At 63.9% G+C, this 55114-nt stretch carries 55 protein-coding genes, 1 other RNA gene and 1 pseudogene (2 of these 57 running past the window's edge); 22 read left to right on the top strand and 35 right to left on the bottom strand.

All coding sequences use genetic code 11. The features are described from left to right. The 4 genes and pseudogenes from BHD08_RS23375 to BHD08_RS01390 form a co-directional block, all read right to left on the bottom strand. Window positions 1-343 carry the 5' end (the start) of a methyl-accepting chemotaxis protein gene (locus BHD08_RS23375; protein ID WP_375708236.1) on the bottom strand. The gene continues 671 nt to the left of window position 1, outside the view, so only the first 343 of its 1014 coding nucleotides appear in the window; it begins with the start codon at window positions 341-343; its stop codon lies off the left edge, out of view. A 285-nt stretch (window positions 344-628) separates the two neighbouring features. Continuing rightward, window positions 629-910, bottom strand: a pseudogene (locus BHD08_RS23370) (PAS domain-containing protein); the annotation flags it as partial. Window positions 911-1030: 120 nt separating this feature from the next. Continuing rightward, entirely contained in the window at window positions 1031-1195 is a 165-nt protein-coding gene (locus BHD08_RS23030) for a hypothetical protein (protein WP_015275213.1), read from the bottom strand. Between the two features lie 283 nt (window positions 1196-1478). Next, complete coding sequence (locus tag BHD08_RS01390; protein ID WP_125020554.1) at window positions 1479-3065, bottom strand: PAS domain-containing methyl-accepting chemotaxis protein; 1587 nt, start codon at window positions 3063-3065, stop codon at window positions 1479-1481. Between the two features lie 598 nt (window positions 3066-3663). Here BHD08_RS01390 and BHD08_RS01385 point away from each other — a divergent pair. Next, window positions 3664-4629: a TAXI family TRAP transporter solute-binding subunit gene (locus BHD08_RS01385; protein ID WP_125020553.1), complete on the top strand. Its 966-nt coding sequence runs from the start codon at window positions 3664-3666 to the stop codon at window positions 4627-4629. A gap of 120 nt (window positions 4630-4749) precedes the next feature. After that, entirely contained in the window at window positions 4750-7302 is a 2553-nt protein-coding gene (locus tag BHD08_RS01380; protein ID WP_125020552.1) for a TRAP transporter permease, read from the top strand. Window positions 7303-7433: 131 nt separating this feature from the next. Here BHD08_RS01380 and BHD08_RS01375 read toward each other — a convergent pair whose 3' ends face one another. The 4 genes from BHD08_RS01375 to BHD08_RS01360 all read right to left on the bottom strand — a co-directional run bounded on the left by BHD08_RS01375 (window position 7434) and on the right by BHD08_RS01360 (window position 10181). Then, window positions 7434-8663, bottom strand: a complete 1230-nt coding sequence (locus BHD08_RS01375) for a nucleoside recognition domain-containing protein (protein WP_015275209.1) — start codon at window positions 8661-8663, stop codon at window positions 7434-7436. A 390-nt stretch (window positions 8664-9053) separates the two neighbouring features. After that, window positions 9054-9224, bottom strand: coding sequence for a DUF1328 domain-containing protein (locus tag BHD08_RS01370; RefSeq protein ID WP_003282841.1), 171 nt, complete (start codon window positions 9222-9224; stop codon window positions 9054-9056). A 110-nt stretch (window positions 9225-9334) separates the two neighbouring features. Continuing rightward, window positions 9335-9571 (bottom strand): hypothetical protein, encoded by a 237-nt coding sequence (locus BHD08_RS01365; protein ID WP_015275208.1) that lies wholly within the window; start codon window positions 9569-9571, stop codon window positions 9335-9337. A 178-nt stretch (window positions 9572-9749) separates the two neighbouring features. Then, window positions 9750-10181, bottom strand: a complete 432-nt coding sequence (locus BHD08_RS01360) for a PA2169 family four-helix-bundle protein (protein ID WP_015275207.1) — start codon at window positions 10179-10181, stop codon at window positions 9750-9752. A gap of 307 nt (window positions 10182-10488) precedes the next feature. On the opposite strand from BHD08_RS01360, the gene algB reads away from it, so the two are divergent. Genes algB through BHD08_RS01345 form a run of 3 tightly spaced genes read left to right on the top strand, consistent with a single transcriptional unit; the run spans window position 10489 to window position 14045 of the window. Then, entirely contained in the window at window positions 10489-11835 is a 1347-nt protein-coding gene (algB, locus tag BHD08_RS01355) for a sigma-54-dependent response regulator transcription factor AlgB (protein WP_125020551.1), read from the top strand. Continuing rightward, window positions 11832-13619: a KinB sensor domain-containing domain gene (locus BHD08_RS01350; RefSeq protein ID WP_015275205.1), complete on the top strand. Its 1788-nt coding sequence runs from the start codon at window positions 11832-11834 to the stop codon at window positions 13617-13619. The genes algB and BHD08_RS01350 overlap by 4 nt, the downstream gene beginning before the upstream one ends. Window positions 13620-13640: 21 nt before the next feature. Beyond that, window positions 13641-14045, top strand: coding sequence for a DUF1330 domain-containing protein (locus BHD08_RS01345; RefSeq protein WP_015275204.1), 405 nt, complete (start codon window positions 13641-13643; stop codon window positions 14043-14045). 2 nt (window positions 14046-14047) lie between these two features. Here the strand turns inward: BHD08_RS01345 and BHD08_RS01340 are convergent, their stop codons facing one another. The 5 genes from BHD08_RS01340 to BHD08_RS01320 all read right to left on the bottom strand — a co-directional run bounded on the left by BHD08_RS01340 (window position 14048) and on the right by BHD08_RS01320 (window position 19152). Then, window positions 14048-14836 (bottom strand): N-acetylmuramoyl-L-alanine amidase, encoded by a 789-nt coding sequence (locus tag BHD08_RS01340; RefSeq protein WP_125020550.1) that lies wholly within the window; start codon window positions 14834-14836, stop codon window positions 14048-14050. Between the two features lie 112 nt (window positions 14837-14948). Beyond that, a complete protein-coding gene (locus BHD08_RS01335) occupies window positions 14949-16835 on the bottom strand; it encodes a diguanylate cyclase (RefSeq protein WP_125020549.1) in 1887 nt (628 codons plus the stop codon). After that, a complete protein-coding gene (locus BHD08_RS01330) occupies window positions 16832-17701 on the bottom strand; it encodes an endonuclease/exonuclease/phosphatase family protein (protein WP_015275201.1) in 870 nt (289 codons plus the stop codon). Before BHD08_RS01330 ends, BHD08_RS01335 begins: the two co-directional genes overlap by 4 nt. Window positions 17702-17707: 6 nt before the next feature. Continuing rightward, entirely contained in the window at window positions 17708-18337 is a 630-nt protein-coding gene (locus BHD08_RS01325) for a thiol:disulfide interchange protein DsbA/DsbL (protein WP_015275200.1), read from the bottom strand. Window positions 18338-18519: 182 nt separating this feature from the next. Continuing rightward, on the bottom strand, window positions 18520-19152 hold the full coding sequence (locus BHD08_RS01320) for a cytochrome c (protein ID WP_038655996.1): 633 nt from the start codon (window positions 19150-19152) through the stop codon (window positions 18520-18522). Window positions 19153-19417: 265 nt separating this feature from the next. Here BHD08_RS01320 and yihA point away from each other — a divergent pair, with 265 nt between their 5' ends. Continuing rightward, on the top strand, window positions 19418-20071 hold the full coding sequence (gene yihA, locus BHD08_RS01315) for a ribosome biogenesis GTP-binding protein YihA/YsxC (protein WP_125020548.1): 654 nt from the start codon (window positions 19418-19420) through the stop codon (window positions 20069-20071). 197 nt (window positions 20072-20268) lie between these two features. On the opposite strand, the gene gcvP is transcribed toward yihA, so the two are convergent. The 10 genes from gcvP to BHD08_RS01265 form a co-directional block, all read right to left on the bottom strand. Next, a complete protein-coding gene (gcvP, locus tag BHD08_RS01310; RefSeq protein WP_125020547.1) occupies window positions 20269-23145 on the bottom strand; it encodes an aminomethyl-transferring glycine dehydrogenase in 2877 nt (958 codons plus the stop codon). A gap of 59 nt (window positions 23146-23204) precedes the next feature. Beyond that, window positions 23205-23594, bottom strand: a complete 390-nt coding sequence (gene gcvH / locus BHD08_RS01305; protein WP_125020546.1) for a glycine cleavage system protein GcvH — start codon at window positions 23592-23594, stop codon at window positions 23205-23207. 52 nt (window positions 23595-23646) lie between these two features. Continuing rightward, on the bottom strand, window positions 23647-24729 hold the full coding sequence (gene gcvT / locus BHD08_RS01300) for a glycine cleavage system aminomethyltransferase GcvT (RefSeq protein ID WP_125020545.1): 1083 nt from the start codon (window positions 24727-24729) through the stop codon (window positions 23647-23649). Window positions 24730-24941: 212 nt separating this feature from the next. After that, entirely contained in the window at window positions 24942-26558 is a 1617-nt protein-coding gene (locus tag BHD08_RS01295) for an iron ABC transporter permease (protein WP_125020544.1), read from the bottom strand. A 120-nt stretch (window positions 26559-26678) separates the two neighbouring features. Then, window positions 26679-27680 (bottom strand): extracellular solute-binding protein, encoded by a 1002-nt coding sequence (locus BHD08_RS01290; RefSeq protein WP_125020543.1) that lies wholly within the window; start codon window positions 27678-27680, stop codon window positions 26679-26681. 110 nt (window positions 27681-27790) lie between these two features. Next, window positions 27791-29011, bottom strand: coding sequence for a 2-octaprenyl-3-methyl-6-methoxy-1,4-benzoquinol hydroxylase (locus tag BHD08_RS01285; protein ID WP_125020542.1), 1221 nt, complete (start codon window positions 29009-29011; stop codon window positions 27791-27793). Then, complete coding sequence (locus tag BHD08_RS01280) at window positions 29011-29499, bottom strand: DUF4442 domain-containing protein (RefSeq protein WP_125020541.1); 489 nt, start codon at window positions 29497-29499, stop codon at window positions 29011-29013. The genes BHD08_RS01285 and BHD08_RS01280 overlap by 1 nt, the downstream gene beginning before the upstream one ends. A gap of 23 nt (window positions 29500-29522) precedes the next feature. After that, a complete protein-coding gene (gene ubiH, locus BHD08_RS01275) occupies window positions 29523-30701 on the bottom strand; it encodes a 2-octaprenyl-6-methoxyphenyl hydroxylase (RefSeq protein ID WP_125020540.1) in 1179 nt (392 codons plus the stop codon). A 1-nt stretch (window position 30702) separates the two neighbouring features. Further along, on the bottom strand, window positions 30703-32037 hold the full coding sequence (gene pepP / locus BHD08_RS01270; RefSeq protein ID WP_125020539.1) for a Xaa-Pro aminopeptidase: 1335 nt from the start codon (window positions 32035-32037) through the stop codon (window positions 30703-30705). A gap of 16 nt (window positions 32038-32053) precedes the next feature. Then, complete coding sequence (locus BHD08_RS01265) at window positions 32054-32608, bottom strand: YecA family protein (protein WP_125020538.1); 555 nt, start codon at window positions 32606-32608, stop codon at window positions 32054-32056. Between the two features lie 129 nt (window positions 32609-32737). Here BHD08_RS01265 and BHD08_RS01260 point away from each other — a divergent pair, with 129 nt between their 5' ends. The 4 genes from BHD08_RS01260 (at window position 32738) to BHD08_RS01245 (ending at window position 34079) form a co-directional block, all read left to right on the top strand. Continuing rightward, window positions 32738-32947, top strand: coding sequence for a TIGR02449 family protein (locus tag BHD08_RS01260; RefSeq protein WP_106157205.1), 210 nt, complete (start codon window positions 32738-32740; stop codon window positions 32945-32947). Next, window positions 32944-33258: a cell division protein ZapA gene (locus BHD08_RS01255; RefSeq protein ID WP_015275186.1), complete on the top strand. Its 315-nt coding sequence runs from the start codon at window positions 32944-32946 to the stop codon at window positions 33256-33258. The genes BHD08_RS01260 and BHD08_RS01255 overlap by 4 nt, the downstream gene beginning before the upstream one ends. Before the next feature lie 33 nt (window positions 33259-33291). Next, window positions 33292-33470: non-coding RNA, 6S RNA (ssrS, locus tag BHD08_RS01250), on the top strand. Window positions 33471-33476: 6 nt separating this feature from the next. Then, window positions 33477-34079, top strand: a complete 603-nt coding sequence (locus BHD08_RS01245; RefSeq protein ID WP_125020537.1) for a 5-formyltetrahydrofolate cyclo-ligase — start codon at window positions 33477-33479, stop codon at window positions 34077-34079. A 28-nt stretch (window positions 34080-34107) separates the two neighbouring features. Here BHD08_RS01245 and BHD08_RS23025 read toward each other — a convergent pair whose 3' ends face one another. Further along, window positions 34108-34260 carry a hypothetical protein gene (locus tag BHD08_RS23025; RefSeq protein ID WP_015275184.1) on the bottom strand — a complete coding sequence of 51 codons (153 nt, stop codon included), beginning with the start codon at window positions 34258-34260 and terminating at the stop codon, window positions 34108-34110. A gap of 197 nt (window positions 34261-34457) precedes the next feature. On the opposite strand from BHD08_RS23025, the gene BHD08_RS01240 reads away from it, so the two are divergent. Then, the gene (locus tag BHD08_RS01240; RefSeq protein WP_125020536.1) at window positions 34458-34907 is read left to right on the top strand and encodes an EVE domain-containing protein; all 450 of its coding nucleotides are present in this window, start codon (window positions 34458-34460) and stop codon (window positions 34905-34907) included. Window position 34908: 1 nt separating this feature from the next. Here the strand turns inward: BHD08_RS01240 and BHD08_RS01235 are convergent, their stop codons facing one another. Next, window positions 34909-35310: a flagellar basal body-associated protein FliL gene (locus BHD08_RS01235; protein WP_015275182.1), complete on the bottom strand. Its 402-nt coding sequence runs from the start codon at window positions 35308-35310 to the stop codon at window positions 34909-34911. A gap of 213 nt (window positions 35311-35523) precedes the next feature. On the opposite strand from BHD08_RS01235, the gene BHD08_RS01230 reads away from it, so the two are divergent. After that, window positions 35524-36504, top strand: coding sequence for an NADPH:quinone oxidoreductase family protein (locus BHD08_RS01230; protein ID WP_015275181.1), 981 nt, complete (start codon window positions 35524-35526; stop codon window positions 36502-36504). 51 nt (window positions 36505-36555) lie between these two features. Here the strand turns inward: BHD08_RS01230 and secB are convergent, their stop codons facing one another. The 3 genes from secB to BHD08_RS01215 form a co-directional block, all read right to left on the bottom strand. Continuing rightward, entirely contained in the window at window positions 36556-37050 is a 495-nt protein-coding gene (secB, locus tag BHD08_RS01225) for a protein-export chaperone SecB (RefSeq protein WP_003303313.1), read from the bottom strand. A 64-nt stretch (window positions 37051-37114) separates the two neighbouring features. Further along, complete coding sequence (gene grxC, locus BHD08_RS01220) at window positions 37115-37369, bottom strand: glutaredoxin 3 (protein WP_015275180.1); 255 nt, start codon at window positions 37367-37369, stop codon at window positions 37115-37117. A gap of 2 nt (window positions 37370-37371) precedes the next feature. Beyond that, window positions 37372-37785 carry a rhodanese-like domain-containing protein gene (locus tag BHD08_RS01215; RefSeq protein WP_014818641.1) on the bottom strand — a complete coding sequence of 138 codons (414 nt, stop codon included), beginning with the start codon at window positions 37783-37785 and terminating at the stop codon, window positions 37372-37374. 140 nt (window positions 37786-37925) lie between these two features. Here BHD08_RS01215 and gpmI point away from each other — a divergent pair, with 140 nt between their 5' ends. From gpmI to BHD08_RS01195, 4 genes are all read left to right on the top strand, one after another. Further along, window positions 37926-39473: a 2,3-bisphosphoglycerate-independent phosphoglycerate mutase gene (gene gpmI, locus BHD08_RS01210; protein ID WP_015275179.1), complete on the top strand. Its 1548-nt coding sequence runs from the start codon at window positions 37926-37928 to the stop codon at window positions 39471-39473. A gap of 114 nt (window positions 39474-39587) precedes the next feature. After that, complete coding sequence (locus BHD08_RS01205; protein WP_015275178.1) at window positions 39588-40850, top strand: murein hydrolase activator EnvC; 1263 nt, start codon at window positions 39588-39590, stop codon at window positions 40848-40850. A 71-nt stretch (window positions 40851-40921) separates the two neighbouring features. Beyond that, on the top strand, window positions 40922-42241 hold the full coding sequence (locus tag BHD08_RS01200) for a S41 family peptidase (RefSeq protein WP_015275177.1): 1320 nt from the start codon (window positions 40922-40924) through the stop codon (window positions 42239-42241). A 2-nt stretch (window positions 42242-42243) separates the two neighbouring features. Next, window positions 42244-43035, top strand: a complete 792-nt coding sequence (locus BHD08_RS01195) for a divergent polysaccharide deacetylase family protein (RefSeq protein WP_125020535.1) — start codon at window positions 42244-42246, stop codon at window positions 43033-43035. Between the two features lie 3 nt (window positions 43036-43038). Here BHD08_RS01195 and BHD08_RS01190 read toward each other — a convergent pair whose 3' ends face one another. The 7 genes from BHD08_RS01190 to hisB all read right to left on the bottom strand — a co-directional run bounded on the left by BHD08_RS01190 (window position 43039) and on the right by hisB (window position 47991). Beyond that, complete coding sequence (locus BHD08_RS01190) at window positions 43039-43785, bottom strand: ABC transporter substrate-binding protein (protein ID WP_125020534.1); 747 nt, start codon at window positions 43783-43785, stop codon at window positions 43039-43041. Between the two features lie 230 nt (window positions 43786-44015). Next, window positions 44016-44765 (bottom strand): ABC transporter substrate-binding protein, encoded by a 750-nt coding sequence (locus BHD08_RS01185; protein ID WP_125020533.1) that lies wholly within the window; start codon window positions 44763-44765, stop codon window positions 44016-44018. Between the two features lie 87 nt (window positions 44766-44852). Beyond that, a complete protein-coding gene (gene hisF / locus BHD08_RS01180) occupies window positions 44853-45623 on the bottom strand; it encodes an imidazole glycerol phosphate synthase subunit HisF (RefSeq protein ID WP_014818634.1) in 771 nt (256 codons plus the stop codon). A gap of 95 nt (window positions 45624-45718) precedes the next feature. Beyond that, window positions 45719-46462, bottom strand: a complete 744-nt coding sequence (gene hisA / locus BHD08_RS01175; RefSeq protein WP_125020532.1) for a 1-(5-phosphoribosyl)-5-[(5-phosphoribosylamino)methylideneamino]imidazole-4-carboxamide isomerase — start codon at window positions 46460-46462, stop codon at window positions 45719-45721. Between the two features lie 36 nt (window positions 46463-46498). Continuing rightward, entirely contained in the window at window positions 46499-46759 is a 261-nt protein-coding gene (locus BHD08_RS01170) for a DUF2164 domain-containing protein (protein WP_125020531.1), read from the bottom strand. After that, window positions 46760-47398, bottom strand: coding sequence for an imidazole glycerol phosphate synthase subunit HisH (hisH, locus tag BHD08_RS01165; RefSeq protein WP_125020530.1), 639 nt, complete (start codon window positions 47396-47398; stop codon window positions 46760-46762). Further along, on the bottom strand, window positions 47398-47991 hold the full coding sequence (gene hisB, locus BHD08_RS01160) for an imidazoleglycerol-phosphate dehydratase HisB (RefSeq protein WP_003282885.1): 594 nt from the start codon (window positions 47989-47991) through the stop codon (window positions 47398-47400). Before hisB ends, hisH begins: the two co-directional genes overlap by 1 nt. A 129-nt stretch (window positions 47992-48120) precedes the next feature. Here hisB and BHD08_RS01155 point away from each other — a divergent pair, with 129 nt between their 5' ends. The 6 genes from BHD08_RS01155 to BHD08_RS01130 all read left to right on the top strand — a co-directional run. Then, on the top strand, window positions 48121-49431 hold the full coding sequence (locus BHD08_RS01155; protein ID WP_125020529.1) for a nitrate regulatory protein: 1311 nt from the start codon (window positions 48121-48123) through the stop codon (window positions 49429-49431). Between the two features lie 357 nt (window positions 49432-49788). Next, complete coding sequence (locus BHD08_RS01150) at window positions 49789-51120, top strand: CmpA/NrtA family ABC transporter substrate-binding protein (RefSeq protein ID WP_125020528.1); 1332 nt, start codon at window positions 49789-49791, stop codon at window positions 51118-51120. 26 nt (window positions 51121-51146) lie between these two features. Then, window positions 51147-52016 carry a nitrate ABC transporter permease gene (gene ntrB / locus BHD08_RS01145; RefSeq protein ID WP_125020527.1) on the top strand — a complete coding sequence of 290 codons (870 nt, stop codon included), beginning with the start codon at window positions 51147-51149 and terminating at the stop codon, window positions 52014-52016. 11 nt (window positions 52017-52027) lie between these two features. After that, on the top strand, window positions 52028-52810 hold the full coding sequence (locus tag BHD08_RS01140; RefSeq protein ID WP_038655938.1) for an ABC transporter ATP-binding protein: 783 nt from the start codon (window positions 52028-52030) through the stop codon (window positions 52808-52810). A gap of 88 nt (window positions 52811-52898) precedes the next feature. Next, window positions 52899-53297, top strand: coding sequence for an aspartate 1-decarboxylase autocleavage activator PanM (gene panM / locus BHD08_RS01135; RefSeq protein ID WP_125020945.1), 399 nt, complete (start codon window positions 52899-52901; stop codon window positions 53295-53297). A 191-nt stretch (window positions 53298-53488) separates the two neighbouring features. Continuing rightward, window positions 53489-55114: the 5' portion of an AsmA family protein gene (locus BHD08_RS01130; protein WP_015275166.1), read on the top strand. It continues 600 nt past the right edge of the window; the window shows 1626 of its 2226 coding nt (coding positions 1-1626); its start codon is at window positions 53489-53491; its stop codon lies off the right edge, out of view.

Raw genomic sequence — 55114 nt, 5'->3', positions numbered from 1 at the left:
CGGTGCGCTGCGCATTCAGCGCAACCTCCTGCACGCTGGCGCTCATCTGCTGGATGGCAGTGGCGATCAAATCAGTCTCCTGCTGCTGGCGCGCGGCGCTCTGGGTGCTGCCATGCATGGCACCGAGCAGGTCGCGGGCGTGGTCGCTGAGCTGCCGGCTACTGTCGGCGATGCGACCGACCATGGCACCGGCCTCGGTTTCCAGCATTTTCATGGCAAGTTCGATCTGGCCGATTTCGTCCCTGCGTCCGGTATAGATCAGTTGGCTGACCGGGTTGTCGCCGACTTGCCGGGCCTGCCGTGCCAGGCGCGCCAAAGGTAGCAGCGCCGTAGCCGCCGCCATCGCGGCCGCACCGCCAAGCGCAAGACCTGCCAGCGTTGCAGCGATTGGCGACGCGGCCAGCACGGTGCCCACGACCACTCCACCGGCCGCGCTAGCGGCGGCGAGCAGCGCCAGCCGTTCGCGCAGACCAACGCTGCTGCGCAACGTCGGTGCGCCGCGGCCGTCACGCAGCTGCGCGTAAAGCGCCTCGGCCGCGCGAATCTGCTCGGGCTGCGGGCGGGTGCGTACCGACTGATATTCCTTCACCTTGCCGTTACGGCTGACCGGCGTGGCAAAGGCACTCACCCAATAGTGATCACCGTTCTTGCAGCGGTTCTTCACCATGCCCATCCACGAGCGGTTGGCCTGCAGCGTTTGCCAGAGATCGGCGAAGGCCGCTTCGGGCATGTCCGGATGACGCACGATGTTGTGCGGCTGGCCAAGCAGCTCATCTTCGCTGAATCCGGATATCGCGACGAAATCGGGGTTGGCGTAGGTGATCGTGCCCTTCAGGTCGGTGGTGGAGAGAATATTCGCGGTGTCACCAACGACGACTTCGCGGCCGCTGACGGGTAGGTTGAGACGCATAGACAGATCTTCCTTGGAAATGGGTCTGAATACGCAAGGCTGGGTTGGCGCCGCTTCTAGTGGCGGCGCTCTCGATGGATGCGGTCAGCATCCTGTAGCAGCGGTGTGACGAATCGGCGTTCAGTCCTCCTCCTTTTCCCCCGCATCGGTTTCCAGCTGTTCAAGGAGATCGATCAGGCGTCGGCGCAATTGCCCAAGCTCCCGCGACTTGAACGAACGGCGGGTACGCTCCAGTACCTGGATGGTTTCTTCCAGGGCATCGCGCAAGGTTTGTTCGCTCAGCATTGGTTCTTCTTCGTGCACTCATATGCAGGTTGGGTGCCGGTTCCGTCTGTGTGAACCGGCTGATTTCAAGCCAAAAAAAAAGACGCCCGCGTGGTACATCCCTTGCGGGTGTCACGGCGGGCGCCTTAGCTATCAGGTCCGGTTGTCCTGAGCGGTAAAGCAACTTTCGCAAAATGCGAAACTGATGGCATTTTGCCTACGCCTGATCGCCGTAACAAGCCTGTCGATTCAGGCGTACACGCTAGCTCCGCCGATGCACCGTTGCGGTGCATCGCGGCGTGCATCAGCTGCGTCGGCGCGTCCAGAACTGCTGCACCAGTACCTCCATACTGTTGGCCAGTTCGGCGACACCCGATGCGCTCTGCCGACTGCGCAGGCCGTTGGCGACGTGATGATCGGAGCCGCCACGGATGCTCACGATGTTCTGATTGATGTTCTCGCTGACCGCACTCTGCTGCTCGACCGCCGCGGCGATCTGCTGGCTCATTTCACTGATCTCAGTGACCCGGCTGTTGATGCCGTGCAAAGAGCGCGCCGCCTGAGCGGCGTGTTCGACGCTCTGCATAGCCTGCTCACGGCTGCGCTGCATCACTTCTACCGCCTGGCGCGCCCCGCCCTGCAGCGCGCCGATCATGCCGTTGATTTCCTGGGTCGACTGCTGGGTACGCGAGGCCAGATTGCGTACCTCATCGGCCACCACGGCGAACCCCCTGCCTTGCTCGCCGGCACGCGCCGCTTCGATCGCCGCGTTCAGCGCCAACAGGTTGGTCTGCTCGGCAATGCCACGGATCACGTCCAACACCTTGGTGATGTCGTTGCTGTGCGCTTCAAGCTCATGGATCACATCGCCGGCCTGCTGGATATCCTGGGCCAGCTGGCCGATGGCGGCCCCCGTACGATTAACCACCTCGGTGCCGGTTGCCGTTTCACTATCGGCACGGCTGGCAGCTTCGGCGGTGCGCTGGGCGTTGTTCGCCACTTCCTGCACGCTGGCGGCCATCTGGTTGATCGCCGTAGCCACCTGATCGGTTTCGCTCTGCTGACGGGACGCGCTTTGCGTGCTGCTGTCCATTGCGCCTAGCAGCTCATGGGCATGCTGGCTGAGCTGGCGCGAGGCGTCGCCGATCCGGCCGACCATGGCGCCGGCCTCGGTTTCCAGCATTTTCATTGCAAAGGCGATCTGCCCGTACTCGTCACGGCGACCGGCGTAGATCAGCTGACCCACCGGGTTGTCACCAACCTGGCGCGCCTGTTCGGCGAGCCGCTGCAAGGGCGCCAGCGCCAGATAGGCCAAGCCGCCGGCGCCCAAGGCGGCGACCGCTGCGGTAGCCAGGGCGATGGCGACGCCAGCGCCGCCCAGCAGGCCGCCCGCAACGACGCATGGCGCTGCGCCCAACGCGGCGAACATTGCGACCCGACTGCGGGCACTCAGCGGCTTGCGGCGCAATGCGACCGGTGTGCGCTTGTCGCGCAACTGCGCATACAACCGTTCGGCGGCGGCAATCTGGGCCGGCTGCGGCTTGGTGCGTACCGACTGGTATTCCATAACCCGGCCATTGCGGCTGATCGGCGTGACGAACGCGCTGACCCAGTAGTGATCACCGTTCTTGCAGCGGTTCTTCACCATGCCCATCCAGGACCTGCCACCACGGACGCTGCCCCACAGATCGGCGAAGGCTTCGGTGGGCATGTCCGGATGCCGGACGATGTTGTGGTGCTGACCGATCAGCTCGCTTTCTTCGAAGCCGCTGATCTTGATGAAATCCGGATTCACATAGGTGATGTCACCGTTGAGATCCGTGGTGGAGAGGATATTGGCGGTCTCGCTGAAGGAAACGTCGCGGCCGGTGACCGGAAGATTCATGCGCATGGCGGGTCTCGTGAGCAAGGCGAACGGTTGTTCTGTTCCGCCGAGGACGTCTCGATCGATGCACCACAGTGCTTCGTGCGTTCCTTGCCTTGCTCGCCTTGCGACGATGTCCCTGCTCTAGACGGCCAAGCGGGTCTCTGTATCGTTTTTGTTGTTATGCGACGGGGCACAAAAAAGCGCCAGCAACGACTCACCTCCTGCGGTGATCCCTGTTGGCGCTTCGTTCGTCAGGCCCCTGGCCCTGTCCGAGCAGCATGCCTTCATGCCTGAAGACTGGTGGCATCATGCTATCAGGCAGGACGACCCACAATGCGACTGAAGTCCTAGGCCTTTGGTCGGTTTTTCTGGCCATTGAGGTGCATAGATCCTGTACAACCGAATCATCATGCACAATTTATGAACAATAAAATCCGGGGCTGCTGCACGCAACCACTGTCAACCGAACCGGTCCTAGCAATGGGCGCGGAACTAACGGATCGGAGAGACGGGTCCGTAAGCTTCGGGCTGTTCCCGAGCCGGGCGCCTGCTAGACTCAAGTTCCGCGCAGACTCACAAGGGATGCCCGGGAATCCGAAAACAACCAAAAAGGAGTGCATCCATGAAAGGCAAATCCTTGGCATGGATCTTTACCGCTGCTCTGGCGGGAACCGGCCTGAGCGGAGTGGTACAGGCGCAAGAGAAGTTCGTCACCATCGGCACTGGCGGCCAGACCGGCGTTTATTACGTTGCCGGGCAATCGATCTGCCGCTTCGTCAACCGCAATGCGGAAAACATCAAGTGCAACGCCCCGGCCAGCGGCGGCGGCGTAGCCAACGTCAACGGCCTGCGCAGTGGCGAATTCAACTTCGGCATCATGCAGTCCGACCACCAGTACAAGGCAATGGAAGGCGTCGCCCCCTTCGAGAAAGAAGGGAAAATGGACGACCTCCGTGCAGTCTTCTCCCTGCAGAGCGAGGTTTTCACCGTACTCGCCCGCCGCAGCGCCAACATCAAGGGCCTCGACGACCTCAAGGGCAAGCGCGTCAACATCGGCAACCCCGGTTCCGGCCAGCGCGACACCCTCGAAGAGATCATGAAGGTTAAGGGCTGGGACCAGTCGGTGTTCTCCTTGGCCGCCGAGCTGAAGCCGGCCGAACAGGCCAGCGCGCTGGGCGACAACAACATCGATGCCATGACCTACTTCGTCGGCCACCCCAATGGCGCGATCCAGGAAGCGACCACTACCACCGATGCGGTGCTGGTGCCGATTACCGGTCCTGAGATCGACAAGCTGCTGGAAGAGAAGAGCTACTACACCAAGGCCGAGATCCCGGGCGGTCTGTACAAAGGCAACGACCAGGCGACCCAGTCCATCGGTGGCAAGGCCGTGCTGTCCACCACTTCCAAGGTCGATGCCGAAGTGGTCTACCAGCTGGTCAAGTCGGTGTTCGAGAACATCGAGCGCTTCCAGCGTCTGCATCCGGCATTCAAGGATCTGAAGCCGGAAGAGATGATCGAAGTCGGCCTGAGCGCGCCTCTGCATGAAGGCGCGGAGCGTTACTACAAGGAACGCGGCTGGTTGTAAGGCTCGCCAGGGCTGCCTCGCTGAGGCGGCCCTGATCGCTGCGATGCCTCGCTGAGAACCCGTGCGCCGGTTGGCCACGGGTTTTCGCGGTTCCGTTACCTGAAAAACAGGCCTCATTTCATGCAAGACAAACAACTGTCCACCGAGGAACTGATCGCCCAGGATGTCGGCGCGCGCTCACCTGCGGGGCCGATGGCCGCAGTCATCGCCGGGCTTGCGCTGCTCTGGTCGCTGTTCCAATTGTGGATCGCCTCGCCACTGCCGTTCGTCCTCGGCTTCGGCGTGCTCAACGACACCGAAACCCGCTCGATTCACCTGGCGTTCGCCCTGTTGCTGGCCTTTCTCGCCTACCCCGCATTCAAACGTTCGCCGCGTGATCGCGTACCGCTGGTCGACATCGCCCTTGGCCTGGTCGCCGCAGCCAGTGCGGCCTACCTGTTCATCGCCTATTCGCAGCTGGCGCAGCGCCCCGGCAACCTGACCACCATGGATCTGGTGACCGCCTGCATCGGTATTCCCCTGCTGCTGGAAGCCACGCGCCGTGCCCTCGGCCCACCCTTGGCGATCATCGCCCTAGTATTTCTCGTCTACAGCGTCGCCGGCCCGTGGATGCCTGGCCTGCTGGCCCATCGCGGCGTCAGCTTCACCGCCCTGGCCAACCACCAGTGGATCACCACCGAAGGCGTCTTCGGCATCGCGCTGGGCGTGTCCACCAGCTTCGTCTTTCTCTTCGTGCTGTTCGGCGCCCTGCTCGAACGCGCCGGAGCCGGGCATTACTTCATCCAGCTGGCTTTCAGCATGCTCGGACATTTCCGTGGCGGTCCGGCCAAGGCCGCTGTGGTGGCCTCCGGCATGACCGGCCTGATCTCCGGTTCGTCGATCGCCAACGTGGTAACCACCGGCACCTTCACCATCCCGATGATGAAGCGCACCGGCTTCTCGGCAGAAAAGGCCGGCGCAGTGGAAGTGGCCTCCTCGGTCAACGGCCAGATCATGCCGCCGGTGATGGGTGCCGCGGCGTTTCTGATGGTCGAGTATGTCGGCATTCCCTATGTGGAAGTGATCAAGCATGCCTTCCTGCCGGCACTGATCTCCTACATCGCGCTGATCTACATCGTCCATCTGGAGTCGATGAAACTCGGCTTGCAGGCTCTACCACGAGCCAACGTCGCCAAACCCTGGATGCAGCGTCTGATCGGCTTCGTCTTCGGCGCCGCGCTGATTTCCGGCTTGTCCCTGGGCGTCTATTACGGCCTCGGCTGGCTCAAACCGCTGCTCGGCGACTCGGCGCTGTGGGTAATCGGCGCGCTGCTGGCAGTGGTCTATCTCGGCCTGCTGAAGATCGCCGCGAGCAACCCGCCGCTGCCTCATGAAGACCCGAACATGCCGCTGGAAAAGCTGCCGGAAACCCGTCCGGTACTGCTCTCCGGCCTGCATTTTCTGCTGCCGGTGGTGGTGCTGGTCTGGTGCCTGATGATCGAGCGTCTGTCGCCCGGCCTCTCGGCCTTCTGGGGCTCGGTGATGCTGGTGATCATCCTGCTGACCCAGCGCCCGCTGCTGTCGTGGATGCGTCATGACCGCAGCCACCCGGACGGCACCTTCCTCGACGGCGTGATCGACCTGCGCGAGGGCCTGATCGCCGGTGCACGCAACATGATCGGCATCGGTATCGCCACCGCAGCGGCCGGCATCATCGTCGGTGCCGTGTCGCAGACCGGCGTCGGCCTGGTGCTGGCCGATCTGGTCGAACTGCTGTCGATGGGCAACCTGCTGCTGATGCTGCTGCTCACCGCGTTCCTCAGCCTGATCCTCGGCATGGGCCTGCCAACCACCGCCAACTACATCGTGGTGTCCAGCCTGCTGGCGCCGGTGATCGTGGCGCTGGGGCAGCAGAACGGCCTGATCGTGCCGCTGATCGCGGTGCATCTGTTCGTCTTCTACTTCGGCATCATGGCTGACGTGACACCACCAGTGGGCCTGGCCTCGTTCGCAGCGGCGGCGGTGTCCAAGGGCGATCCGATCCGAACCGGGGTGACGGCTTTCTACTACAGCCTGCGCACCGCGGCGCTGCCGTTCCTGTTCATCTTCAACACCGACCTGCTGCTGATCGGCGTGGACTTCTGGCACGGCGTGCTGATCTTCATCGTGGCGACCATCGCCATGCTGGTGTTCGCCGCTGGCACCCAAGGCTACTTCCTGGTGCGCAGCCGCTGGTACGAAAGCGTGCTGCTGTTGCTGGTCGCCTTCACGTTGTTCCGCCCGGGATTCTGGATGGACATGATCCACGACCCTTACCAGGAGATTCCGCCGGCGCAGCTGGTCGAGGCCCTGGGCAACGTCGACGAGGACAGTCAGCTGCGCCTGCGCGTGCTGGGCGAAGACGCCGTGGGTGACCCGCGCGAATTCGTCCTGTTGCTGGCGATCCCGGACGGCGCCTCGGGCGAGGAGAAGCTGGAGAAGATCGGCCTGCTGACTTACGAAGAGGACGGCAAACTGCTGGTCGACAGCGTCACCTTCGGCAGCCCGGCGGCCGACGCCGGTCTGGAGTTCGATCAGCAGATCCTCTCGGTGCGCGCACCGACCGATCGCTGGCCGAAGGAGCTCATGTGGGCACCGGGCTTCCTGCTGTTCGCGCTGATCGTCTGGATGCAGCGGCGTCGCAGGCAACGCTGATCCCGTCGGCGCCAGGCACCTGAAAACCCCGGCCATGCACAAGCGTGGCCGGGGTTTTTCTTTGTCCGGAAAATGCTATCGCTGACTAGCGCCGCCGCGCGCTGGACGGCGCAGTCCTGGCGTCCGGTCGCTTAGCCGAAGAACCAGTAGCACACGCTGATCGCCGCGATGATCCCGGCCAGATCCGCCACCAGCGCGCAACCCACCGCATGACGCGCCCGCTGGATGCCCACCGCACCGAAATACACCGCCAGCACATAGAAGGTGGTTTCGGTACTGCCCTGTACCGTCGCGGCCACCAGCGCCGGGAAGCTATCCACACCCTGGCTTTGCATCGTTTCGATCAGCATCGCCCGTGCCGCACTGCCCGAGAACGGCTTGACCAGCGCCGTGGGCAAGGCATCGACGAAGCGCGTATCCCAACCCAGCGCCTCGACCAGCCAACGGATGCCTTCAAGACCAAGATCCAACGCGCCGGATGCCCGCAGCGCGCCGATGGCGCAGAGCATGGCAATCAGATAGGGCAAAAGACTTTTGGCGACGTCGAAGCCCTCCTTCGCCCCCTCGACGAACGCCTCGTATACCTGCACCTTGCGCAGCGCGCCGACGACCAGGAAGGCGATGATCAGGCCGAACAGGGTCAGGTTGCCGAGCAACGACGACAGCGAGGCCAGGGCGGTCGCCGACAGCCCGGCGAGCAGCGCCATGAAGCCACCGAGCAGCAACGCGCCAGGGATGAAGTAGGCCAGCACCACCGGGTCCCACAATCGCAACCGCTGCATCAGCGCAACGGCCAGCAGGCCCGCCAGCGATGAGGCACTGGTGGCCAGCAGAATCGGCAGAAACACCAGGGTCGGATCGTCCGCGCCCTGCTGCACGCGATACATGAAGATCGATACGGGCAACAGGGTCAACGAGGAGGTATTGAGCACCAGAAACAGGATCTGCGCATTGCTGGCCACGCTTGGCAGTGGGTTGAGTTCCTGCAATGCGCGCATCGCCTTGAGACCAATCGGCGTGGCGGCATTGTCCAGCCCCAGGCCGTTGGCAGCGAAATTGAGTGTGATCAGTCCCAGCGCCGGATGGCCTGCGGGCACTTCAGGCATCAGACGACGGAACAATGGCCCGAGCAGGCGCGCCAGCAGCTCGATCAGCCCGGCCTTTTCGGCGATACGCAGAAAGCCCAGCCACAGGGTCAACGTGCCGAACAGCACGATCATCACTTCCACGGCCAGTTTCGCCATGGCGAACAGGCTTTCTACCAATGCCGCAAACACAGCAGGATCGCCACCGATCAGCCAGCGCCCCAGGGCGGCAACCGCGGCAACCAGAAAAAAGCCCAGCCAGAGGCCGTTGAGCATGTCGTTCTCCCGTCAAAGCTGGACGCGATGATAGCGGTGCCAGACGGCAGGGGTCACCCGCAGAACGGGTAGCAATCGCAGAAGGGAGTTGGAGGTGTGACGATAGGAATGCGTCGAGGTTATTGCTGCACGCCAGGGGTGAAACCACCCCTGGCCGCAGCCACACAGAACCCGGTCCGATGAAGGGGGTACTCCCTGTACCCCTAGGTCACTCCGCAAGCAGAACAACCCGACCCCCTGGTTCCCCCCGCTGAGGGGTGAGCGCGCAAAGCCTCACGCTCTGCGCCGCTCTGGATCATCTTCGATTGCCGAACATGACCCGGCGAATATGGCTTCCTATGCCGTTGCCTCTCCAGAATGCAGCCGCCCTTGCGGGCGGCCATCGATGCATCAAACGCGCGGTCCGCGACCGCGGCCGAAGATCAGCGATGCCACGAACAGCACCAGGAAGACTACGAACAGGATCTTGGCGATACCCGTTGCGGTGCCTGCGATACCACCGAAGCCCAGTACCGCAGCGATGATGGCGATGATCAGGAATGTAATAGCCCAACTCAGCATGGTGTGACTCCTCTTGGTTCAGGAACGGTTCTCAGCGGATCAGATCAGCCCGATCAGCATCGATTTCTTTACGCATCCCTGCTGGCTCGCTTGCACGTCCCCTTCGTTGCTCAAAACACCCAGCGCTGCTCGGCAGGCGCCTGGCGATAGTCGATGGTTTGCGGCTGTTGGCCGGTCCGCGTGAGCTCAATAGGTTGAGCGTCATACATGCCGATTCGTTCCGCAGAATTCTGTTGCGCCTGGCTGAGCGGTTGTGACATTGGGCGCTCGGCCCCCATGATCAGCATGACTACCGCAGCCGAGAGGAAACCCTTGCTGGCTAATGAAAAGCGGCCTTGGCGATTCATCCTCAACTCCTTCTAAGCGTGGCGACATTGTTTCGTTGCTAGGGTTATTGCAGGGGCCGTGCCAAGCCGAACGGCGCTATAAAATTCTTATAAATCAATTACTTAAGTATTTAACAAGCGCCGCCCGCAACTCAATTTGCATGAGAGCCCCCAGCGGCCCGGGCGTTTTGCACGACCATTAATGGCGAGCGTCCTTCAACTGGCGCATCCGCTCATGGCACGCTCGCAACTTGGGCAGCTCGATGGCCAGCAAGGCGCGGACATCCGGCTCGGCAGCGCCAATGGCGTCCTCGAAGGCGCGCAGGATGTGCGCTTCGGTCTGCTCCAACTGGTCGACGTAGGCGGTATCGTGATCGCCGATGCGCGAGCGCGCGTCGGCGTAGAGTTCGCGCATGCGGCCGGTCAAGGTTCCACCTTGCGACGGCTGCTCGTGATGAGCAGCGACTTTCACGCTCAGCGCCTGGATGATCTGTGTCTTGGCCTGGGCCAGGTCACGAAACAGGTGCTGCAGCTGCACGTCCTTTGCTTCCTCGGCGGCGTGCTGGTAGAAACGCTGCCCGTCGCGGGTCAGTTCGATGAGCTCGTTAAGCTGATTCATGGACTGGTTCATGGGACCTCCTGCTTGAATTTGCGGCTGCGCCTGCGGCCCAAGGCGGGAAACGACGCGCTTTTCCTAGGGTCGCAAGGCCCATGCCAGCGGGGCCTGCAAGGCAAACGGAGGCAAATCAGCTACTTGCAGTGAGGCATCGATAGCGGCGGAATGCAGCATGCAGGAAAGCCGTGTCTGCACCGTGCAACTTGCAAGGCTTTTCAGAGACTAAAGCACTCGCCAGCAACGCAACGGCGCGTTCCAGCGCTCGAAACGCCATAATCGAAATTTTCAGCGACCGAATTCGCCTTTTTTGATGGGAGCATCCATGGACCAAACGACGGACAACGGCGGACGCATCCTTCTGGTGGATGACGAAGCGGCGATCCTGCGTACCTTCCGCTACTGCCTGGAGGACCGTGGCTATACGGTGATGACCGCAGCCAGCGCAGCCCAGGCCGAGGCCATCCTGCAGCGCCAGGTGTTCGATCTGTGCTTTCTGGATCTGCGCCTGGGCGAAGACAACGGCCTGGATGTACTGCAGCAGATGCGCATGCTGGCGCCCTGGATGCGCGTGGTGATCGTCACCGCCCACTCGGCGGTGGACACCGCCGTCGATGCGATGCAGGCCGGCGCGGCCGATTACCTGCTCAAGCCCTGCAGTCCTGAACAGCTTCGCCTGTCCGCCGCCAAGCAGCTGGAAGTGCGCCAGATGGCTGCCCGCCTGGAAGCGCTGGAAGGCGAGATCAAACAGCGCAGCGACGCTCTGGGCTCGCACAGTCCGGCGATGATGGCCGTGCTGGAAACCGCACGCCAGGTCGCCGACACCGACGCCAACATCCTGATCCTCGGCGAATCGGGCACCGGCAAAGGCGAACTGGCACGCGCGATCCACACCTGGAGCCGACGTTCGAAGAAGGCCTTCGTCACCATCAACTGCCCGTCACTATCAGCCGACCTGATGGAAAGCGAGCTGTTCGGACACAATCGCGGTGCCTTCACCGGAGCCACCGAAAGCACCTTGGGGCGGGTCAACCAGGCCGACGGCGGCACGCTGTTTCTCGACGAGATCGGCGACTTCCCGCTGGCCCTGCAACCCAAGCTGCTGCGCTTCATTCAGGACAAGGAATACGAACGGGTCGGCGATCCGGTCACGCGCCGCGCAGACGTGCGCATTCTCGCAGCGACCAACCTGAACCTCGAAGAGATGGTGCGCGAAGGCAAGTTCCGCGAGGATCTGCTCTATCGCCTCAACGTCATCACCCTCAATCTGCCGCCGATGCGCGAACGGCCGGAGGATGTGCTTGCCCTGGCCGAACGTTTCCTCGCTTCGTTCGTGAAAAACTACGGCCGCCCGGCACGTGGCTTCAGCGATGCCGCGATTGCGGCGCTGAAGACCTATCGCTGGCCGGGCAACGTCCGCGAGCTGCGTAACGTCGTGGAGCGCGCGAGCATCATCTGCCCGCAGCAGATGATCGAGGTCAGCCACCTGGGCCTCGGTGAGCAGGTTGGCAGCAATGCGCCACGCATCGGCGAACCGCTGAGCCTGGAGGCACTGGAAAAAGCGCATATCGCCGGCGTGCTGAGCACCAGCGACACGCTCGAGCAGGCTGCCCGCATCCTTGGTATCGACGCCTCAACCCTCTACCGAAAACGCAAGCAGTACGGCCTATGAAACTCCAGATGAAGCTGCGGACCCGATTATTCCTCGGGTTCTCGGCCTTGATGACGGTCGCCCTGCTCGGCCTGCTGCTGGCACTGGTCAGCGTGATGCAGATGGCCAAGAGCCAGGAACAGCTGATCCGCAACAACTTCAGCATCATCGAGATCAATCAGCAGCTGCGTCAGGCGCTGGGCAACCACCTCATCGTCATGCTGGCCGAGGATCACAACCTCGATGCGTTGGACGCAGTGCGTCAGACCTTTCAGCAAACCCTCGAGCGCGGCATCGCCGAAGCCAGTGACGACACCGACCGTCAGGCCTTCCAGGCAGTTGCCAGCGCCTACGCCAGATTCATCGAAGAGCTCGATGCAGCGCGACACCAGAGCTGGACGCTGCTGGAGGACAATTCGCTGAGCCAGGCCTTCAATCAGGTACGCAGCCTGATGAGCGACATGCAGCGCGCGGCCTACGACAAGATTCGCGACACCGAGCTGCGTAGCCGCGATCGCGCTTCGCTGCTGGCAGGACTGCTGGGCCTGACCGCGATTGCCGTGCTGCTGATTGGCTTCATCACCGCACACAGTTTTGCGCGGCGCTTCGGCGAGCCGATCGAACGGCTGTCCGCAGCGGCCGACCAGATCGGGCGCGGCGATTTCAACATCTCCCTGCCGACACCGCCGATCGCCGAGCTGTCGTCCCTGAGCCGGCGCTTCGGTCTGATGGCGCAGGCCCTGCACGAGTTCAAGCAAACCAATGTCGAAGCACTGGTCAACGGCCAGCAGCGTCTGCAGGCCCTGCTCGACAGCATCGACGACGGCCTGTTGATCATCGACCGTGACGGACGCCTGGAGCACGCCAACCCGGTGGCGCAGCGCCAGCTCGCCTGGGAAAACGAACACCTGGGTTCCACGCTGGGCGAAGCGCTGGGCCATCCGGAACTGGACAACGCCGCGCGCCAGGTGCTGGACGACAAGTCGCTGTCCGATCCACCCGAGGATCTGATCATCGAAGCCGACGGCGAACGCCGCCTGCTGGCCTGGCGCATCAGCCCGGTCAGCCATCACGACGGCAGCATCAGCGGTGCGGTCATGGTTCTGCACGATGTCACCGATCAGCGCACCTTCGAGCGCGTGCGCAACGAATTCGTGCTGCGCGCCTCCCACGAACTGCGCACGCCGGTCACCGGCATGCAGATGGCCTTCAGTCTGCTGCGCGAACGCCTGCGCTACCCGGCCGGCAGCCGCGAGTCGGACCTGTTCGATACCGTGCACGAGGAGATGCAGCGCCTGGTGCGGCTGATCAACGACCTGCTGAACTTCTCGCGCTACCAGAGCGGCCAGCAGAAGCTCGAGCTGGAGCAGTGCGACATCCCCGAGCTGCTCGAGGCTGCCCGTCAACGCTTCGAGGTGGCGGCCAACGAGCAGGACGTGCAGCTCAAGCTGGAGCTGCAACAACCGTTGCCAACGCTGATGCTGGACCGCCAGCAGATCGAACGGGTTATGGACAACCTGCTCAGCAATGCCCTGCGCCATACGCCGAAGGGCGGCGAGGTGCGACTGCTGGCCCGCCACCATGGCGAACGGATGATCCTCAGTGTCGAGGACAACGGCGAGGGCATTCCCTACAGCCAGCAGGCGAGAATCTTCGAGCCATTCGTGCAGATCGGCCGACGCCGTGGCGGCGCCGGACTGGGGCTTGCCTTATGCAAGGAGATCGCTCAGCTGCATGGTGGTCGCATCGGCGTGCATTCGCGGATCGGCCACGGCACCATCTTCTACGTCGCGCTGCCGATCTGAGCGCACCTTCGAGGAAAGCCCATGCCGAGCCTGAACCCCAGCCCCGAGCAGCTCGCCGATTACGCGGCGTCGATGCCATCCGGGGTTCCGATCCTGATGCTCAACCTGTTGCGCTATAACGACCAGGCAACCTATCCGGCGGGCAGCCCGCACAGCCCCTGCAGCGGCCGCGAAGCCTATGCGCGCTACAGCCGGGTGGCGCTGGCCAAGGTGCAGGCCAGCGGCGGCGCGGTCGAGGTTCGCGCCAAGGCCCATGCGGCGCTGATCGCCCCGCCTGACGAGCAATGGGATGACCTGCTGCTGGTCAGCTATCCATCCAAGGAAGCCTTTCTGGCGATGATCGGTGACCGCGACTATCAGGCCGCTGCCGAGCATCGCAGCGCGGCGCTGGCAGACTCCCGGCTGATCGGCACCACCGCCTACTGAGCTCAGCGCTTCGCCTGGTTGGCGAGCACCTGCAACATCGCAGCGGTTTCGGCATCAGGCTCGCCGTCGAAACGCGCCGGCCGATACTTCATCTGAAAGGCCGCGATGACGTTGCGCGTTTCGGCATCCAGATGCCCGTGCCGTGGGACCCGGTAGCCCTGAGCAACCAAGGCATCCTGATACCAGACGACCGGCGGCAGGCCCTCGGATGCATAACGCATCTGTTCCACGGCTACCGCGCCAGCCTCGGGCCAGGGCACCAGACCTTCGTCGGCGAGACGCTTCCACGGAAACAGCGGCCCCGGATCGACCTTGCGCTGCGGGGCAATGTCGCTGTGGCCGATGATGGCCCCCGGCTTGAGTTCATGACGCGCCATGATGTCCTTGAGCAGAACCACCAGCGCGTCGATCTGTGCGTCGGAGTAGGGATGCCAGAGCCGGCGTCCGTCGGCGCTTTCGACGTAGCCGCGATTGACCAGTTCGATGCCGATCGAGGTGGCGTTGAGCCAGGTGCGGCCATTCCATTCGCTTTCACCGGCATGCCAGGCACGCCGGTTCTCGTCCACCAGCCGGTAAATGGTCGCCGGTGATTCGCCAATCAGGTAGTGACTGCTGACGTCGCGACCGCTGAGCAGCTCCAGCGAACGCGGCAGATCGGCTGAGGTGTAGTGCAGCACGATGAACTGGCTGCGGCTGTCATGGCCGATCGAACTATGACTGGTGTCGATACGCGGGCCACTGGCGCAGCCGGCCAGCAGCAAGAGCATCAGGATGGCGGTGATGGCTTTCATCGGGACGACCTCTGTGTCGACGGCGAAATGACGCAGATGCGCAGCAGCTCGGGCCAGTGCGAAGAAGGGTCGTGATTATACCGGGCGATCCGCCAGTGGCCATGCCGGCCGGTCAGGCCAGCTCGACGCGATTGCGACCCGCGTTCTTGGCGCGGTAAAGCGCGCCGTCAGCCCGCTCGAATGCACGCTCGGTGGTATCGTCCTCGCCGAATGCGGTTAGGCCAGCGGACAGGGTGATGACGATGCGCTCGCCCTTGAAGTGAAACGGACAATTGCTGATCGAATCGCGCAGCGCATCCATCAGCTGCTGCCCCGCCTCGTAAGGGGTGTTGGGGAGCAGCACGACGAATTCCTCTCCACCGAAGCGGGCGATGAAGTCGGTCTTGCGCAGGCGCTTGCGCAATTCACTGCCGATGATCTTCAGCACTCGGTCACCCGCCAGGTGGCCGTAGCCGTCATTGACCCGCTTGAAGTGATCGACGTCCAGCACGGCCAGCAGCAGGTCGCCGCCGTAGCGCTGCCAGCGGGCAAACTCGAGATCCAGACGCTCGTTCCAGGCCGCACGGTTGGGTAGCCCGGTCAGCGGGTCCTGCAGCGCCTTCTGCCGCTGCTCTTCCAGATGGCCGCGCAGGCCGCGCGCGGCCTGTTCGAGACTGCCGACCCGACTGACCAGTTGCTGCAGACGCTCGCCGAGCTTCTGCTCCTGCTGGCTACGCTGCTGGCGATAGGTATCCACCGTATCCAGCAGCCCGTCCAGGCGCGCCTCCACCACCTTCTTCAGACTGGTCAGATCAGTGGCCTGACGCATGCTGTGCTGCAGACCACCCACCTGCTCGCGCAGCTCCTCGTCCAGCGCCTGCGCCGCATCGCGCCCTTCGCTGTGGCCCTGGTGCGCGGCGAGCAGATTCTCCTGCATTGCCGAGAGACGCTCGTTCAAGGTCTGCAGATAGCTTTCGAAATCCCGCTGGCCCTGATCACTGAAGGCAATCATCAGCATCGCCAGGTCGTCCAGCACCGGCACCAGCTCGTACCAGTTCAATCCGTGCTGGATACGCGCACGCAGCGTCTGCAGCTGCGGCTGGTGTTGTTCGGGCAGATGCAGATTGTCGAGCAGATTGCTGAGCGTCGCCTCCACGCGATCAGCCACAACGCTGAAGGCCGGCTCGGGGGAGTCCGGCAGAGCGTAGGCGGACTCCGGCGGCAGCGGCTCGGCCACCGGCGGCAGCTCGGCATCGGCCCCAGCTTCGACCGCGTCCGCGTCGGGCTCGGCCGCTGATGAAACGGGCTCGACTGCCTGCTGCTCGTCGTTCGCCGGCTCGGCCAAGATTGGCGCCACGACCGCCACGACCGCTTCGGTCGCGGCGGACGCAACGGCCGTCTCGCCACCGACAACCGCCTCGGCCGCGAGCGTCACCTCTGCGGGAGCTGACAGCCCAGCCGGAATCGCCGTCTCGAGCGGGATCGCCGCCAACTGGCTGTCCCGGCCACCGAACAGGCGCTTCAGAAATCCACCCTGCTGCGGCGCGGCATCCTCCTGCAGCGTCAGCACCTGGCCTTGCAAAACACTCAACTCACCAAGCAGCCCCGGCAGCTCGCGGAGCTGAGCGGCGCGCTGGTCCAGCTGTTTGGCAAAGCGCTTGATAGGCTTGCGCAGTTCCGGCGGAGGCGAGAGTGCCAGCAGCTGGGCGACCAGGCGATGCAGTGCCTCGGTCAACCGCACCGCGCGCTCCTGCCGATACCGCTCGGAATCGAGTACGGCCTTTTCCAGACGCGGCACCAACTGGCTGAGGCCATCGTCCAGATCGCCCTCGCGCAGCACCTCACGCATCGCATGCAGACAGCGCTCGACCGCGGGGTCGGCACCTTCCACCGCCAGACTGCTGCGCACCAGACTGCGCCGTAGCAGATCCACGCGCTGTTCCCAGCGGGCTTCCAGCTGGTCCTGGCGCTCGACGAGCTGAAGATACTTTTCCTTCCAGCGTTCGGCTTCGTCGCTCATTTCGTGTCTTTCACCTGAACCGGCAAGGAATCGGCCTGCAGCGAATCAGGCAGTCTGATCTCGACGGCCACCGGCAGGTGATCGGAAATCGGCAATGCCAGCACATCGACGCGCTCGAGCGTCAGGCTGGGGCTGAGCAGGATGTGGTCCAGACAGCGCTGCGGTCGCCAGCTCGGAAAGGTCGCTTCGATCTGCGGCGCCAGAAGGCCGAGATCACGCAGCGGCGAATTTTCCAGCAGATCGTTGGCGTGGGTATTCATGTCACCCATCAGGACCTGATGGCGGTAGCCGCCGATCAGCTCGCGAATGTAGGCCAGCTGGCGCGTCCGCGCCCCGCCACCCAGCGCCAGGTGCATCATCACCACCACCAGCGCGTCCGGCCCCTCGCCGAAGCGCAGCAGGATCGCCCCACGCCCCGACGGCCCGGGCAACGGATGATCTTCCAGACCCTGAGGTTCGAGACGACTGAGCACACCATTGCTGTGCTGGGCGAACCGCCCGAGATTGCGGTTGAGCTGCTGATACCAATAGGGAAACGCACCCAAATGAGCCAGGTGCTCGACCTGATTGACGTAGCCGGAACGCAGGCTGCCGCCGTCGGCCTCCTGCAGCGCCACCAGATCGTAGTTGCCAAGCACCTCACCGATGCGCTGCAGATTGCCCGCCCGCCCCGGATGGGGCAGCAGATGCTGCCAGCTGCGCGTCAGGTAATGGTGGTAGCGCTCGGTACTGATGCCGACCTGGATGTTGAAGCTGAGCAGCCGCAACCGCCCGTCCGACGGCAGACCGCTACTGGCCAGGCAGTGCGCGTTGACGCGCGCCTTGCCGGGTCCGGCATGGCGCGGCGCGCTCCAACGACGCAGCATTTCGGCTTACCGCGCCGCGCGTTCTTTTTCGATGAGGAAGTCGGCCACCTGCAAGGTGCGCTCCGGGCCGCCGGACGAGCCGAGATCGAAACGATACTTGCCGTTGACGATCATCACCGGCACACCGGTGATCTGATACGCCATGCCGAGTTTTTTGGCCTGCTCTACGCGACCACGCACACCGAACGAGTTGTAGGCTTTCAGAAAGGCCTGCTTGTCGATGCCGTGACCGGCAAGGAAATCAGCCATTTCGTCAGGCGTGGCGAGCTTCTTGCGCTCCTGATGGTAGGCAGCGAAGACCGCATCGTGGACCTTCGGCTCCACGCCCATCGATTCCAGCGCGATAAACAATTGTCCGTGTACGTTCCAGATCCCGCCAAACATCGCCGGGATGCGCTTGAACTGCACGTCCTCGGGCAGCTGCTCGACCCAGGGCTTGATCACCGGCTCGAACTGGTAGCAGTGCGGGCAGCCGTACCAGAACAGCTCGACCACCTCGATCTTGCTCGGGTCGGCGACCGGCACCGGACTGCTCAGCTCGACATATTCCTTGCCGGCCTGAAACTCCGCTGCCTGGGCTGCAGCACCGAACAGGCTGGCAGCGGCAAAAATGGCAGTGAGTAGGAAATTGCGCATGAAGTACTCCTGTTTACGACGGACCGATGGCGCAACAGGCTGCAGCAAAACGCCGGGACTCGCCAGCGTTTTTCATCTGCCCATGCCGCACCGTGACGAAGGTGGCGTAGCCAGCCCCTAAACGCAGAAGGGCGTCCGGACTATTGGCCCGGACGCCCTTCTCGATCAGCCTACTGTCGCGATCAGTGCAGGCCCTGGATGTAGCTGGACAGCGCTTCGATGTCCTTGTTGCTCAGCTTGGCGGCAACGCCACGCATGATCATGCTGTCGCCGTCGTTGGTGCGGTTGCCTTCACGGAAATCGGTCAGCTGCTTGGCAGTGTAAGCCGCATGCTGGCCACCCAGTTTGGGGAAACCGGCCAGGTCGTTGCCGACACCGTTGGGCGCGTGGCAACCGGTGCAGGCCGGCATGCCCTGATCCAGCTTGCCGCCGCGGAACAGTTTCTCGCCCTGCTTGGCCAGAGCCGGATCGGCATAGCCGACGCTGCCCTTCTGGCTGGAGAAGTAGGCGGCGATGTCTTGCAGATCCTGATCGCTCAGCGGGTCGAGCATGCCGGTCATTTCCAGCACCTTGCGGCCGACGCCTTCCGGAGCACCCGGGGTGCTGCCGGCCTTGATGTCCTGCAGTTGCTTGAGCAGATAGCGCTCGCCCTGGCCGGCGAGTTTCGGGAAGTTCGGCGCCGGGCTGTTGCCGTCCGCACCGTGGCAGGCGCCACACATTGCAACTTTGCCCTGACCAGCTTCGGCGTCTCCAGCCGCGTGGGCCATACCGGTGATGCCAAGGGTCAACAGCAGACTCACGAGTACTTTGTTCATCAGCTAATCCAACTACGGCTAAGGGTTTGAAAGGGAATTCATCGGGTCGCGCATGGCAATCGAGCCGGGCGACGCTCGTTATAGTGGCACGCTTGGCATTCGCATCAGGGCGGCGCTACCGCCGCACAGGCATCCGGATCCGTCCGAACCCTACGCGCAGCACGATATCAGGCCAAAGCGCACATAAAAACTGCGGCATTATATACTCCCGTTTCTGAAACGGAAACGAACCATTGCCGCACCCGTGGCACTCACCGGAACGACCATGCTACCGAAAAACCCGATTCTCGGCCTTTGCCAACAGGCCACCTTCATGATCAGCGCCGCCAAGGTCGATCAGTGCCCGGCCGACGAGGGTCTGGAAGTAGCCTTCGCCGGCCGTTCCAACGCGGGCAAGTCGAGCGCGCTGAACACCCTGACCCATGCCAATCTGGCGCGCACCTCGAAAACCCCCGGGCGCACCCAGCTGCTCAACTTCTTTCGTCTCGATGAGGAGCGCCGACTGGTCGACTTGCCCGGTTACGGCTACGCCAAGGTGCCGATTCCGCTCAAGCAGCACTGGCAGCGCCATCTGGAAGCCTACCTGGGCAGTCGTGAAAGCCTGGCCGGCGTGTTCCTGATGATGGACATTCGCCACCCGCTGACCGAATTCGACCGCATGATGCTGGACTGGGCGAGCGCCAGTCAGATGCCACTGCACATCCTGCTGACCAAGTCCGACAAGCTGGCCTTTGGCGCCGCGAAGAATGCATTGCTGGCGATCCAGCGCGACATTCAAAAAGGCTGGGGCGCTGACGTCAGCGTTCAGCTGTTCTCCGCGCCCAAGCGGCAGGGCGTTGAAGAAGCGCAGCTGGTACTGGCGAGCTGGCTGGGTTTGCTGGACGAAGAGTCCGAGGAAGAGCAAGCGCCTGAAGCCTGAGGTAGCGCAGCATCGCTGATCCACCACGCCATGCCTCCGGGCACGTGGCGGATGTGAAAGGCAGCATCCACCCCACGGTGCATCGGCGGGATCGCCGGCTACCTAGCGCAGCCAAATAGCGGATCACTTTCCATCGATCCGCCCCGCCGAGCCGGGGTGGATGCCGCCAACGACACCACCCAGGCCGTCATCCCCTCTCAGTCGCGATACGCATCCACCGGCACGCAGGCGCAGAACAGGTTGCGGTCACCGTAGACGTTGTCCACGCGGTTCACCGCCGGCCAGTACTTGTGCGCACGGGCGTGGGCACTCGGCGTCACCGCCTCGGCGATGCTGTAGGGGCGATCCCACTCGCCGATCACGTCAGCCAGGGTATGCGGCGCACGTACCAGCGGGTTGTTGTCCGCCGGCCATTCGCCGTCCTGCACCTTGGCGATCTCCGCGCGGATGCTCAGCATCGCCTCGACGAAGCGATCCAGCTCGGCCTTCGACTCGCTCTCGGTGGGCTCGATCATCAGCGTGCCGGGTACCGGGAAGGACATGGTCGGCGCGTGGAAGCCGTAGTCCATCAAGCGCTTGGCGACATCCTCCTCGCTGATGCCGCTGGCCGCCTTGAGCGGGCGCAGGTCGAGGATGCATTCGTGCGCAACGCGGCCGTTACGCCCGGCGTAGAGCACGGGAAACGCATCGCCAAGGCGATTGGCCAGGTAGTTGGCACCGAGAATGGCGACTTCCGTGGCGTCGCGCAGCTGCGGGCCCATCATGGCGATGTACATCCAGCTGATCGGCAGGATGCTAGCACTGCCCCAGGGCGCCGCGCTGATCGCGCCGTTGCCCGGTTGCGGGCCTTCCAGCTCGACCACCGGATGGTTGGCCACGAACGGTGCCAGGTGCGCCTTGACGCCGATCGGCCCCATGCCCGGGCCGCCACCGCCATGGGGGATGCAGAAGGTCTTGTGCAGGTTCATGTGCGACACGTCGGCGCCGATATCCGCCGGCCGCGCCAGCCCGACCTGGGCATTGAGGTTGGCACCGTCCATGTACACCTGACCGCCGTGGGCGTGGATCGCCGCGCAGATTTCGCGCACGTTCTCTTCATACACGCCGTGGGTCGACGGATAGGTGATCATCAAGCAGGACAGCCGGTCACCGGCTTCGGCGGCCTTGCGCTTGAGGTCTTCCAGATCGACGTTGCCGCCCTTGTCGCACTCGACGATGACCACACGCATGCTGACCATCTGCGCCGAGGCGGGGTTGGTGCCATGCGCCGAGGACGGGATCAGGCAGATGTCGCGCTGCCCTTCGCCGCGGCTCTCGTGATACTTGCGGATCGCGACCAGGCCGGCGTATTCGCCCTGGGCACCGGAGTTCGGCTGCATGCTGATCGCGTCGAAGCCGGTGATCGCGCAGAGCCAGGCTTCCAGTTCTTCGATCATCAGCTTGTAACCCTGGGCCTGACAGCGTGGGACGAACGGATGCAGGTTGGCAAACTCGGCCCAGGTGATCGGAATCATCTCGCTGGTGGCGTTGAGCTTCATGGTGCAGGAGCCGAGCGGGATCATCGCCTGGTTCAGCGCCAGGTCCTTGTTTTCCAGCTGCTTGAGGTAGCGCAGCATCTCGGTTTCGCTGTGGTGCGCGTTGAACACCGGGTGGCTCAGGTAGCCGCTCTCACGCTGCAGCCCTGCGGGAATGCCACCGGCCAGCTCGCCGGCATCCAGCGCGGCGACATCGAGGCCGTGATCGGCGCCGAGGAAAATCGCCAATAACTGTTCGACGGTGCGCTCGTCGCAGGTCTCGTCGAGGCTCACGCCCAGACGACCGCGGCCGAGGATGCGCAGGTTGATCTGCGCCGCTTCGGCACTGTCGATGATCGCGGTCTGCGCGCCACCGACTTCGAGAGTCAGCGTGTCGAAGAAATGTTGATTGACGCGGACGATGCCCTTCTGCTCCAGCCCGGCAGCGAGGATGGCGGTCAGCCGGTGCACGCGCTGGGCGATGCGCTTGAGGCCTTGCGGGCCGTGGTAGACGGCGTAGAAACCGGCGATATTGGCCAGCAGCACCTGCGCGGTACAGATGTTGGAATTGGCCTTCTCGCGGCGGATGTGCTGCTCGCGGGTCTGCAGCGCCATGCGCAGCGCGATGTTGCCACGGGCGTCCTTGGACACGCCGATGATGCGTCCCGGCATGCCGCGCTTGAACTCGTCTCGGCTAGCGAAATAGGCCGCGTGCGGGCCGCCGTAACCCATCGGCACACCGAAGCGCTGGGTCGAGCCGAGCACCACGTCGGCGCCCAGTTCGCCCGGCGGGGTCAGCAACAGCAGGCTGAGCAGGTCGGCCGCCACGCAGGCCAGCGCCTGCTGCGCATGCAGCTGCTCGATGACGGGCCGCAGATCGCGGATCTCGCCATGGGTATCCGGGTACTGCAGCAGTGCACCGAACACCTCCTGTCCGGCCAACTCGTCCAACGTGCCGACCATCAGTTCGAAGCCAAACGCTTCGGCACGGGTCTGCACCACGGAGAGCGTTTGCGGGTGGCAATTCTCGTCGATGAAGAAGCGATTGCTTTTGCTCTTGGCCATGCGTCGGGCCAGGGTCATGGCCTCGGCCGCTGCGGTCGCCTCATCGAGCAACGAGGCGTTGGCCAGGTCGAGACCGGTGAGGTCGATGATCATCTGCTGATAGTTGAGCAACGCTTCCAGCCGGCCCTGGGCGATCTCCGGCTGATAGGGCGTGTAGGCGGTGTACCAACCCGGATTCTCCAGCACGTTGCGCAGGATCACCGGCGGGGTGATGGTGCCGTGGTAGCCCATGCCGATCAGGCTGGTCCAGAGCTGATTCTGCTCCGCATAACCACGCAGCTTGGCCAGCGCGGCCTGCTCGTCCAGCGCCGCTGGCAGGCTCAGCTCGTCCTGCAGACGAATCGCCGGCGGCACGGTCTGCTCGATCAGCTGTTCGCGACTGGTCAGGCCCAGGGCGTCGAGCATGGCCTGCTGTTCGGCCTGATCAGGGCCGAGGTGACGGCGCAGGAAGGCATCGGGTTGCTGGAGTTGGGAAAGGCTCGGCATATACGGCATGGCTGCTACTCTCGGAAAAAACAAAAGCCCCGACAGAGCGGGGCTTTTGCGGATGATGCTTAGGCGTCGGCGTCGCAGGCGGCCTGGTAGGCGGCTGCGTCAAGGAGCTTGTCCAGCTCCGCCGGGTCGCTCGGCTGCAGGCGGAAGAACCAGCTGCCATAGGCGTCGCTGTTGACCAGCTCGGGCGAATCGGCCAGCGCCTCGTTGATCGCGACTACCTCACCGGACACCGGCGCGTAGATGTCGGACGCGGCTTTCACCGACTCGACCACACCGGCTTCCTGGCCGGCATTGAGCCGACGTCCGACCTCGGGCAGCTCGACGTAGACCACATCCCCCAGCGCTTCCTGGGCGTGATCGGAGATACCGACGGTGATGCTGCCGTCCGCTTCGAGACGGGCCCACTCGTGGCTGGCGGCGTAACGCAGATCGCTGGGGATATTGCTCATTGTTGGATCCTCAAGGCTGTTGACAGCAGTCGCGCAAAACAGTCGGTCGAATTTACACCAGTACCTTGCCGTGCCGCACGAATGTCGGTTGCACGACCCGCACCGGGTACCACTTGCCACGAATCTCCACTTCCGCACGCTCACCTGTACCAGCCGGCACGCGCGCCAGGGCGATGGATTTGCCAAGCGTAGGAGAAAAACTGCCGCTGGTGATTTCGCCGTCGCCAACGCCGTTCACCCGCACCACCTGATGGGCACGCAACACGCCGCGCTCTTCCAGCACCAGGCCGACCAGCTTGGGCAGGTCGCCCTGGGCGCGCTGCTGCTCCAGTGCGGCACGGCCGAGGAATTCCCGCTCGGTCGGCTCCCAGGCCACGGTCCAACCCATGTTGGCCGCCAGCGGCGAGACGTCTTCGGTCATGTCCTGGCCGTAAAGATTGAGGCCGGCCTCCAGACGCAGGGTGTCGCGGGCACCAAGGCCGATCGGCGGGATGCCGGCGCCGACCAGCTCGCTGAGAAAGTCAGGCGCCTGTTCGGCCGGCAGGATGATTTCCAGGCCGTCTTCACCGGTGTAGCCAGTACGACCGATGAACCAGTCGCCTTCGGCCAAGCCTTGGAATGGTTTGAGTTCCTGGATCAGCGTGGCGCGTGCCTGGCTGACCAGCTCGGCCGTGCGCGTACGGGCATGCGGCCCCTGGATCGCCAGCATGGCCAGCTCCGGGCGCTCCTTGACCTCGACGGCGAAGCCGGCCGCCTGCTGTTGCATCCAGGCCAGATCCTTTTCGCGGGTGCTGGCGTTGACCACCAGGCGGTAGCCCCATTCGCTCAGGTAGACGATCAGGTCATCGATCACGCCGCCGCGCTCGTTGAGCATCGCCGTGTAGAGCGCCCGGCCCGTGCCTTTCAGGCGCGTCACGTCGTTGGCCAGCAGGTGTTGCAGATAGGCTGTGGCCTGTTCGCCGGCCACATCGACCACGGTCATGTGCGAGACGTCGAACACTCCGCAATCACGTCGCACCTGGTGATGCTCTTCTACCTGGGAGCCGTAGTGCAGTGGCATGTCCCAGCCACCGAAGTCGACCATCTTGGCGCCAAGCGCAAGGTGCTGATCGTAGAGGGGAGTACGCTGACCCATGGGTTTCTCCTTCCGGGCAGGTCGCCGAATCGGCATTGGAAAAGTCAGTAAAGCCGGGCCCTGCAGGGACCGGCGACTTTCGAATGGCGCGCATTGTAGCCCCAAGGTGGCGGCAGGTCACGGCGGATCAGGCAGCAGGAGACTGGAGGTCGCGCAGTGGCCCGAAGCAGCCACTCCGCTGGCTACAGCGCCGGCGCCAATCGCTTGTGCAGCTAGCCGATTCGCCGTGCCGAGCGACGAATCAGCAGCACCACCGGAAGCAGTCCAACCAGCACCAGGGTCAACGCCGGCAGCGAGGCGCGAGCCCATTCCCCTTCGCTGGTCATCTCGAAAATACGTACGGCCAGGGTGTCCCAGCCGAACGGGCGCATCAGCAAGGTTGCCGGCATTTCCTTGAGCACGTCGACGAATACCAGCAATGCAGCGCTCAGCGTGCCGGGCAGCAGCAAGGGCAGATAGACCCGGAAGAACAACGCCGGGCCGCCGACACCCAGACTGCGCGACGCCTGCGGCAATGACGGGCGAATCCGCGCCAGCGCATTTTCCAGCGGGCCGAAGGCAACCGCCATGAAGCGAATCAGATAGGCCAGCAGCAGCGCCCCGAGACTGCCGAGCAGGATCGGCTTGCCCGCGCCGCCAAGCCAGCTGGATAGCGGCATTACCAGGTTCTGGTCGAGGTAACTGAACGCCAGCATGATCGATACCGCCAATACCGAACCCGGCAGGGCGTAGCCGAGGTTGGCCAGCCCCACCGCACTGCGGATCGAACGTACCGGCGCCTGCCGCCTGGCGAAGGCCAGCAGCAAGGCCACCGTTACCACGATCAATGCGGCGATGCCGCCGAGATAGAGCGTGTGCAGGATCAGCCCGGCGTAGCGCTCGTCGAGGTCGAAGCGGCCACGCTGCCACAGCCAGGCGAGCAACTGCAGCAGCGGAATGACGAAGGCACAGAGAAATACCAAGCCGCACCAGGCGCTGGCCGCAAACGCCTTCACCCCTGTCAGCCGGTAGAGCGCCGCTGAGCGAGCCCGCTCGTTGGCCGGGCGCGCCGCACCACGCGCGCGACGCTCGCCGTAGAGCACCAGCATCACTGCCAGCAGCAGCAAACTGGCCAGCTGGGTTGCGCTGGTCAGGCTGAAGAAGCCGTACCAGGTCTTGTAGATCGCCGTGGTGAAGGTATCGAAGTTGAACACCGACACGGCGCCGAAATCGGCCAGGGTTTCCATCATTGCCAGGGCCAGACCGGCGCCGACGGCGGGGCGCGCCATCGGCAATGCCACCCGCCAGAAGGCCTGCCAGGGTGACTGCCCGAGCACCCGTGCCGCCTCCATCAATCCTTTGCCCTGGGCGAGGAATGCCGAGCGCGCGAGCAGATAGACGTAAGGGTAGAACACCAACACCAGCACGGTGATGACACCACCGGTAGAACGCACCCGCGGAAAGCGGATACCGCTGCCGAACCATTCCCGCGCCAGGCTTTGCACCGGCCCGGCGAAGTCCAGCAGGCCGATGAAGACGAACGCCAAGACGTAGGCGGGAATGGCGAATGGCAACATCAGCGCCCAATCCAGCCAGCGGCGCCCGGGGAATTCGCACAGTGCGGTCAGCCAGGCGAGGCTGACGCCAAGTACCACCACACCGACTCCAACCCCAAGCAGCAGCGTCAGGGTATTGCCGAGCAGTCGTGGCATCTGGGTATCCCACAGGTGCGACCAGATCTCGGTATCGATACTGCTCCAGCTGAACAGCAGAATGCTCAGCGGCAACAGGACCAGCGCCGCGACGGCAAAAGTGATGGGATACCAGCGGCGCTCGACGGGATGGGACACTCAAGCCTCGACAGCAAAAAAGACAACGCCCCGGACCAGGCCGGGGCGCCGAGTATAACCGCAGCGGCAAACGTCGCGGCTGGTGTGCCGCACGTCACCGCTGCAAGCGCGACAGGCTGATCAGTTCCAGCCGGCGCGATCCATCAGCTTGATGGCTTCGGCCTGGCGCTTGCCAGCCACCTCCACTGGAATGGTATCGGCCTTGAACTCGCCCCATGCGGCCACTTCGGCCGAAGGCTTCACGCTCGGGTTGGCCGGGTATTCCATGTTGATATCGGCGAAGATGCTCTGCGCCTCTTCGCTGGTCATCCACTCCACCAGCTTGCGCGCGGCGTCCGGATTCGGCGCGTGCTTGGTCAGGCCGATGCCGGACAGGTTCACGTGCACGCCACGGTCGTTCTGGTTCGGCCAGAACAGCTTGGCCTTCAGCTGCGGGTTCTGCTCATGCAGGCGACCGAAGTAGTAGGTGTTGACGATACCGGCATCACACTGGCCGGCGTCGACGGCCTGGACCAGTGCCGTATCGTCAGCAAACACGTCGGTGGCGAGATTGCCGACCCAGCCCTTGATGATCTGCTCGGTCTTCTCGGCGCCATGAGTCTCGATCATGGTGGCGGTCAGCGACTGGTTGTAGACCTTCTTGCTGGAGCGCAGGCACAGACGGCCGTCCCAGTTCTTGTCGGCCAGCGCTTCATAAGTGCTCAGCTCACCATCCTTGACCCGCTCCGGCGAGTAGACGATGGTCCGCGCACGCAGCGACAGGCCAGTCCAGGCATCGCTGGAAGAGCGGTATTGCGCCGGAATGTTGTCCTTGACCACCTGGGAGTTCAGCGGCTGCAGGATGCCCATCTCTTCGGCCTGCCAGAGGTTGCCACCATCCACGGTCAGCAGCAGGTCGGCCGGGGTGTTGGCGCCTTCGGCCTTGATGCGGGCCATCAGCGGGGCTTCCTTGTCGGTGATGAACTTGATCGCGACGCCGGTTTTCTGGGTGTAAGCGTCGAACACCGGCTTGATCAGCTCGTCGATGCGCGAGGAGTAAACCACTACTTCGTTGGCAGCCTGGACAGCACCCGACAGCGCCGTCAGCGCCAGGGCGGCGAGTAAACCTTTGCTTGCCTGCATGGAACAGCCTCTTTGGTGAGTTGAAACAGAGGCTGAATAGTAGTGAATGTTATTTACCTTCTCAATGCGACAAATCGTGCAGGTAATGTTTTGTAAATATCAATTTGCTATTAGGGCCGCGCCAGCTCTGGTAAATCGCCACTCAGTCCGAGCGCCTGACGAACGAAAACTGCCTTTGCTTCCGGCAGCGCCTGCACCGCCTTCAAGCCGGTGTTGCGCAGCCAGCGCAGCGGCAGTGGATCGGCCTGGAACAGCCGTTCGAAGCCTTCCATGGCCGCCATCATCGCCAGGTTGTGGGGCATGCGGCGGCGCTCGAAGCGGCTAAGCACCTGCACATCGGCCACCCGCTCGCCGCGTGCTATGGCCGCCCTGATCACTTCTGCCAGCACGGCGGCATCCAGCAGACCAAGGTTAACGCCCTGCCCCGCCAGCGGATGAATGGTATGCGCGGCGTCGCCGATCAACGCCAGCCCCGGCTGCACGTAACGCTTGGCGTGGCGCTGGCGCAGCGGTATGCACAACCGCGGATCGGCTTCGAGCACCTCGCCCAGGCGTTCCTCGAAGGCGCGACCCAGCGCCGCACGGAAGGCCACATCATCCAGTGCCATCAAGCGCGTGGCTTCGGCCTCGGTAACCGACCAGACGATGGAGCACCAGTGCCGGTCGCCATCGCGCTCCAATGGCAGGAAGGCCAGCGGACCGTGATCGGTAAAGCGCTGCCAGGCGGTGCGCTGGTGCGGATCGCGGCAGCGCACGCTGGTCACGATGGCCTGGTGCAGATAGTCCCATTCACGGGTTTCGCAGCCTGCCAGGCGGCGTATCGCCGAATTGGCGCCGTCCGCTGCGATCACCAATGGCGTGCGCAGCTCGCGGCCGTCGACGAGCGTCAGCTGCCAGCCGTCAGTGGTACGTAGCAGTTGTTCGACGCGAGCGTTGCCAAGCAAACGCACCTGGCCATGGCTCTGCATGGTTTCCAACAGCGCATCCTGCACCACGCGGTTCTCGACGATATGCCCGAGGACCTCGGCATGCACCGTTTCGGCAGAAAAATGGATCTGGCCGGTGCCGGAACCATCCCAGACGTGCATGTCGGTGTAGGGACTGACGCGCCGTGCGGCCATGCCCGGCCAGGCGCCGACCCGCTGCAAGATGCGCTGGCTGGCGGCGGACAGTGCGCTGACCCGCGGCTCGAAGTCGCCGGACGGGTCGAAGGTGGCGACTTCGAGCGGGCTCGCATCGAGCACGACGATGTCCAGCCCGCAGCCTTCGAGGGCGAGCGCCAGCGTACTGCCGACCATGCCGGCGCCAACGATGACCAGATCCGCTTGCATCATTTCTCTCCTGGCTGCCGCGCCCGCGGCTTGAGTCGTATGTAGAGCGTCTTTTGCACCCGCGCCACCAACGTGCCTTCGCCATCGCGCACTTCGACATGCATTTTCGGCAGGTAGCGGCTGCCATCGGCAGTGTGCGCACGAATCTCGTCGAGCAGCTTGTCGCTGATGGCAAAGTCGGCGTACACCGCACCGCGTCCCGGAGTGACGAATTCGATGTTGGCCGCTTTGTCCCAGACGATGTAGTCGCGCCCCAGATTCTCCATGAGCATCAGCACGAAGAACGGATCGACCATCGAGTACAACGAGCCACCGAACTGCGTGCCGACATAGTTGCGGTTGTACCAGCGCAACACCATCTTTACCTGAACCAGGCGCAGATCTGCACTGATATGTCGCACCCGCACGCCCGCTCCCAGGTACGGCGGGTAGAAATTCAAAGCCCAGCGCAGGAACCGCGCCCTGCGCGCCAAACGGGAGCCGCTCATGCAGAGTCCTTCTGGTGGCGGCGTCAGCCTAGGCGAGTCCCGAGACCCATGGCCTGCCGAGCGAACCAGCGCTTGGCTGAAGGCGTCAGATCCAGGCCGAGCAGGCCGAGGTTGCGGCCCGCCGCGACCAGCCGGCCGGAGTCGACGAACAACCGGGTGACCTGATCGGAAAAACCGACGGTCAGACGCTGGTCCAGGCGCTGCCTGTGCGCATACGCCTGCAGCACCGCAAGGTCGCCGAGCGCGGCGTCACTGTGCAGCAAGGCTTCACTCAGCGCTTCCACATCGCGCAGCGACAGGTTGTACCCCTGCCCGGCGATCGGGTGCAGGCTGTGCGCCGCATTGCCGAGCACCACCAGTCCAGCGCGAACCTGTTCTTCGGCCTCGATCAGCGTCAGCGGATAGAGATGTCGGGCACCAACCTGCTGCAAGGCGCCCAGACGGTAGCCGAAGGCTTCCTGCAGCTCGGCGAGAAAGACCGCCTCATGCGCCTGCGCCAATCGCGTGGCGTCGGCCTGGGCGCGCGTCCATACCAGCGCGCAGCGATTGTCCTGCAGCGGCAGCAGCGCCATCGGGCCATCTTCGGTGAAGCGCTCGAACGCCAGTCCGCCGTGCGACTTGCCCGGGGTGATGTTGGCGATCAGCGCGGTCTGGCCGTAGGGCCGGCGCGAAACATGGATACCGAGCTGCTCGCGCAGGCCGGAGCGACCACCATCGGCCAGCACGGTGAGGTCGCATTCCAGGCGCTGACCGTCGGTGAAACTCAACCGATAGCCCGCGGCGCCGGGCTCCAGCCGCTCTATCTCCGCCGGGCAGTGACGGATCACCACCTCGTCATCCAGCGCCTGCCACAGGCAATGGCCGATCCAGGCGTTCTCGACCACGTAGCCCAGCGCCTCGACGCCTTCACTCGCGCAGTCGAGCCGCGCAGCACCGAAGCGGCCACGTTCAGACACGTGGATGCGCAGAATCGGTTCGGCACGCTCGGCAATCCGCTCCCACAAGCCGAGGCGCTGATAGATCAGCCGGGTGCCGTAGGACAGTGCAGTCGAGCGCGCGTCATAGCTGGGCTGGTACTCATGGCCGGGTTCGAACGGCTCGATCAGGTGGATGCGCCAGCCGCGCTCACGGGCGCCATCCTGCAATGCCAGCGCGAGACTCGCCCCGACCAGCCCACCACCGATGATCGCCAGGCTCTGCATGTCAGGCGACCTGCTCACGAGCGGCGGCCATCAGCGCCTCGATCTCGGCGACGCTCTTCGGCACGCCAGTAGTGAGGATTTCGCAGCCGGTCCGGGTCACCACCACATCGTCCTCGATGCGCACGCCGATACCGCGCCACTTCTTGGCCACGTTCTGATTGTCCACTGCGATATAGATGCCCGGCTCGACGGTCATCGCCATGCCCGGCTCGAGCACACGCCATTCGCCACCGATCTTGTAGTCGCCGACGTCGTGCACATCCATGCCCAGCCAATGGCCGGCACGGTGCATGTAGAAGGCCTTGTAGGCCTCGCTGGCGATCAGCGCGTCCACCTCACCCTGCAACAGGCCCAGCTCGACCAGCCCGGCGGTGATCACCCGAACAGTGGCTTCGTGAGCCTCGTTCCAGTGCTTGCCCGGGGTGATATGCTTGAAGGCCTCTTCGTTGGCCTTGAGCACCAACTCGTAAATAGCCTTATGCTCCGGTGAGAAGCGACCGTTGACCGGGAAGGTACGGGTAATGTCGCTGGCGTAGCAGTCGATCTCACAACCGGCGTCGATCAGCACCAGATCTCCGTCCTTCAACGGTGCGTCGTTCTCACGGTAATGCAGGATGCAGGCGTTGCGACCCGCGGCGACGATGCTGCCGTAAGCCGGCATCTTCGCGCCGCCCTTGCGGAACTCGTAATCCAGTTCGGCTTCCAGGTGGTACTCGAACAGGCCGGCACGGCTGGCCTGCATGGCACGGATGTGCGCACGAGCGGAAATCTCCGCCGCATGCTTCATCACCTTCACCTCGTTGCTCGACTTGAACAGGCGCATGTCGTGCAGCAGATGATCGAGCGCGACGAATTCGCTGGGCGGCTGTGCGCCCTGGCGCGCCTTGCCGCGGATGGTCTTGATCCATTCCATCAGCCGATGATCGAAGGCTTCGTTGGTGCCGATGGCGTAGTAGACCCGATCGCGGCCCTCGATCAGGCCCGGGAGGATGTCGTCGATATCACCGATGGGAAAGGCGTCGTCGGCACCGTATTCACTTATCGCGCCGTCCTGCCCGGCCCGCAGGCCGTCCCAGAGCTCGCGCTCGGGATCGCGCTCGCGGCAGAACAGCACGTACTCGCCATGCTCGCGCCCGGGAATCAGCGCGATCACCGCTTCCGGCTCGGGGAAGCCGGAGAGGTACTGGAAGTCGCTGTCCTGGCGGTAGACATGCTCGACATCGCGGTTGCGGATGTACATCGGCGCCGCCGGCAGAATGGCGATGCTGTTGGGTTCCATCTGCTCCATCAGCGCCTTGCGTCGACGGGCGTATTCCGATCTGGGGATGCGAGTCATGGGCGCAACGGTGTCCTCAATGCAGGGAAGGTTTCGCGGCAGCGGGCAGCGGTTTGGCGCATTCGGTGAACAGCAGCAGCGGCGCTACGCGCAGGTACTCCATCACTTCCATGTAGTCGGTCTCGCCGTCCTCGGACTCGTCCAGCGAATCCTGGATCTGCGCGATAGCGGACAGATCCTGCAGCACCTCCATGGCTTCGCTACTCAGCGCACGATCACCGGCAGCCAGGCCGAAGCCGGCAAGAAAGCCCTGGCACCACTGGCCCAGCGCCACGGCGCGTTCGGCGAGCGGCGCATCGTCGCTGGGCAGCAGCAGGACAACGGCGATGTCGTCACCGGCGAGCTCGCCCTTGACCATTTCCTGCAGGCCGATCAATGCCTGACGAATGTTGTCCTGCGGTGCTTCGCCGAGCAGGTCCGACGCATCGGTCAGCCAGGGCTCGACCTCGAAACCTGCGCCGGCGCAACTGCGCCCGAGCAACAGGCCGTGCAATTCGGCGGGAGAAACGGTTTGCGGGCTGCCCGCCAGAAGTGTGGCGAAGGCGGCATACGGGGAATTCTGAATGGACATGGCGGCTAGGCGCACGATGGCGCAATGACTAGAATGAAGGCTTCGTATCCTAGCACCGGCGGCCGCGGCAAGACCATCGAAGGCCCCGGCCATCGCTTCCGTCTTCAGCAGTGCCCCAACAGGAATCCCATGGAAGACGCCGATCTCAAAGCGCTGACCACCAAGCTGGAGCAGCTGATTCAGCGCATCGAACAGCTCAAGGCGCAGAACCATCTGCTGCTGGCCAATGAGCGGGCGTGGCGTGAAGAGCGCGCTCATCTGATCGAAAAGAACGAAATGGCCCGATTGAAGGTCGAATCAATGATTTCGCGCCTGAAAGCCCTGGAGCAGGACTCATGACCCAGCCGAACACCGTTACCGTGCACATCATGGACAAGGAATACTGCATTGCCTGTCCATCAGAGGAACGCAGCAATCTGGAAGGTGCGGCCCGTTACCTGGATCGCAAGATGCGCGAGATTCGCAGCAGCGGCAAAGTCATCGGCGCCGATCGCGTGGCGGTGATGGCTGCCCTGAACATCACTCACGAACTGCTGCACAAGCATGATCGCCTCGACGCCGAAGCCAACAGCGCACGCGAACATGTACGCATGCTGCTGGAGCGCGTCGACAGCGCCCTGGCCCCCGACCCCAACCCTTCTGGCAACTGATCAACGGTAGCCAGTTTGCGTTATACTGCGGCCAACTCCCTGGCATGTTCGCCAGTCGGCGATGACCCTCTCCCGATAAGCAATACCATGGAGGCTACACGTGGTGCCGGTGTGCATGTCCGCCTGACGGAAAGCCTTAAGGTACTCTGTAGTCGCCACCTTGAACTCTCGGGTTCAAGGGCCTACGCTGGCAGCGGCATGCTGGGGAGCCACTTCTGATGATCGTAGCCGAAGGCCTTTCGCGCCCAGCGCTACGTCGCAAGCTGCGCCAAGCGCGGCGCCAATTGACACCTGCGCAGCAACGCCTGGCCGCTCGCCGGCTCTACCGGCAACTGGCTCAGCATCCGCTATTCCGTCGCGCTCGGCATATCGCCCTGTACCTGCCCAACGACGGTGAAATCGATCCACGTCCGCTACTGCACGCTGCTCAGCGCCGCGGCAAAGCGACCTATCTCCCGGTACTGAATCCATGGCCGCGTACGCGCATGGTCTTTCAGCGCATCGAGCCCGGCGAGCGACTGCGGCGTAACCGTTTCGGCATTCCCGAACCCGTAATCCGGACCGCTCGACAACGCCGCGTCTGGGCGCTCGATCTGCTGCTGATGCCGCTGGTGGGCTTCGACGGCAATGGCGGGCGGCTGGGTATGGGTGGCGGCTTCTATGATCGCAGCTTGGCGTATCGCGCCATGCGCAAAAAAAGTCACAAACCGACGTTATTGGGACTCGCTCACGAATGTCAGCGGGTCGATCAGCTACCGCTGGAAAGTTGGGATGTAGCCCTTCAGGCTACGGTGACGGACCAGGGCTGGTACGTCGGATGATGAAGCGCCGCATCCATGCGGCGCGAGGTCATCGCTGCTGAGCCTGTTGCACCTGAATGACCGGGGCCATGCCGGCCGCGCCATCCTGCTGCTCCCACAGACTCTGCGTATAGCCCGTGGTGACTACGCCGAGACCAAAGATGAAGACCAAAATCCACAGAATATCGGGCTTACGTTTCATTTGTGTTCGCCTCCCCCTACCAGGCGAAATGCTTGCGTCGAGTCGGTGTGATTTATCGTTCTAGGACTCGATAGGCCACCATACAGCCGCGGCATTTTCCGTGAAGCTTCGGCACCGCGCAAACAGGTATTGCAGCCGACTGTCGGAGATTTTGCCATCATGGTCTGATCGAACCGACTGACGGGAGAGCAAGGTTCATGCCTTATTGGCTGATGAAGTCCGAACCGGATGAATTTTCCATCCAGGATCTGAAAAAACTGGGTCGTGGTCGCTGGGACGGCGTACGCAATTACCAGGCGCGTAATTTCCTGCGGCATATGCAGGAAGGCGATCAGTTCTTCTTCTATCACTCCAGTTGCGCGGAGCCCGGCATTGCCGGAATCGGCAGAGTCACTCGTAGCGCCTACCCCGATCCCACCGCACTCGACCCCGCCAGCCCCTATCACGATAGCAAGGCCAGCGACGAGACCAATCCGTGGAGCGCAGTCGATGTCGAGTTCGTGGAAGTCTTCGCGTCGCCGCTGAAGCTGGCACGCCTGAAAGCACAGCCTGAGCTGCACGAACTGGCACTGGTGAAGAAAGGCAGCCGCCTTTCGGTGATGCCGGTCAGCATGGACGAGTGGCAGGCGATCCTGGCGCTGCGCTGAGTTACTGGATGATCAGATTGTTGAACAGCAGATCATCCACCAACGGCTTACCTTCTTCCTGCTCCAGCACCTCGCGCACCTGGCGCAAGGCCTCCTGACGCAGCTGCTCCTTGGCTTCGGGACCGCTCAGGGTCTCGTCGGTCTGCTGGGAAAACAGCATCACCAGCTGATGGCGGATCAGCGGCTCGTGATGCTTGACCCGATCTTCCACCTCCTTGCTGGAGATGCGCAGCGCGACATCAGCCTTGTAGTACTTCAGCCGCTCACCCGAACCATAGTTGCCGACCATGGCGGGCACCAGCGCGTAGTAGAGCGTCTGCGGGGCCGCTTCGTCAGCCGAGTTTTGCGCGAGCACCGGCCCGGCAAGTGCGAAACCAAGAAACAGGGTTATCAGGTACTTCACGGGGCAGTGCTCCAGGGAAAATCTGCGCCAGCATAACCAGTCGCCGCCGCGCACCCAAGCCCACCACGCAACTGCCCGCCGCTTATACGCCGCCATTACAGCGAACGATGCTGATTGCCTCGTTACGCAGCGCTCCTAGACTGGATAGTCCTGAGTAGTCGAGCCATCCATCGTCGGGCGGCAAGCGTCCGACCAGTCGAACAAGGAAAAACGATGAAAGCCGTCCTGTGCAAAAGCTTCGGTCCGCCCGAGAGCCTGGTGCTCGAAGATGCCCCTTCCCCTCAGATCAAACCGAGCGAAGTCCTGCTCGACGTGCATGCCGCCGGGGTCAATTTTCCTGACACGCTGATGATCGAGGGCAAGTATCAGTTCAAGCCGCCGTTCCCGTTCTCGCCCGGCGGCGAGGCGGCCGGCGTCATCGCCGCGGTCGGCGAGAAGGTCAGCCACCTCAAGGTCGGCGACCGGGTCATGGCGTTGACCGGCTGGGGCAGCTTCGCCGAGCAGGTTGCGGTGGCTGGCGGCAACGCGCTGCCGATTCCGCCGAGCATGGACTTCGACACCGCCGCCGCCTTCAGCATGACCTACGGCACCTCGATGCATGCGCTTACCCAGCGCGCCAATCTGCAACATGGAGAGACTCTGCTGGTGCTGGGCGCTTCTGGCGGTGTCGGCCTGGCTGCCGTGGAGATCGGCAAGGCCATGGGCGCACGAGTCATCGCCGCCGCCTCCAGCGCCGAGAAGCTGGAGGTAGCGAAGAACGCCGGCGCCGACGAGCTGATCAACTACAGCGAAGGCAGCCTGAAGGAGCGCCTGAAGGAACTCACCGGCGGCCAGGGCGTGGATGTGATCTACGATCCGGTGGGCGGCCAGCTGTTCGAAGAAGCCTTCCGCAGCATCGCCTGGAACGGCCGCATGCTGGTGGTGGGATTTGCTGCCGGCGGGGATATCCCGGCGCTGCCGGCGAACCTGCCACTGCTCAAAGGAGCTTCGCTGATCGGTGTGTTCTGGGGCGCCTTCGCCCAGCGTCAACCGCAGGACAACGCGGCTAATTTCCGCCAGCTGTTCGCCTGGCACGCCGAAGGCAAGCTCAAGCCGCTGGTATCGCAACGCTTTGCCTTGCAGGACACCGGCAAGGCTATCGCCACGCTGGGGCAGCGCAAGGCGGTCGGCAAGCTGGTGGTGCAGGTGCGCTGACGCGCAGAAGGAGGATGCAGGAAGCGTCAGACGCTTCCTGCACGATCCGTATCAGTGGGCGGTGCTGGGTGCTTCGCCCGCGCCCTGCATACGCGCCATTTCCTGGGCGTAGAGTGCGTCGAAGTTCACCGGAGCCAGCATCAGAGCCGGGAACGAGCCGCGGGTTACCAGGCTGTCCAGCGCCTCACGGGCGTACGGGAAGAGGATGTTCGGGCAGAACGCGCCAAGGGTGTGACTCATGGCGGCGGCTTCGAGACCCTTGATCAGGAAGATCCCGGCCTGCTGCACTTCGGCAATGAAGGCAACTTCTTCGCCGGTCTTCACGGTGACCGAAAGGGTCAGCACGACTTCATGGAAGTCGCCCTCAAGCGCCTTCTGCTTGGTGTTCAGGTCCAGCGCGACACTCGGATTCCATTCCTGACGGAAAATTTCCGGGCTCTTCGGCGCTTCGAAGGACAGGTCGCGGACGTAGATGCGCTGCAGGGAGAACTGCGCGCCCTGTTCGTTCTGCGACGCTGCGCCGCCGTTGTTAGCTTGTTCGGTCATTTCTGCAACCTTCTATCCAGTTGTGCGTGTCGTTTGAGTTGTTCGCGGACCCGCGCTGCCGGCCTCAGGCCTGCAGCAACGGGTCGAGACGTCCGGCGCGCTCCAGAGCGTGCAGCTCGTCGCAGCCGCCGACGTGTTTATCGCCGATCCATATCTGCGGTACCGAGGTGCGTCCGGCCTTGCTGGCCATTTCGGCACGCAGGGACGGGTTGCCATCCACGGGGATCTCCTCGTAGGCGACACCCCTGCGATCGAGCAGCGCCTTGGCGCGGATGCAGAACGGGCACCAGGCGGTGGTATAGATGACGACGTTGGGCATGATTACTTGACCACTGGCAGATTGTCGCCGCGCCAGCTGGAAATCCCTCCCGACAACTTGGCGGCGGTGAAGCCTGCCTTCTGCAACTCACGGCAGGCCGTTCCGGCGTGCTGCCCCATGGCGTCGACCACGATGATGGTCTTGGCCTTGTGCTTTTCCAGCTCGCCTGTGCGGCTGACCAGCTTCTCGTAGGGAATGTTCAATGCATCGACGATATGGCCGGCGTCGAACTCCTTCTTGACGCGCACGTCCAACACCACGCCCTCGCCACTGTTGACCAGTGCCGTCAGTTCGCGATTGCTCAGGCTCTTGCCACCCTTGCGTGTCTCGGTGATGAACAGAAGGATCAACAGCACCACGAACAGGCTGCTGAGTACATAGTGGTTAGAGACAAATTCAATCAGGTTAGCGAGCATCAACGGGTACCCGGACGATAAAATGCGGGCCAGTATACACAGCCCCTCCCACCGGCTGAACCCTGATGATTCGTGACCTCGCCCCGGCCAGCCAGTAGACTGGCCGCCCTTTTCCGCCCCCGTGCAAGGAGCCCGAAAGCATGTCCGTCGCCCCCACCGCCGCGCCCAAACCTCTGGTACTGATCATTCTCGATGGCTTCGGGCACAGCGACAGCCCGGACTTCAACGCCATCCACGCCGCGCGCAAGCCGGTCTACGATCGCCTGCTGGCCAGCCAGCCGCACGGATTGATCTCTGGCAGCGGCATGGATGTCGGCCTGCCGGACGGGCAGATGGGCAACTCCGAGGTCGGCCACATGAACCTGGGTGCCGGGCGCGTGGTGTATCAGGACTTCACCCGGGTGACCAAGGCGATCCGCGACGGCGAGTTCTTCGCCAACCCGACCATCTGCGGTGCAGTCGACAAGGCCGTGGGTGCCGGCAAGGCGGTGCACATCCTCGGCCTGCTCTCCGACGGTGGCGTACACAGCCATCAGGATCATCTGGTCGCCATGGCCGAACTGGCTGCCCAGCGCGGCGCCGAGAAGATCTACCTGCACGCCTTCCTCGACGGCCGCGACACCCCGCCGAAGAGCGCACAGCACTCCATCGAACTGCTCCAGGCCACCTTCACCCGCCTGGGCAAGGGCCGTATCGCCAGCCTGATCGGCCGCTACTTCGCCATGGACCGCGACAACCGCTGGGACCGTGTGCAGCAGGCCTATGAGCTGATCGTAAACGGCAAGGCCGAGCACCGCTCCGACTACGCCGTGGATGGTCTGATCGCCGCTTACGAGCGCGGCGAAAGCGACGAATTCGTCAAGGCCACCAGCATCGGCGAGCCGGTGCGCGTGGAGGATGGCGATGCCGTGGTATTCATGAACTTCCGCGCCGACCGCGCCCGCGAACTGACCCGCTGCTTCGTCGAGCCCGGCTTCAAGGAATTCGAGCGCGCTCGCGTGCCGCAACTGGCCGAGTTCGTCATGCTCACCCAGTACGCCGCAAGCATCCCCGCGCCGGCCGCCTTCGCCCCGGAGGCGCTGACCAACGTGCTCGGCGAGTACCTGGCCAACAACGGCAAGACCCAGCTGCGTATCGCTGAAACCGAGAAATACGCGCACGTCACCTTCTTCTTCTCCGGCGGTCGCGAGGAACCATTCCCCGGCGAGGAACGCATCCTCATCCCGTCGCCACAGGTCGCCACCTACGATCTCAAGCCGGAAATGAGCGCGCCCGAGGTCACTGACCGTATCGTCGATGCCATCGAGAATCAGCGCTACGACGTCATCGTGGTCAACTATGCCAACGGCGACATGGTCGGGCATACCGGCGTGTTCGAAGCCGCGGTCAAGGCAGTGGAATGCCTGGACAGCTGTGTCGGCCGCATCGTCGAGGCGCTGGACAAGGTCGGCGGCGAAGCGCTGCTGACCGCCGACCACGGCAACGTCGAGCAAATGGAAGACGTCATGACCGGCCAGGCGCACACCGCGCATACCTGCGAGCCGGTGCCGTTCGTCTATATCGGCAAGCGCAACGTCACCATCCGCCAGGGCGGCGTGCTGGCCGATGTCGCGCCGACCATGCTGACCCTGCTCGGCATGCCGGTACCGCCAGAGATGACCGGTCGCTCGATCGTCGAGCTGAGTTGATCGCCAGACGGGAAGCGGATGGCGCCAGCCGCCGTTTCCCGCTACAGGCTTCAAGCTTCCAGCTTGCTTTTTAGGCATACTACGTCGGTCATAACGCTCGGTTGACGCCCTCCAATGCCTCGTACTTTTCTCGCCCTAGCCTTCCTCTGCCTGCTCGGTCCCGCCGTGGCGGACGAACGTGCCGCAGCGCGGCAGCAGATCGAAGCCGCTCGCCAGGACGTTGCCGAACTGCAGAAGCTGCTCAAGCAGATCGAGCAGGAGAAATCCGGCGTCCAGAAGCAGCTGAAGACCACCGAAAGCGAGATGGGCCAGCTGGAAAAGCAGGTCGATACCCTGCAACAGGAAATCGACCGCAGCGAGGCTGAGCTGGAGCGCCTGAACGACGAGAAGGCCACGCTCGAAGGTGCTCGCCTGGAACAACAACGACTGATCGGCCTGCAGGCCCGTGCCGCCTACCAGAATGGCCGGCAGGAGTACCTCAAGCTGCTGCTCAACCAGCAGAATCCGGAAAAATTCAGCCGCACCATCACCTATTACGACTACCTCAACAAGGCGCGTCTCGAGCAGCTCGACAACTTCAACGAGACGCTGCGCCAGCTGGCCAACGTCGAAGCCGACATCGCCACGCAGCAAAGTCTGCTGGCAGAAAAGAAGGATGGTCTGCTCGAACGCCGCAACCAACTCGCCGAGGTGCGCAAGGAACGCCAGCAGACCCTCGCCAAGCTCAACAGCGATTTCTCCAGCCGCGAGCAGAAACTGCAGGCGCGCCGTCAGGAGCAGGCCCAGTTCGAGCGCGTGCTCAAGACCATCGAAGAAACCCTGGCTCGCCAGGCCCGTGAGGCCGAGGAAGCACGGCAGCGCGCATTGCTTGCCGAGCGCCAGCGTCAGCAACAGCAGCAACAATCCCAGACCGGCGCCAGCACCGCGCCGAGCGGCCCGCTGGTGTCCAGTGCCGGCGGCAACTTCGGCGGGCCGTTCTCCCAGGCCAAGGGCAAGCTGCCCTGGCCGGTAGACGGACGTCTCGTCGCCCGCTACGGCACTCCGCGCGGCGGCGACGCTCGAACCAAGTGGGACGGCGTACTGATCGGTGCCAGCGTCGGCACTCAGGTCCGCGCCGTGCATGGCGGCCGGGTAGTATTCGCCGACTGGCTACGTGGCGCCGGACTACTGGTGATACTCGATCATGGAAATGGTTACCTGAGCCTGTATGGTCATAACCAGAGCCTGCTGCGTGACGCCGGCGACATCGTCAAGGCCGGCGATCCGATCGCCACAGTAGGCACCAGCGGCGGCCAGGAAACCGCCGCACTGTATTTCGCCATTCGGCAGCAGGGCCGCCCCAGCGACCCCGCCCAATGGTGTCGCGCGCAAGGCTAGCGAGCCGCGGCTTCGGTGCTTGCCGAACCGCCCGCATCGCCAAGCGCGCCCTCTCATAACTGGAGTTCGACATGTTGCACCTGCGCCGTTTCGCCCGCCCATCCACGCTCGCTCTGGCCATATTGCTGGGGATGCAGGGCGGCGCCTGGGCCCAGCAGCCACCGGCGGAAGCGGCGGTGCCGAGCTCCAAAGCTCCCCTGCCACTGGATGAGCTGCGCACCTTCGCCGAGGTGCTGGACCGCATCAAGGCTGCCTATGTCGAGCCGGTGGATGACAAGACCCTGCTGGAGAATGCGATCAAAGGCATGCTCAGCAATCTCGATCCGCATTCGGCCTATCTGGAGCCCGAGGCATTCGCCGAACTGCAGGAAAGCACCAGCGGTGAATTCGGCGGCCTCGGCATCGAGGTCGGCATGGAAGATGGCTTCATCAAGGTCGTCTCGCCGATCGACGACACCCCGGCATCGAAGGCCGGCATCGAAGCTGGCGACCTGATCGTCAAGATCGACGGCCAGCCAACCAAGGGCCTGTCGATGATGGACGCCATCGGCAAGATGCGCGGCAAGCCGGGCAGCAGCATCAGCCTGACGCTGGTGCGCGAGGGCGGCCAGCCGTTCGATGTGAAGCTGAAGCGCGCGGTCATCAAGGTACGCAGTGTCCGCAGCCAGATCCTCGAGCCGGGCTACGGTTACCTGCGCGTCACCCAGTTCCAGGTCAATTCCGGCGAGGAAGTCGGCAAGGCGCTGGCCAAGCTGAAGAAGGACAACGACGGCAAGAAACTGAACGGGCTGGTCCTCGATCTGCGCAACAACCCGGGCGGCGTGCTGCAGGCCGCAGTGGAGATTTCCGACCACTTCCTCACCAAGGGCCTGATCGTCTACACCAAGGGTCGTATCGCCAACTCCGAGCTGCGCTTCAATGCCGACCCGGCCGACGCCAGCGAAGGTGTGCCACTGGTCGTGCTGATCAACGGCGGTAGCGCCTCGGCATCCGAGATCGTTGCCGGCGCGCTGCAGGATCACAAGCGCGGCGTGGTGATGGGCACCGACAGTTTCGGCAAGGGTTCGGTACAGACCGTGCTGCCGCTGAACAATGATCGCGCGCTCAAGCTCACCACCGCGCTCTACTACACCCCCAACGGCCGCTCAATCCAGGCCCAGGGCATCGAGCCGGACATCAAGGTCGAACGCGCCAAGCTGACCCGTGAACAGGCTGCTGACGGCTTCCGCGAAGCCGATCTGGCCGGCCACCTGGGCAACGGCAACGGCGGCCCGGACCGCCCGACCGCCACCCAGATCGCCAGCGACTCGCCACGACCGCAGGACGACGACTACCAGCTCGGCCAGGCCTTGAATCTGCTCAAGGGATTGAACCTCACCCGCGGCCAGTGAAGATGGCCGGCTGGGCGGCAGGCCTGGCAGCGCTGGTGATGCTCGCCAGCCAGGCGCTATATGGCGACGAGCCCGCGGCCACGCCGGACCATGTCCCGCGACCGCGGTTGACCCTGATAATCGACGACCTCGGGCAGAACCCGGCACGCGATCGCCGTGTGCTGCAACTACCGGGGCCGGTGGCCCTTGCGATTCTTCCCGACACCCGCCACGCCGCAGACCTAGCCGAGCAGGCCCATCGCGCCGGCAAGACGGTCATGCTGCACATGCCGATGGCGCCTGCTCAGGGCCGCTTCGCCTGGCATCCTCAGCTACCGCATGACGAACTGGCGCGACGGCTCGACGCCGCGCTCGCGGCAGTGCCGCATGCCAGCGGGCTGAACAACCACATGGGCAGCGCCATGACCGATCAGGTACAGCCGATGAGCTGGCTGATGAGCGAGTTGCAGCGCCGCCACCTGTTCTTCCTCGACAGCCGCACCAGCCCGCGCACCGTAGCGGCGGCGAGTGCGCAGCGCGCGGCTTTGGCCAGCCTGTCGCGGGATATCTTCCTCGACGATGACCCATCCCCGACTGCCGTAGCCGAGCGCTTTCAAGCCGCGATCGCACTGGCGCGCAAACAGGGCTCGGTGGTCATCATCGGCCATCCTCATGAGAGCACTCTGGCCCTGCTGGAGCGCGAGTTGCCGCGCCTGTCGGCGCAGGGCATCGAATGGGTGGGCGTCGGCCAGATGATCGCCACCCGCAGCAACCGGGCAATGGCCGCGCACGGACGCGGCGGCATCTACCGCTGAGCATCAGAGATAGCGCTGCAGCAGCGTCTCCACCGTGCCATCGGCGCGCATCGCGTCCAGCGCCCGCTGTAAGCGCTCGACCACTTCGTCCGGCGTCGCCCGGTTTAGCGCCAGGAACAAGCGCGCCTCATTGAAACGCAGCACGGGCTTCAGACCGGTGACGCCTTCCTGCTTGGCCAGATAGGGCCCGACCGGATCGGCGGTGGCCCAGACGTCGATCTGCCCCTTGAGCAGCTTGCCGACGTTCTCCTGGTCGCGCAGCGAGTTGATCGGCGCGAGCCCCTTGCTCTCCAGATGCTGACTCACGGCATCGTTCTTGTAGGCCCCGATGCGCAGATTGCGTGCTTCCTCCAGTCCGGTCAGACGCAACGGGCTATCCGACGGCGCCAGCAGCACCCAGCTGATGCTCGCCAGCGGGCCGACCCACTTGAACTGCGGCTCACGCTCGGCGGTAAAGGTTGTGGAAAACAGACCCTGATCGGGCTGTTCGAGGACCTGCTTGTAGATGCGATCCCAGGGAAAGCGCAGGCTCAGCTCATAGCGGATGTTCGCCCGGCGGAACATCTCGCGGACGATATCGGCATTGATGCCGTGGATCTTTGCATCGGCCGCGTAGTTCTTGTTGTCCTCGGCCATGTTGAATGGCGGAAAGTTCTCGGTGAGCAACACGACGCGATAGTCGTCGGACAGCTCGGCACGGGCGTGACTGCATAGCAGCAGCATGATGACGGCTAGGATTCGTTTCAGCATGGCTCGCTCCCTGTCTGATTCACGACCCGCCCCTCCGCGGATCGTGGCCGAAGCGGTCGGAAGCAAGATGCGAACCAGCGCAGCGGCGCGGCAGCGCAGCTCAGGGATGGCCAAAGCACGAAGCGGTGGGCGCGCCAGAAAGGCGCGAGAAGGATGCGCGACGCACCCAGCTGGCGCGCCGTCATCACGACAGAGGTCGGGCGCGGATGCGCGCCGACCGGTGGATCAGCTCAGAGGTAGCGTGCGTTGATCTGGTCGATCAGGCCTTCGCTGCGCATCTGATCGAGCGCCTGTTGCAGCTTCTGCACGGTTTCGTCGTCGACCTGCTTGTTCAGCGCCAGATACAGCTCCGCATTATCGAAGCGCAGCACGCGCTTGAGCCCCGTTACGCCTTCCAGACGCGCCAGGTAACGGCCGGCGGGGTCACCGGTGGCCCAGAGGTCGATCTTGCCGTCGATCAGCTTCTTCACGTTCTCCTGATCGCGCAGGGCAAGCACCGGCTTCAGGCCCTGGCCTTCCAGATGCTCGGCGATCGCATCGCCCTTGTAGGCACCAACGTTGTATTGGCTGGCCTGCTCCAGACTGGTCAGGTTGATCGGGCTGTCGCCACGGGCCAGCAACACCCAGTCGTCCGGGCCGATGGGGCCGACCCACTTGAACAGCTCTTCACGCTCGGGCAGCCGTGCGGTGACGAACACCCCATAGTTGGCCTGCTCCAGGGCCATGCCGTAGATGCGCTCCCAGGGAAAACGCAGCGTCAGGCTGTAATCGATGCCGGCGCGCTTGAACATCTCGCGCACGATATCCACGGCAATGCCGCTGATGTGCTCGTCGCGGGCGAAGTTCTTGCCGTCATCCGCCATGTTGTAGGGCGGGAAGTTCTCCGTCAGCAGGTCGATTTTCACCGGTGCCTGCGCGTGGCTCAGCGTAGCGCCGAATAGCAGCGCCGCAGCGACAAGGGAAGCGATGGTCTTGAGCATGCGTGAAATCTCCTGATTGCCTGTCCGCAACAGCCGCGGACGGTTCCTTGTATCGAGCATTAAGCCTTGTTCATCTACTGGCTGAGATCAACGCATCACGATGCCGCGGGCGGCCAGGTAGGCCTTGGCTTCCGGGATGGTGTATTCGCCGAAGTGGAAGATGCTGGCGGCAAGCACCGCATCGGCCTTGCCTTCGAGAATGCCATCGGCGAGGTGCTGCAGGTTGCCGACGCCACCGGAGGCGATCACCGGAATGCACAGCGCCTCGCTGATGGCACGGGTTACGCCGAGGTCGTAGCCGCTCTTCACGCCGTCCTGATCCATGCTGGTCAGCAGGATTTCGCCGGCGCCGAGGTCTTCCATCTTCTTCGCCCAGGCCACCGCATCCAGGCCGGTGGGCTTGCGGCCGCCATGGGTGAAGATTTCCCAGCGTCCCGGCTCACCCGGCGCGGAGACCTTCTTCGCATCGATGGCGACGACTATGCACTGTGAGCCGAAACGGTCCGCGGCCTCGCCAACGAAGTCCGGGTTGAACACCGCGGCGGTGTTGATCGAGACCTTGTCGGCGCCCGCATTGAGCAGGTTGCGGATGTCCTGCACGCTGCGCACGCCGCCGCCCACGGTCAGCGGGATGAATACCTGGCTGGCCATGCGCTCGACGGTGTGCAGCGTGGTATCGCGGTTGTCGACGCTGGCGGTGATGTCGAGAAAGGTGATCTCGTCGGCGCCCTGCTCGTCGTAGCGACGGGCGATTTCCACCGGGTCGCCGGCGTCGCGGATGTTCTCGAACTGGACGCCCTTGACCACGCGGCCGTTGTCCACGTCGAGGCAGGGAATGATGCGTTTGGCCAGGGCCATGGCGTTCTCCGAAAGCGGCTTCTTCAAACCGCAGGCTTCAAGCTGCAGGTAGCGTGTAGGGTGGATCGCGCTTCACCGATCCACCGCAGTTCGAATCACTCGTCCTTGTACTTCAGGTCGCAGAGCGCCTGCGCCTCGGCGACGTCCAGCGTGCCTTCGTAAATCGCGCGACCGGTGATAGCGCCGACGATGCCGGGCGTGTTGGTATCGAGCAGCTTCTGGATATCACCGATGTTGTGGATGCCGCCGGACGCGATCACCGGGATGCGACTGGCGTTGGCCAGCGCCACGGTGGCCTCGACGTTGCAGCCCTGCATCATGCCGTCCTTGGCGATGTCGGTGTAGACGATGGCCGAGACGCCATCGGCCTCGAAGCGGCGCGCCAGATCCACCGCCTGCACGCTGGAGACTTCGGCCCAGCCATCGGTGGCGACGAAACCGTCCTTTGCATCCAGGCCGACGATGACCTTGGCCGGAAAGGCGCGGCAGGCCTCGGTGACGAACTCAGGCTCTTTAACCGCCTTGGTGCCGATGATCACGTAGCTGACGCCAGCGCGCACGTAGTGCTCGATGGTTTCCAGGGTACGGATGCCGCCACCGATCTGGATCGGCAGGTTCGGATAACGCTTGGCGATTGCCGTGACCACTTCGCCGTTGACCGGCTGGCCTTCGAAGGCGCCGTTGAGGTCGACCAGGTGCAGACGACGGCAGCCGGCCTCGACCCACTTGGCGGCCATGGCCACCGGGTCATCTGAGAACACCGTGGCGTCGTCCATCAGGCCCTGGCGCAGACGCACGCAGGCGCCGTCCTTGAGATCGATAGCGGGGATAATCAGCATGGCTTGAACCTGTTCAAATCAAGTGTCGGTTAAGGGTCAGCTCTTCTCGAGCGCCCACAAGTCGCTTTCGATGCTTTCGAACCTTTCCTTCAGGTGCGTCTGCACGTCGAAGATCGCCTTGTTGTAATACAGCGGCGCGATTTCCCGGGCGAACAGATCGAGCACTTCCTGCGCCTCGAACGAGCCCAGCTCGAGTTCGAAGCGCTCTTGCAGAAAGCGCTTGATGACCTGTTGCGCCGCCTGCTCCTGAGCGGCATCCAGCGTCAGGACCGGCGGCTTGAGCTTGGCCCGGCTCATTTACCAGCGGCCATCCCAGGCGGCGAAGTTCTGCAGCAGCTGCAGGCCGTGGGTGTGGCTCTTCTCCGGGTGGAACTGCACGGCGAAGCGCGAGCCATCGGCCAGTGCGGCGGCGAAGTCCATGCCGTAATGGCCGCGACCGACCACCTGGCGCGGATTGCCGGCCTCGATGTAGTAGCTGTGCACGAAGTAGAAGCGGCCGTTGTCCGGGATCGCGTGCCAGAGCGGGTGGTCGACCACCTGTTTGACCTCGTTCCAGCCCATGTGCGGCACCTTCAGATGCTCGCCGTCCTCGTGCAGGTCCTTGCCGAAGAAGCGCACCTGGCCGGGGAACAGACCGATGCAATCGACACCTTCGTTCTCCTCGCTGCGCTCCATCAGCGCCTGCATGCCGACGCAGATACCGAGAAATGGGCGGTCCTGGCTGACTTCGCGAACCAGTTCATCGAAGCCCAGCCGGCGAATCTCTGCCATGCAGTCGCGAATCGCGCCGACGCCGGGAAACACCACGCGGTCGGCCTCACGGATGACCTGCGCATCGCTGGTGATCAGCACGCGGCCAGCGCCGACGTGCTCCAGCGCCTTGGCTACCGAATGCAGATTGCCCATGCCGTAGTCGATGACGGCAACGGTCTGCATTACAGGCACCCTTTGGTGGAAGGCATTTGCCCGGCCATGCGCGGATCGAGCTCGACGGCCATGCGCAGGGCGCGACCGAAGGCCTTGAACACGGTTTCGATCTGGTGGTGGGTGTTGATGCCGCGCAGGTTGTCGATGTGCAGGGTCACCAGGGCGTGATTGACGAAGCCCTGGAAGAATTCCTGGAACAGGTCGACGTCGAACTTGCCGACCACCGCGCGGGTGTAAGGCACGTTCATGGTCAGCCCCGGGCGCCCGGAGAAGTCGATCACCACGCGCGACAGCGCCTCGTCCAGCGGGACGTAGGAATGCCCGTAGCGGGTCATGCCCTTCTTGTCGCCGATGGCCTTGGTGAAGGCCTGGCCGAGGGTGATGCCGACGTCCTCGACGGTGTGGTGGTCATCGATGTGCAGGTCGCCGTTGCATTCGATATCCAGGTCGATCAGCCCGTGACGGGCGATCTGGTCAAGCATGTGCTCCAGGAAGGGCACGCCGATGGCGAAGCGCGCCTTGCCGGTGCCATCCAGATTGATGGTGACCTTGACCTGGGTTTCCAGGGTATTGCGCTCTACGTAAGCCGTACGTTCGGACATCAACAGCTCCGCTGATCGTGGGCGAAAAGGGGCACATTATAGGCGCAAACGCCGCAGTGCGGATACGCGCAGGGCGCGCTGGACTGCATCTTGCAGGAACCTGCGCGTCAACCCGCGGAGGTGCCGCCCATGCACGGACGGAAAATGCCTGCGACCCTGCGCTTCATGCTGGCGTCCCGGCGCAGCGAACTGCTCGGCCTGGAAGACTTGGCGCGCACCTGCGAACTGGTCACCCGCATCAGCCAGTTGGTGCATGCGCTGCAGAAAGAGCGCGGCTACTCGAACATCTACCTCAGCGGTAACGCGCCACATCAGCGTCAGCAGCTGGACGTGCTCAGCCTGGAAGCCGAGGCGCTGGAGCGCGAGGTGCGCCTGGATCTGGATCGCATCGATCTGGACGCCGTCAGCAGCGCCGACAAGACCCGCCTGTTCACCCGCATCGCCTATGCCCTGCACAGCCTCGACGAGCTGCCGGCGCTGCGCCGGCGCATCCGCGAGCACGCCATCAGCATGCAGGACGCGACGGCGACACTGGTACGGCTGATCGGTGGGCTGCTGTCAGTGGTGTTCGAGGCGGCCGACACCGCGGCCGATCCGGATATCACCCGCTGCCTGGTGGCGCTGTTCAATTTCATGCAGGGCAAGGAACTGGCCGGCCAGGAGCGTGCGCTCGGCGTGGTCGGCTTCGCCAGCGGCTATTTCCGCGCGGATATGCTGGAGCGCCTGGAGCACCTGCTCGAAGGCCAGGAGCGCTGCTTCGCCACCTTCAGCCGCTTCGCCAGCCCGGCAGCGCAGGCGCTATGGCAAGCGCTGTGTGCCAGCGAGACGAACATCAACGCCTGCCGCCTGCGTGACATCGCCCGCCGCACCAGCCCGGGCGCGGCAGTCGAACCGCAGCTGTGCGAGCTCTGGTTCGAGCTGCACACGCACCGCATCGACGCGATGAAGCAGGTCGAAACGCGCTTGGAGCAGGACCTGTTGCAACAGTGCCGCTACAGCATCGAGCGCATCCGCAAGGATCTGCAGAGCCATCGCAAGCTGCTCGATGGCATCGCCGACATGCACGCCGCTGCCGAGCAGGCCAAGCTGTTCAGTGTGCAGGCCAGCGATCTCGACGCGCCGCCGCCGGACGGCATGACCGCGATGGTGGCGCGCTCGACCCTGGAACTCTTGCTAACCCAGAGCGTGCGCCTGCAGGGTCTCAATGAAGAGTTGCGTGAGGCGCGTCAGGCGCTGGACGAGCGCAAGCAGGTCGAGCGCGCCAAGCAGCAGCTGATGCGCCAGCAGGGCTTCTCCGAGGGCGAGGCCTACAGCTGGCTGCGCCAGGCGGCAATGAATCAGGGCCTGCGCCTGGAGGAGGTCGCCCAGCGACTGCTGGCACTGGCACAGCCCGCCGAGCGCGCCCCGGCCCGTACCCTGGGCCATCGTTCCAGGCACTGAAAACAGGCACGCCGCACCATCAGCACAGCATGCCTGCCCCGCGGATGTGCATGCGCCGCCAGCCCCGCAGGATCGCCAAGCGCAGTTCATCTCAAGCAAGCCAATCACCGAGCCGGGCGCGCTCGGTCTGCGGCGCCACCGCAAGTGCTTGATTTGATGGAAGCCATCGGGTGATTCGATGCCGCGACCGCACCCGCCCGGTGCCGCCGGAGCACTTCTGGCACAGCTTTCGCAAAGCTCAGGCAAGGCCGGATCTTTCGGCTTCACAACTCCTCATCAGGACAACGGTGTCCACGCTCTCCGGCTCCAGCCGGGCGGTGTGGCGCCGTTTTTTTTCGCCCAAAGGAAAACCCGACCATGACCGACAAGCCGAACAACGACCAGCCCAGCAGCGTAACGCTGGCCTCGCGCCGCAGCTTTCTCAAGCATTCGATCATCGCCGCCAGCGGCGTCGCCCTGTTCGGCGGCATGTCCCTGGGCATGCGTTCGGCCGCCTGGGCGGCGGGCGGTGACGTGGAAACCAGCAAGGCCAAGCTCGGCTTCATCGCCCTGACCGACGCCGCACCGTTGTTCGTCGCCGCCGAGAAGGGCTTTTTCGCCAAGTACGGAATGACCGAAGTCGAGGTGCTCAAGCAGTCGTCCTGGGGCACCACCCGCGACAACCTGGTGCTCGGTTCGGCGAAGAACGGCATCGACGGCGCGCATATCCTCACGCCGATGCCCTACCTGATCAGCGCCGGCATCGTCACGCCGAACAACCAGCCGGTGGCCATGTCGATCCTGGCGCGGCTGAACCTGTCTGGTCAGTGCATTTCGGTCGGCGAGGAATATCGCGACCTGAAGATCGGCCTCGACAGCACGCCGTTCAAGGCCGCGCTGGAAGCGAAGAAGGCCAGCGGCAAGAAAGTCAGTGCGGCGATGACCTTCCCCGGCGGCACCCATGATCTGTGGATGCGCTACTGGCTGGCGGCCGGCGGCATCGACCCGAACGCCGATATCAACACCATCGTCGTGCCGCCGGCGCAGATGGTTGCCAACATGAAGGTGGGCAGCATGGACACCTTCTGCGTATGCGAGCCGTGGAACGCCCAGCTGATCAACCAGAAGATCGGCTACACCGCCAACACCACCGGCGAGCTGTGGCACAACCATCCGGAGAAGGCCTTCGCCCTGCGCAGCGACTACGTGGCGGCCAACCCCAACGCGGCCAAGGCGCTGACCATGGCGATCATGGAGGCCCAGCAGTTCTGCGAGAAACCGGAGAACAAGGAAGAAGTGGCGAAGATCTGCTCGCAGCGCAAGTGGATCGGCGCGCCCTACAAGGACATCGTCGACCGCATGAAGGGCAACTTCGCCTACGGCACCGGCAAGGTCATCGAGAACCACCCCGAGCAGATGCGCTACTGGGACGACCACGCCTCCTACCCCTTCCAGAGCCACGACCTCTGGTTCCTTACCGAGAACAAGCGCTGGGGTTACCTGCCAAGCGACTTCGACAGCCAGGCGCTGATCGCCAAGGTCAACCGCGAAGACATCTGGCGCGCCGCTGCCGGCGAGCTGAACCTGCCCGCCGAGCTGATCCCGACCTCCACCTCCCGCGGCGTGGAGAAGTTCTTCGACGGCAAGGTGTTCGACCCGGAGAACCCGCAAGCCTATCTGGACAGCCTGACCATCAAGGCCATGGCCTGATAACCGCAACCCGCGAGGAAAAGCCCATGAATGCCAACGTCAAACTGCAGTCCGCCAGCGCCGAGCCGGTATCCATCGTCCGCCCTTCCCGGCTCGCCGCACTGGCTCGGCGCAGCGGCCGCTACGCGGTGCAACAGCTGGTGCCACCGCTGGTGATCCTGCTGGTGCTCGGCGTGATCTGGGAAATGCTCTGCTCCGGCGCGGACGCCGCGCTGCCGCCGCCCTCGCAGGTGGTCGCGGAAACCTGGGAGCTGATCATCGATCCGTTCTACGACAACGGCGGCAATGACGTGGGCCTGGCCTGGCAGCTGCTGGCGAGCCTGCAGCGGGTTGCGGTGGGTTATATGCTGGCGGTGGTCGCCGGGGTCGGCCTTGGCGTGCTGATCGGCCAGTCGGACTGGGCCATGCGCGGCCTCGATCCGATCTTCCAGGTGCTGCGCACCGTGCCGCCACTGGCCTGGCTGCCGCTGTCGCTGGCGGGCTTTCAGGACAGCCATCCCTCGGCGCTGTTCGTCATCTTCATCACCGCGATCTGGCCGATCATCATCAATACCGCGGTGGGCATCCGCAACATCCCGCAGGACTACCGCAACGTCGCCCAGGTGCTGCAGCTCAACGGTTTCGAGTACTTCAAGACCATCATGCTGCCGGCCGCCGCGCCGTACATCTTCACCGGACTGCGCATCGGCGTCGGCCTGTCGTGGCTGGCGATCATCGCCGCGGAAATGCTCATCGGCGGCGTCGGCATCGGCTTCTTCATCTGGGATGCGTGGAACGCCTCGCGCATCAGCGACATCATCCTCGCGCTCGTCTACATCGGCGTGGTCGGCTTCGTGCTCGATCGCCTGGTGGCCTTCGTCGGCCAGCGCATCACCCGCGGCATTCCGGCCAACTGAGGAGCAACGCCATGAGCTATCTCTCCATCGAACACCTGGACAAGAGTTTCGTGCGCGGCAACCTCGCCTCGCAGGTGCTCAAGGACATCAACCTGAACATCGCCAAGGGCGAGTTCATCTCCATCATCGGCCACTCCGGCTGCGGCAAGTCGACGGTGCTGAACATCGTCGCCGGCCTGCTCGACCCCAGCCTCGGTGGCGTGATCCTCGACGGTAAGGAAGTCCGCGGCCCCGGCCCGGATCGCAGCATGGTGTTCCAGAACCATTCGCTGCTGCCCTGGCTGACCGTCTACGAGAACGTCGAAGTGGCGGTGAACAAGCTGTTCAAGCGCAGCATGAACAAGCGCGAGCGACGCGAGTGGATCGAGCACAACCTGGCGCTGGTGAACATGAGCCACGCGCTGAACAAGTATCCGCAGGAAATCTCCGGCGGCATGAAGCAACGTGTCGGCATTGCCCGCGCGCTGGCGATGAAGCCCAAGGTGCTGCTGCTCGACGAGCCGTTCGGCGCCCTCGATGCACTGACCCGCGCGCACCTGCAGGACGAGGTGATGAAGATCCAGAAGGATCTGGGCAACACCATGATGATGATCACCCACGATGTCGACGAAGCCGTGCTGCTCTCCGACCGCATCGTGATGATGACCAATGGCCCCTCGGCGACCATCGGCGAAATTCTCGAGGTGAAGCTGCCGCGCCCGCGCGACCGCATCGCCCTGGCCGACGACCCCGAGTACAACCACTACCGCCGTGCGGTGCTGAGCTTCCTCCACGAGCGCCATCGCCTGCACTGAGCGCATGCGCCCACCGCCGCCGTCTCGTGCGCTGGCGGCGGTTCGGCGTATCCTTGCCGCAATTCCGCTCAGCCGTCGCAAGGTCGCCATGCCCGTCTACGTCGAATCCGTCACCCAGCCCAGCCCGCAGGATTTAACCGATCTGGCGAAAATCTACGCCGATGCACCCGAATGGCTGCTGACGCCCTATACCAGCGCCGAAGCGCTGATCGAGGCAGCGCTGGCCGATGGCAGCCTGATCGCCGGTCGCTTCAATGACCGTCTGCTCGGCGCCGCCCTGCTGCGGCGCGGCGACGATGCCTGGCGCCTGTCGCATCTGTGTGTACGCAAAGTCACCCGCAAACGCGGCGTCGGTCGCCGCCTGCTGGAAGAAACCCAGCGTCAGGCCAGCGAAGCCGGCAAGCCACTGCGCCTGGCCGCGCCTGCAGGGCATCTGGAAGCCAGCGCCCTGGCGGCGCGCACCCATTTGCCGCTGGATTCGCTCTAACTGCCCATGACTGCACCACAACCGTCGCGCTCGGCCTGATTCACTGCCACAGGGCGCAGCTGCCCTGTACGGCGGCCAGCTGCGGAACCCGCACCCCTTATGCCACTCCAACGCCGACCGCGTTCCCGACAAGCGCAGGCACGGGGCTATACTCGGCACCTTTCAGATCGCTCTTCTACAAGGACTCGTCCATGAAATCGCTCGGCAAAATCCTGGGTCTGGTCTTTCTCGGGCTGTTGCTGATCCTGGTGGCGGCAGGCTTCGCCCTGACTCACCTGTTCGATCCCAACGACTACAAGGACGAGATCCGCGATCTGGCGCGCAGCAAAGCCGGCCTCGAACTGGACATCAAGGGCGACATCGGCTGGAGCCTGTTCCCCTGGCTCGGTCTGGAGCTGCACGAGACCACCCTGGCCAGCGCCCAGACACCGGAGCAGCCTTTCGCCGACCTGCGCATGCTCGGCCTGTCGGTGCGAGTAATGCCGCTGCTCAGCCGCGAAGTGCAGATGAGCGATATCAAGGTGAACGGCCTCAACCTGACGCTGAACCGTGATGAAAAGGGTCGCGGCAATTGGGAGGGCGTCGGCCAGCCGGCCAAACAACCAGAGCAGCCCGCGCAAACCCCGAAGGCCAGCGAGCCAAGCCCAGAACAGGCCGACCAAGCGCCAGCTTCGCGCAACAAGCCGCTGACGCTGGATATCGACAGCCTGACCGTCAGCGACGCGCGGGTCACCTACCACGACGCCAAGACCGGCCAGCAATACAGCGCCGAAAGCATCGAGCTGACGACCGGCGCCATTCGCGAAGGCAGCTCGATCCCGGTCAAGCTCAACGCCTTCTTTGGCAGCAATCAACCGGTCATGCGTGCACGTACCGAACTGCAGGGCGCGCTGCGCTTCGACAACCAGCTCAAACGCTATCAGTTCGAAGACATGCGCCTGTCCGGCGAGGCTTCCGGCGAACCGCTGCAAGGCCAGACGCTGACCTTCAGCGCCCAGGGCCAGCTGCTGGTCGACCTTGCCGCGCAGATTGCCGAATGGAACAGCCTCAAGTTCACCGCCAACCAGTTGCGCGGCCTGGGCGAACTGAAGGCGCGTGATCTGGACAAGGAAGCGAAGATCAGTGGCGCGCTGACCGTCGCGCAGTTCAACCTGCGCGAATTCCTCCAGGGCACCGGCCAGAAACTGCCGGCAATGGCCGATGGCGCAACGCTGAGCAAAGCCGAACTGGTCAGCCGCCTGAGCGGCACGCCGAACAGCATCGCGCTGGAAGAGCTGACCCTGAAACTCGACGACAGCACCTTCACCGGCCGCCTCGCCGTCAGCGACTTCGCCCGCCAGGCGCTGCGCGTCGACCTCAAGGGCGACCGCTTCAATCTGGATCGCTACCTGCCGCCGCCGAGCAAGGAGCAGGCGGCCGAGGCAGCGCGCAAGAGCGAGGTCAAGAGCACCCAGGCCAGCGCAATCGGCAGCGGCACCACACCACTGCCCAACGCGCCAACCCAGCAGGCCTGGAGCGATGCGACCGTGTTGCCGCTAGAGCAACTGCGCAAGCTCGATACCGAGGTCAACCTGGCCATCGGCAGCCTGACCGCGATGAAAATCCCGCTGGACGGCTTCAATCTCAAGGCACGCACCCGCAACGGCTTGCTGACCCTGCAGGAAATGCGCGCCGGCCTGTATGGCGGTCGCCTGGATGGCTCGGCCAGTCTCGACGTACGCCCGGCACTGCCATTGCTGACCGTGCAGAACCGCTTCAATGGCGTGCCGGTCGAGCGCCTGCTGGAAAGCCAGGGCGAGGACGTGGTGGTCAAGGGG

It is taken from the genome of Pseudomonas sp. SCT (assembly GCF_003864275.1).
In the GTDB taxonomy this organism is placed as follows: Bacteria; Pseudomonadota; Gammaproteobacteria; order Pseudomonadales; family Pseudomonadaceae; genus Stutzerimonas; species Stutzerimonas stutzeri_AE.
This window is presented reverse-complemented; position numbering and strand designations above follow the sequence as displayed.

Bases quoted from the DNA above. Each gene is read 5' to 3' on its own strand.
- BHD08_RS23030 (WP_015275213.1), bottom strand. From the start codon at position 1,195: ATGCTGAGCGAACAAACCTTGCGCGATGCCCTGGAAGAAACCATCCAG.
- BHD08_RS01390 (WP_125020554.1), bottom strand. From the start codon at position 3,065: ATGCGCATGAATCTTCCGGTCACCGGCCGCGACGTTTCCTTCAGCGAG.
- BHD08_RS01385 (WP_125020553.1), top strand. From the start codon at position 3,664: ATGAAAGGCAAATCCTTGGCATGGATCTTTACCGCTGCTCTGGCGGGA.
- BHD08_RS01380 (WP_125020552.1), top strand. From the start codon at position 4,750: ATGCAAGACAAACAACTGTCCACCGAGGAACTGATCGCCCAGGATGTC.
- BHD08_RS01375 (WP_015275209.1), bottom strand. From the start codon at position 8,663: ATGCTCAACGGCCTCTGGCTGGGCTTTTTTCTGGTTGCCGCGGTTGCC.
- BHD08_RS01370 (WP_003282841.1), bottom strand. From the start codon at position 9,224: ATGCTGAGTTGGGCTATTACATTCCTGATCATCGCCATCATCGCTGCG.
- BHD08_RS01365 (WP_015275208.1), bottom strand. From the start codon at position 9,571: ATGAATCGCCAAGGCCGCTTTTCATTAGCCAGCAAGGGTTTCCTCTCG.
- BHD08_RS01360 (WP_015275207.1), bottom strand. From the start codon at position 10,181: ATGAACCAGTCCATGAATCAGCTTAACGAGCTCATCGAACTGACCCGC.
- algB (WP_125020551.1), top strand. From the start codon at position 10,489: ATGGACCAAACGACGGACAACGGCGGACGCATCCTTCTGGTGGATGAC.
- BHD08_RS01350 (WP_015275205.1), top strand. From the start codon at position 11,832: ATGAAACTCCAGATGAAGCTGCGGACCCGATTATTCCTCGGGTTCTCG.
- BHD08_RS01345 (WP_015275204.1), top strand. From the start codon at position 13,641: ATGCCGAGCCTGAACCCCAGCCCCGAGCAGCTCGCCGATTACGCGGCG.
- BHD08_RS01340 (WP_125020550.1), bottom strand. From the start codon at position 14,836: ATGAAAGCCATCACCGCCATCCTGATGCTCTTGCTGCTGGCCGGCTGC.
- BHD08_RS01335 (WP_125020549.1), bottom strand. From the start codon at position 16,835: ATGAGCGACGAAGCCGAACGCTGGAAGGAAAAGTATCTTCAGCTCGTC.
- BHD08_RS01330 (WP_015275201.1), bottom strand. From the start codon at position 17,701: ATGCTGCGTCGTTGGAGCGCGCCGCGCCATGCCGGACCCGGCAAGGCG.
- BHD08_RS01325 (WP_015275200.1), bottom strand. From the start codon at position 18,337: ATGCGCAATTTCCTACTCACTGCCATTTTTGCCGCTGCCAGCCTGTTC.
- BHD08_RS01320 (WP_038655996.1), bottom strand. From the start codon at position 19,152: ATGAACAAAGTACTCGTGAGTCTGCTGTTGACCCTTGGCATCACCGGT.
- yihA (WP_125020548.1), top strand. From the start codon at position 19,418: ATGCTACCGAAAAACCCGATTCTCGGCCTTTGCCAACAGGCCACCTTC.
- gcvP (WP_125020547.1), bottom strand. From the start codon at position 23,145: ATGCCGTATATGCCGAGCCTTTCCCAACTCCAGCAACCCGATGCCTTC.
- gcvH (WP_125020546.1), bottom strand. From the start codon at position 23,594: ATGAGCAATATCCCCAGCGATCTGCGTTACGCCGCCAGCCACGAGTGG.
- gcvT (WP_125020545.1), bottom strand. From the start codon at position 24,729: ATGGGTCAGCGTACTCCCCTCTACGATCAGCACCTTGCGCTTGGCGCC.
- BHD08_RS01290 (WP_125020543.1), bottom strand. From the start codon at position 27,680: ATGCAGGCAAGCAAAGGTTTACTCGCCGCCCTGGCGCTGACGGCGCTG.
- BHD08_RS01285 (WP_125020542.1), bottom strand. From the start codon at position 29,011: ATGCAAGCGGATCTGGTCATCGTTGGCGCCGGCATGGTCGGCAGTACG.
- BHD08_RS01280 (WP_125020541.1), bottom strand. From the start codon at position 29,499: ATGAGCGGCTCCCGTTTGGCGCGCAGGGCGCGGTTCCTGCGCTGGGCT.
- ubiH (WP_125020540.1), bottom strand. From the start codon at position 30,701: ATGCAGAGCCTGGCGATCATCGGTGGTGGGCTGGTCGGGGCGAGTCTC.
- pepP (WP_125020539.1), bottom strand. From the start codon at position 32,037: ATGACTCGCATCCCCAGATCGGAATACGCCCGTCGACGCAAGGCGCTG.
- BHD08_RS01265 (WP_125020538.1), bottom strand. From the start codon at position 32,608: ATGTCCATTCAGAATTCCCCGTATGCCGCCTTCGCCACACTTCTGGCG.
- BHD08_RS01260 (WP_106157205.1), top strand. From the start codon at position 32,738: ATGGAAGACGCCGATCTCAAAGCGCTGACCACCAAGCTGGAGCAGCTG.
- BHD08_RS01255 (WP_015275186.1), top strand. From the start codon at position 32,944: ATGACCCAGCCGAACACCGTTACCGTGCACATCATGGACAAGGAATAC.
- BHD08_RS01245 (WP_125020537.1), top strand. From the start codon at position 33,477: ATGATCGTAGCCGAAGGCCTTTCGCGCCCAGCGCTACGTCGCAAGCTG.
- BHD08_RS23025 (WP_015275184.1), bottom strand. From the start codon at position 34,260: ATGAAACGTAAGCCCGATATTCTGTGGATTTTGGTCTTCATCTTTGGT.
- BHD08_RS01240 (WP_125020536.1), top strand. From the start codon at position 34,458: ATGCCTTATTGGCTGATGAAGTCCGAACCGGATGAATTTTCCATCCAG.
- BHD08_RS01230 (WP_015275181.1), top strand. From the start codon at position 35,524: ATGAAAGCCGTCCTGTGCAAAAGCTTCGGTCCGCCCGAGAGCCTGGTG.
- secB (WP_003303313.1), bottom strand. From the start codon at position 37,050: ATGACCGAACAAGCTAACAACGGCGGCGCAGCGTCGCAGAACGAACAG.
- grxC (WP_015275180.1), bottom strand. From the start codon at position 37,369: ATGCCCAACGTCGTCATCTATACCACCGCCTGGTGCCCGTTCTGCATC.
- BHD08_RS01215 (WP_014818641.1), bottom strand. From the start codon at position 37,785: ATGCTCGCTAACCTGATTGAATTTGTCTCTAACCACTATGTACTCAGC.
- gpmI (WP_015275179.1), top strand. From the start codon at position 37,926: ATGTCCGTCGCCCCCACCGCCGCGCCCAAACCTCTGGTACTGATCATT.
- BHD08_RS01205 (WP_015275178.1), top strand. From the start codon at position 39,588: ATGCCTCGTACTTTTCTCGCCCTAGCCTTCCTCTGCCTGCTCGGTCCC.
- BHD08_RS01200 (WP_015275177.1), top strand. From the start codon at position 40,922: ATGTTGCACCTGCGCCGTTTCGCCCGCCCATCCACGCTCGCTCTGGCC.
- BHD08_RS01195 (WP_125020535.1), top strand. From the start codon at position 42,244: ATGGCCGGCTGGGCGGCAGGCCTGGCAGCGCTGGTGATGCTCGCCAGC.
- BHD08_RS01190 (WP_125020534.1), bottom strand. From the start codon at position 43,785: ATGCTGAAACGAATCCTAGCCGTCATCATGCTGCTGCTATGCAGTCAC.
- BHD08_RS01185 (WP_125020533.1), bottom strand. From the start codon at position 44,765: ATGCTCAAGACCATCGCTTCCCTTGTCGCTGCGGCGCTGCTATTCGGC.
- hisF (WP_014818634.1), bottom strand. From the start codon at position 45,623: ATGGCCCTGGCCAAACGCATCATTCCCTGCCTCGACGTGGACAACGGC.
- hisA (WP_125020532.1), bottom strand. From the start codon at position 46,462: ATGCTGATTATCCCCGCTATCGATCTCAAGGACGGCGCCTGCGTGCGT.
- BHD08_RS01170 (WP_125020531.1), bottom strand. From the start codon at position 46,759: ATGAGCCGGGCCAAGCTCAAGCCGCCGGTCCTGACGCTGGATGCCGCT.
- hisH (WP_125020530.1), bottom strand. From the start codon at position 47,398: ATGCAGACCGTTGCCGTCATCGACTACGGCATGGGCAATCTGCATTCG.
- hisB (WP_003282885.1), bottom strand. From the start codon at position 47,991: ATGTCCGAACGTACGGCTTACGTAGAGCGCAATACCCTGGAAACCCAG.
- BHD08_RS01155 (WP_125020529.1), top strand. From the start codon at position 48,121: ATGCACGGACGGAAAATGCCTGCGACCCTGCGCTTCATGCTGGCGTCC.
- BHD08_RS01150 (WP_125020528.1), top strand. From the start codon at position 49,789: ATGACCGACAAGCCGAACAACGACCAGCCCAGCAGCGTAACGCTGGCC.
- ntrB (WP_125020527.1), top strand. From the start codon at position 51,147: ATGAATGCCAACGTCAAACTGCAGTCCGCCAGCGCCGAGCCGGTATCC.
- BHD08_RS01140 (WP_038655938.1), top strand. From the start codon at position 52,028: ATGAGCTATCTCTCCATCGAACACCTGGACAAGAGTTTCGTGCGCGGC.
- panM (WP_125020945.1), top strand. From the start codon at position 52,899: ATGCCCGTCTACGTCGAATCCGTCACCCAGCCCAGCCCGCAGGATTTA.